Raw genomic sequence first — 56,886 nt, 5'->3', positions numbered from 1 at the left:
AGGCAGAACGTAGAGGCCAGCAGACCGCTCAGACTCCCCCACAATGATGCGTCACCGAGCGACGTGAGCAAAGGTTGTCCACGCGATACCTCTGCAGACAGCAGCATGACGCCGACCCCTCCCACAAGCACAAACGTATATGCTCCCTCGCGAAAGAGGGATTGCCCCAGCAAGCGTCGATAACTCCCTACCCGGAGTGCACGGTAGAGCCTGAACGCGTCGTCATCGTTGACCAGCCTGGCAAGAAAAGCAGTGGCAAAGCCCACTGCGATCAACACCGGAACGGTGGCGGTGAGAATGTCGCCGTACGGGCCCGCAAAAAAGCCACGGGTGATCGCGCTCGTTTCGTTGCTCTCAGTTTTCGAGCTCAGCAGAACCCCGAGCGCGGCAATAAGCCACAGTGAGGCGAGTGAGCCCCAGCGAGAACTCCAGACATCTCTCACCCGAATACGCCGAGGTGACCGCCAGGTTATCCAGGAAGCAGCGAGCAGACACACGAGCCACCAGAGGATGGCGATACGTGTTGCTCCAGGGGTCGTGCGCGCCCAGGCAAACGTCATGAGCGCCGCGGTGTCGATGAACGGAGAAACAGCAACCGAAAAGCTGCACCACATCGTCCAGAGAGTAAAGGCACCATAACCCAAGAGCGCAGCCATTGAGTAGCCCTTCACCGAAATGGCTATGGCAAGCGACCCGGTTGAGAGCATTCCGAGGCCGGCAAACACCGCTACCAAGAGCATCGCTGGCAGCGGCCCACCGAAGGCGTCAACGAAAGCCCGGCTCTCATAGGCGCTCATCAGCTCAGGCCCGCTTGCTTCCCCGGCCCACGAACTCCAGACCGGCTGCAGGCTATAGCCCAGACCCAGGAGCACACCAACGCTCACAAGACTGAGCTGAGTGACGCCGCCAAAGAGCTTGCCGGTCATGACTCCCAAATGCCCGAGCAATGCCCTCGTCTGCGTGCCGTAGCGAATGAGTCGTTGTTCACGAAGCGGGTCGCGAAGAACAGGGACAAGCATGAGGTACCACCAGATGATCCCAACGAGAGCGATACTTTTTGCTTCGCTGAGGGTAGCCAGCAGCAGGTCCCAACCGTTCGCCCCCTTAGACGGCGGCAGAAACCCTGTCTCAAACATGAGAAACATCGTGAGAAGGGCCGTTGAGCCCACCGTAACCGGCGAGCAGAACGCTTCACGAAACCCCCGAAAGAACCCGAGGGTCATGAGAATCGTGGGTTCGTGCGAGCGGTCGCAATCAGAGCCGTGGCAACTCAAACGCTCATGACCCCGAGCACGGCCACTGAAAAGACCGCCGATGACAGGTCAAAGGAGGCAAGCCCTTCGGGGTATATCGATGACAAGAGAAACGAAAAAGCCGGCAGACCAAGAACTTGCAGAACGAAAGACTGCAAGAGATAGACCACGAGCGGCGTGGCAAGAGCAAGAACGCTGTTGTGAATCAGGACGGCAGACACGAACATGAGCACCCCGAAAAGCACCGCCTGCAAGCCGCTCCACACCCCGCAGACCACCATAAAGGCTACTGGCCCGAACGCTAGTGCCCGTGTGAGTGGCGCTATCGCTTCGACTTCGGCAGCTGCCTCCTGCGCCGATTCGAGGTTGAACGCAATATAGCTCGTGCTCTCGGGCCAGAGTGCGGGTGCCACATACAACCCTACAATCACGTTCACGAGCGCGAGAGCGGCAAATACGAGAAACAGTGTGATACTGGTGCGCGCTACTGTACCGCTCAGGTATGCGCGAATGTCTGCCCGCGTGCGTGTTGAGGCGATGTATCGCTCCCTGAGCTCACCGACCAACTCGGGACCGGCAATCACAGCGACGGCGACAGGAAAGAGAAGGCGGATCGGGCTTCCCATAAGCTCGCTCACCAGCTGGGCCTCAGACCGGTAGACGCTGTGAGAAACTTCTGAGAGCCCCGTGCTGAGATTGATGGTCGCGAGCAGTACAAACACGATGAGCGGGATCCACCACGTGAATGGGCGTCGAACGCTGAGGTTGGTACGGAGCTGGGGCACGAGGCTGTCATCGCCTTTCACGATCGAGAGGAGCAGCACTCGAATGAAGAGATCGTTCACCGGTCAGCTACCCACCTGGCTGTTTGATCGTATTGCGATTGCACAAGCCCCGTCTATCCCTCATTTGAGTGAAGGGAGCGCCTAACGCTGGTTCGGTATGCCAGAAAAGCATGACCCCCGGCCTCAGCTTTCAGCCGGGGTCGGGGGTCATTGCACTCGGTACGCGAGGGGGGACTTGAACCCCCACGTCAAAGACACTGGAACCTAAATCCAGCGCGTCTACCAATTCCGCCACTCGCGCTCGCTCGCTTCATTGCGCGAACCAGACAAGTCTAGCGTGCCTGGACCATGTTGCACCACGCACCACGTGTGGCGCGCCGAAGAACCGCTTAGCGAAGCGAACGCGTGCTCGCAGCCCACTCCGAGAGCCACTCAGGCACCTCTGGCATGGCCGCAAGGTCGCTCCCGAGGAATGCTCGCAGCTCATCGTCATTCACCTTGCCTCCGCTCTTTTTGAGAAAGCGGGCACGCAGGTGCACCTGGGCGCACACGTGTTCACGCGTGCGAAAGGTGTGCTCGATATAGACGCCGTGCTCATCGAAGCCGAGCATTCGCGAGGTGAGCTGAAACTTTTGAAAGGGGTTGAGCGAGCGACGGTAGCTCACCATTTGACCTGCGACGACCGGGTACCAGCCAGCCGCCGTGAGCCGCTTCCAGTACCCGGAGCGCAGCATGAGGTCCATGCGCCCCAGATCGCAGAGCGTGAGGTAGCGACCATTGTTCATGTGGCCCAGCAGGTCGAGGTCGTTGGGCATGACACGAAACGTCTTCGTTCCCGTGCTCCACACCCCAAGCTTCGAGCGACGCCACTGCCCCAAATACAGCATCAGCAGACGAAAATACAGGTTCATGCCTGCGATGGTAACCGGCTACCCACGCAATCTGAAATGATAGTGGGGTGCCTTGCAAACCACCCTTCTTAAGCCCCACCGTCATTGACGAAAGTCACGAAACACGAGTGACTCGCCTCGCCGTCGGGGGCGCCGCGTGACCGCCGCAAGCTGGGGCGCGCTGCTCATCGCGTGGCTCGCCGCGATTGCGATGCCCGGGCCCGACACCTTCCTGCTCCTCAAGCTCGGCATTCGTGACCGCCGCCCCGCAGTGCTCGCGGCTCTCGGCATCATGACCGGCAACCTTGTGTGGGCAACCGCATCGGTGCTCGGCATGAGCGCGCTCATTCGCACCTTCCCGGTGCTTCTACCAACGTTGCAGGTCGCCGGCTCCTGCGTGCTCATCTGGCTCGGCGTCAAGAGCCTTCGCGGTGGCATCGCTCAGCTGCGTGAACGCGGCGAGACCCCAGATGTCAAAGTGACAAACCGCCCGTTTCTGCTCGGCTTTGTGACGAACATCGCCAACCCCAAGGCGCTCATCTTCTTCACCGCACTGCTCAGCCAGTTTCTACCAGCCCACACCGACTGGCTCACGAGCGCGACCATCATCGCGGTCATGGTGTCAACCGGCGTCGCCTGGTTCGTCGCCGTGGCCCTCGCCTCGTCGTCGCAGGCCTTTCGTGCCTGGTTTGGCCGCGTTGCACCGTGGTTCGACGTTGTCGCGGGCGCCGTGTTCATTCTCGTGGCGCTCACGATTCTGGCAGAGGTGCTGCTCGCCCTACTCGGCTAGCCGGTTGAGGTCGGCAACGAGCGCCGTGAAGGCGCGCGTGCGGTGCGACTCGGCATCTTTCTCGGCGGGCGTGAGTTCTGCCGCCGAGCGGTCGAAACCGTCGGGCTGAAACAGCGGATCGTAGCCGAAGCCGTTTGCTCCCCTTGGCTGCTCAAGAATCGTGCCTCGCCACTCACCCATGCGGGTCACCTCGTCGCCGCTAGGCAGAACGAGCGCGGCAGCACACATAAATGCGCCACCGCGGTGCGGGTGCGCGACGTCGCTCAGCTGCCACTTGAGCAGCTCGAGGTTTGCGAGATCGTCGCGAGCCGGGCCGCCCCAGCGAGCCGAGAAGATGCCCGGCGATCCGCCGAGAATATCAACGGCGATGCCCGAGTCGTCGGCAATGGCCGGCAGGCCGGTGTGAGCCGCCGCTGCTCGGGCCTTGATGAGAGCGTTTTCGGCGAAGCTCGTACCGTCTTCAACTGGCTCCGGGCCGTCGTAGCCCACGAGTTCAATCGCGGGCACCTTCGGGCCGATGATGCGCCTGAGCTCTTCGAGCTTCTTGCGGTTGTGCGAGGCGAGAACGACGCGAATCACGAGAGCTTCTCCATGAGCGTCTTGGCCTGCACGCCCGTGAGTGTTTTTGCTCCGCCCACGGCAAGGTCGAGCAGCGCGTCAAGCTCGTCGCGCTTAAACGGTGCGCCCTCGGCGGTTCCTTGCACCTCAACGAAGTCGCCGCTGCCGGTCACGACAACGTTCATGTCGGTCTCGGCGCGCACGTCTTCGACGTAAGGAAGGTCGAGCATGGGGGTTCCGTCGATGATGCCGACCGAGACGGCCGCAACGCTGTCGGTGAGCACCTCGGCCTTTTGCGAGATGAAGCCATTCTTGCGGCCCCACTCAACCGCGTCGACGAGAGCGACGTAGGCTCCCGTGATGGCTGCCGTGCGGGTTCCGCCGTCGGCCTGCAGCACGTCGCAATCGATGACGATGGTGTTCTCGCCCAGCTTCTTCGTGTCGATGATGGCACGAAGCGAGCGGCCGATGAGGCGCGAGATCTCGTGCGTGCGGCCACCAATCTTGCCGCGAACCGACTCGCGATCCATGCGCTCGTTCGTTGAGCGAGGCAGCATCGAGTACTCGGCGGTGACCCAGCCGGTGCCCTTACCCTTCAGCCAGCGCGGCACGCCGTTCGTGAACGAAGCGGTGCACAGCACCTTCGTGTTGCCGAACGAGATGAGGGCGCTGCCCTCGGCCTGGGCGCTCCAGCCTCGCTCGATCGTGATCTCGCGCAGCTCGTCGGGGCTGCGACCGTCGGCACGTTTGGTCATGGTGTTACTCCTTTTCGAGCGGCAGAGCCTCGAGCGCGGGGGTGGCACTTGGGGCTGTCAGTTGCTTCGTGTGTTGTCTCATGATGTTCGGAATGCTCACACCGAGCATTCGGTTGGCAAGCTCTCGCTGCACCGCCGACTCTGACCCGGTACCCTCGAAACTCACGACGGGATCGTGGTCGCTCTCGGGTGCGTTGAGGTGCAGGTCGCTCAGTACTTCGTAGACCTGGTTAGCGGTTTCGATGTCGCTCGAGACGAGCGTGACGCGGGGGCCCACCACCTGACGAATTGCTCCGCGCAAAAACGGGTAGTGGGTGCAGCCCAGCACGAGCGTGTCGATGTCTTCGCCGATGAGTGGCGCGAGGTACTCAGTTGCGACCTGCACGACCTCTTCGCCAGAGGTCTTTCCCGCCTCAACGAGTTCGACAAAACGCGGGCACGCGACTGAGCTCAACGTCACATCGGGGCGCACGGTAAAGAGATCGTCGTACACGCGCGAGGTAATCGTTCCTTCGGTGCCGATGAGCCCCACCATGCCGGTCTTGGTGATCGCGAGCGCGCTACGCACCGTCGGGGCGATAACCTCGACAACGGGCACGTCGTAGCGCTCGTAGGCGTCGCGCAGCACCGCTGCTGAGGCGGTGTTGCAGGCGATCACGAGCATCTTCACGCCTCGGGCTACCAGGTCGTCAAGCACCCTCAGGGCGAGCTCACGAACCTCGGCAATGGGCCGCGGGCCGTACGGGGTGTGAGCCGTGTCGGCAACGTAAATGAGTGACTCGTGCGGCAACAGGTCGCGAATAGCTCGCGCCACCGTCAGGCCGCCGACCCCAGAATCGAACACCCCAATGGGCGCCGAGGCGTTAAGCGTTTCGTTGAGCACGGTCTTTAGTGTACCGCGCGCTCGATGGTCGCCGGGTTGATCCAGCTTGCCCGGTGCTGCGAGGTAAGGCCGTGCTGCCTGATGCCGTCGTAGTGCGCTGCGGCGCCATAGCCCTTGTTTTTGTTCCACGCGTAGTGCGGCAGCGACTCGTGTGCCGCAAGCATAAGACGATCACGCTCGACCTTAGCTCTCAGCGAAGCCGCAGCGACGCTCGCGTGTTGCCGGTCAGCGCCAACGCGAGTCACCACGTGCAGCGGTTGCAGGAGAGCTTCAGAGAGCCAGTCGTGCGAGCCGTCGACCACGATGAGGCACTTGCGCACATCGATGCCCTGCTCGTGCACCGAGAGTAACGCATCACGGCCCGCCCTACCGAGCATCGCGGTGATGCCGTGCTCGTCGATATCACCCGGCTGACCGTAGCCAACAGCCCCGATGCCCCATTCGAGCACCGTTGGAAAGATCCACTCCCGCCTCGCCTCGCTCAGCAGTTTCGAGTCGCGTAGCCCCTCGGGAAACGAGGTCGTGCCGCGCTGAACGACGTGCGCGCCGACCGAGACAGGCCCGGCGATTGCGCCTCGCCCTGCTTCGTCGAGGCCGATCACGCCAAGGTAATCGGGGTAGCGCTCAAGCTGCTCGTGCTCAAACACGAGCGTCGGGTCTTTCGCGGGGTCAGGTGCAAGCGCCCGCACCCCTACTGCTCCTTGGGCTTTTCGTCGTCTTCGTTGCGCTGAGCATCATCGCCGCTTTCTTGCGGCTCCCCGTCGCTCTGTTGCGCATCGTCGAGCCCGGCAAACACGTCAGAGTAGCTATCGAGCAACCCGAAGCGGTTGAGCGGCCAGTTGAGCAGGAAGGCCCGCCCGACGATCTCGTCTTCACTCACGAAGCCCTTGCCCGGCTGGTCTTGGTTGTACCGCGAATCTTTCGAGGCATACCGGTTGTCGCCCATCACCCAGACCGACCCCTCGGGCACCGTGACGTCAAAATCAATCTCAGAGACACGCGTTGCCCCCTCGGGCATGACCACGTACGGCTCGCGAATCGGCACACCGTTAATCATCATGAGGCCGTTCATATCGCAGCACTCGACGTGGTCGCCGCCAACACCAATCACGCGCTTCACGACGTACTCGTCAGTGACCTCAGCGGCGAGGCCGATCTGCTGCAATACTTTCTGAAAACCGTTCGCCTCTGGCATCGCCTGTGGGTAGACCCACCCGCCCGGGTCGCGAAACACGACGATGTCGCCCCGGTCAACCTTTTGCACGTTCGGCACGAGCTGGTTCACCAGAATGCGGTCATTGACCTGCAGAGTCTCTTTCATCGAGCCAGAGGGAATGTAGAAGGCGCGAACCAAGAACGTCTTGAGCGCGTATGAGGCGACGAAGGCGATAATGACGATGACGAGAAGATCTCGAAAGAACCTGAACACCTTCGCGGTGCCAGAGATCGTTTCTTCTGCGCGCTGTGCCATTCTTGCCTCGTCTTTCTCTGTACCCACCCGAGCTTACTCGCCGCCCGGTCTCGGTTTGCTCTGAATATTCTCGGGTTGGCCAGCCCGCATACGTTTGAGACAAACAAAATGGGCCCCGAGAAAATCCCGGAGCCCATTCATGCTGTAGCGCTTAGTTTTCGCGCTTCTCTTTGATCTTCGCCTTCTTACCGGTGAGACCGCGGAGGTAGTAGAGCTTCGCACGACGCACGTCACCACGGCTCACAACCTCGATCTTGTCGATCGCGGGTGAGTGAACGGGGAACGTACGCTCGACGCCTACCTGAAAGCTGATCTTGCGAACGGTGAAGGTCTCGCGAACGCCATCGCCCTGACGGCCGATAACGAGGCCCTGGAAGACCTGCACACGTGAACGGTTACCCTCGACAATGTTGACGTGCACCTTGACGGTGTCGCCAGCACGGAACTCGGGAATGTCGCTCTTCAGCGATGCTGCATCAATGAAGTCAAGCTTCTGCATCTGTATCTCTCTGCGCCCGCCGCAAGTCGAAACGCTGTGATTAAAGTGAAAAAGTATTTGGCGTCATGCGTTGTGCAAACCCTTGCGGCAGCGTGCACCATGACACAAACGCCTATTATGCCACACTCGGAGGCTCCCACGCCAGCCGACGCGGCAGTCTATTCGTCGTCGCTCAGCAGGTCGGGCCGCACACGCTTCGTGCGCTCAATTTGCTGCTCGTGACGCCATGCAGCCACCTTCGCGTGGTCACCGCTCAAGAGCACTGGCGGAATCTCGCGCCCCCGCCACTCGGCAGGCGCCGTATAGCTCGGGTACTCAAGCAGACCGCTCTCGTGCGACTCTTCGACGAGACTCTCGGGGTTTCCCACGACGCCCGGGATGAGCCTGGCGATCGCCTCAATCATCGCGATCGAGGCCACCTCTCCCCCGTTGAGCACGTAGTCGCCGATGCTCACGAGACGAACCCGTGCACGCTCTCCATACTCATCGAAGACACGCTGATCGATGCCCTCATATCGGCCGCAGCCAAAAATAAGGTGGTCTTCGCGTGCGAGCTCTCGAGCCATCGCCTGCGTAAACACGTCGCCCGCTGGCGACGGGAAAATGATGAGCGGATCATCGCTCTTTTCGATGAGCGGGTCAAGCGTGAGCGCCCACGGCTCTGCCTGCATCACCATGCCTGCACCACCGCCGGCCGGCTTACCATCGACCGTGTGGTGGCGGTCGGTCGTCACGTCACGAAGATTGTGAGCTTCAAAGGTAATGATGCCGCGCTCGCTCGCTTTGCCGAGCAAGGAGATGCCGAGCACGTCAAAGTATTCAGGAAAGATGCTGACCGCATCAATTCTCATGAGGTAGGCCCCTCGACATCAGCTTCTTGCTCAGGCAGCTCTTCAAAGAGCCCGAGCGGCGGCGTCACCGTCACAACGCGAGCCTCGACATCGACATCGGGAACGATTGCTTCAACGAACGGCACGAGCACCGAAGCACCCGCGGTCGTTTTCACGAGCAGCAGGTCGTGGGCAGGCATGTGCTGAACCTCACGAACCTCGCCGATGACCTCGCCATCGCGTTTGACCGCCATGCCAACGAGTTGCTGGTCGTACCAGGCGTTGTCTTCGCTACCAGCTTCAACCGCGGCCTCATCGATCCACAAAATCGCCCGCACTGCGCCCTCGACCGCGGTGCGGTCGGGAAGCTCTGCGAAGAAGCCGACGGGCATGTCGTTGTACCAACGCAGCTCGCGCATCGTGATGGTCTTTGCGAACCAGGGAGACTCTTCGGGCACCTGCAAGTGAAACACCGCCCCCGGCACGAAACGCAGCTCTGGGTTATCGGTGAACAGTTCGAGCTTGACGCCGCCTTTGAGCCCGTGTGGCTTCGAGAGTCGACCGACACGAAGGCCCCCCGAACCCAGATCGGGTCGGGGAGCCTCTTGACGTGAACGCGGATCAGCCAACGGAATCTTCGTTATCAGTGTCAACAACGTCGATGCGCACGCGGCGATCTTGCACGAGCGCACCAACAACGGTGCGCAGTGACTGCGCGGTGCGGCCGCTTCGACCAATGACCCGGCCGAGATCTTCGGGGTTCACACGAACCTCGAGAATGTCGCCACGAGCGGTCTCACGGGTGCTGATCTTGACATCTGCAGGGTGATCAACGATTCCCTGAATCAGGTGCTCAAGCACCGCATCGGTCTGAACCGCCGACAAGACTACTCTGCGCTCTCTTCAGCTGCCTCAGCGGCAGGTGCTTCTTCAGCTGCGGCCTCAGCGGCAGGAGCCTCTTCAGCGGGAGCCTCGGCAGGCTTCTCAGCCTTTGGCTTGATAACCGACTTCTTCGAGGTGTCAGCGACGAACTCTTCCTTGTCGCCAGCAACCTGTACCTTCGACTCGGTGTCACCCTCGCCGGTGAACTTTGCCCAGTCGCCCGTGAGCTTGAGCAGAGCAGCTACCTGCTCGGTAGGCTGTGCGCCAACCGAGAGCCAGTACTGTGCACGCTCTGAGTCGATCTTGATGACCGAGGGGTTCTCGGTCGGGTGGTACTGACCGATCTCTTCGATCGCGCGGCCGTCACGCTTGGTGCGTGAGTCAGCGACAACAACGCGGTAGTGCGGTGCACGGATCTTGCCCATGCGCTTCAGGCGAATCTTTACAGCCATGAATTTCTCCAAAATCTTGATGTCTTGAGACAAGGCGCGGTAGTCGCGCAAGCCTCGTCAATTTTGGCACACAACAGCACCAAAAAGCAATGTATTGCGTGACCAGGGGTTTTCATGAGCACCGCCACGCGATCGTGACGCTACACGCACAGAATTCGTGGATCTGGGCCGCAGCCGGCCCGCGCCCCGAGACTAGCTCTCGCCGATCCACGCCCGCACCTTTGCCCGTGCCAGTGCTCGTGCCCGCGGCTAACTATTGCCTGATCTTAAGCCCCAAAAGCAGGTTTTGAGGCCAAAATCGCTCTAAAATCATGCAATGGTTGCTGGGCGAAGCACGTAGCGGGACACGGGCTGCGCGCAGCAACTCGGGGCGCGCATACGTCGCACTAAAAGCCGCGAGAGGCGAGGCGCATCTCGAGAGCCGTGAAAAGCCGCTCAACGACGTCGCCCATGCGCACGCCGTCATGCTCGTACTCGTTCGTCACCCAGGCGTGCAGGTTCTTGACGCGGCTTGCGGTGTCGAGCGAGAGCTGGGCGTCGACGAACATATCGTCGTAGTACACGGCGGCCTCGATGGGCACCTCGTTCTCAGCGAGGCGTTCGTGGTCGTAGAGCTCGATGGGCCAGGCCCGGCTTGCGAGCAGACGCCAGCCTTCAGCGAAGGGGTGCAACTCGGCGAACTGCTCTGCCATCCACGGGAACGTCATCTCTCCGGTAAAGCGAAGCGGTCTCGCGGCGGGGTCGAACTCAGGGTGCAGGGCGCGCTCGCGCTCGGCCGACCAGTTCGTGGGGCCAGCACCGTAGATGCTCTCTTGCAGCACCATGTAGAGCGGGTTCGAGGCGTAACCTGTCGCGATGAACACCTCGTTCACGAAGGTTTCGCTGAGCACCGTTTCGGCCTCGTCTGCGAACGCCTCGTCGAGCAACCAGTGCACGCGGTCGAAGCCGATCTCGACGCCGAAGCTCTGCCCGAGGGTCTGAAAACGCTCGACGGTGAGACGGTCACCGCCCGGCATGAGCACCTCGTCGCGCTCAAGCAGGTCGGCAATGCGGTCGACGCGGGCCTGCAGGTGCGGGAAACGGGCAAAGAACTGCTCGTTTTTGGCGAGCGTACGAGGGAAGGTTCGGCGGTACACCTCATCGGGGTCGGCATCGATACTGGGCAGCCCACCCGTGATCGCACTCGCGACGACAGCCTCTGGCGCGACCGAGAGGTAGTGCAGGGTCAAGAAGCCGCCGTAGCTCTGCCCCATGGTCCACCATGGTTTGCCACCGAAGTGTTGCTTGCGCAGCGCCTCGAAGTCTTGAATGATCGAGTCAGCCCGCATGAGCGAAAGACGCTTTGCTGCGGCCTCAGCGTCAAGCTTCGCATATTCGCTGCCTAAGGCAGGGGTCGAGCGCCCCGTGCCGCGCTGGTCTGGCAGCACAACACGAAATCGTTTGAGCGCGGCCGTGAGAAACGGATCACGGGCGAGTGGCCGAGCACCCTTGCCACCGGGCCCACCCTGAAGGTAGACAATCGTCGGAACGTCATCGAGTCCCGCCTGCAGCCTCGCGGGGTCGGCGAACTCGCGAGCAAAAATGCGAATCTGCTCACCGTCGGGCTCACTCCAATCGAGCGGAACCTCAGTCCAGATATCGCGAGCGAGCATGTCACGCCCTACCCTGTACCAGTTCGTCATGTGCGCCTCTTTCTCGCGCTCGCGCGCGCTCTACTCACATGGTGGGCACGTGGCTAGCGCTTGGTGCCCTTCAACATTTGCTGAATGTCATCAAGATCAGACTGCTTCGGCGCCTGGGCCGCCTGGCCACCGCCGAAGCTTGATCCGCTCGAGCTCACTGCACCAGTCTGCTTCTGGGTCGCCTCTTGAGCCCGCTTTGCCGGGTTACCCGAGCGCGATGCGCCCTTCTTCTTGCCCTTTTGCTGCTTCTTGCGGCCACCCATGCCCCCCATGCCGGGAACGGGCCCCATGCCTGGAATCTGTGGAACGCCGCCCTTAGCGACCGTCTTCATCATCTTCGCGGCCTGCTCGAAGCGCTGCACGAGCTGGTTCACCTCGGTCACGGTACGGCCCGATCCCTTGGCGATGCGCAGGCGGCGTGAGCCGTTGAGCAGCTTCGGGTTGTCGCGCTCGGCCTTGGTCATCGACTGGATGATGGCCTCGGTGTGCACGATTTCGCGCTCGTCGAAGTTGTCGAGCTGGTCTTTCATCTTGCCCATGCCGGGCAGCATGCCGACCATCTTCTTGAGGGAGCCGGCACCACGAAGCTGCTGCAGCTGCCCCAGGAAGTCGTCGAGTGTGAACTGATCCTTCTGGATCTTCTCGGCCATCTTGCGTGCTTCGTCTTCGTCGAAGGCATGCTGGGCCTGCTCGATGAGCGTGAGAATATCGCCGAGGTCGAGAATACGGCTCGCCATACGGTCTGGGTGAAACTGTTCGAAGTCGTCGAGGCCCTCGCCCGTTGAGGCGAAGAGGATCGGGCGACCGGTCATCTGCCTGATCGACAGCGCCGCACCACCGCGGGCATCACCGTCGAGCTTCGTGAGCACAACGCCAGTGAAGTCAACGCCCTCCTGGAAGGCGTTGGCCGTGGTCACGGCGTCTTGACCGATCATCGCGTCGATGACGAAGAGCACCTCGTCGGGGTTCGTCGCGCGGCGAATATCGCCGGCCTGCTGCATGAGCACCTCGTCGACGCCGAGGCGGCCGGCGGTATCGATGATCACGAAGTCGTGCTGCTTACGTTTGGCTTCTTCAACGCCCTCTTTGGCGACCTTGACGGGGTTGCCAACAATCTCGTCGGTCTCTACCCCGGTGTTGCCCGGGTGCGGCGCGTACACGGCAGCGCCTGCCTGTTCACCAACAACCTTGAGCTGGGTCACGGCGTTCGGGCGCTGCAGGTCACAGGCGACGAGCAGCGGCTGGTGTCCCTGCCCCTTAAGCCACTTGGCGAGCTTGCCCGCGAGCGTCGTCTTACCGGCACCCTGCAGGCCCGCAAGCATGATGATGGTTGGTGGGTTCTTCGCGAACTGCAGCCTGCGCTGCTCGCCACCGAGAATCTCGATGAGCTCTTCGTTCACGATCTGAACAACCTGCTGGGCGGGGTTCAGCGCACGGTTGACCTCGTCACTGAGCGCACGTTCGCGTACCTTCTGGGTGAAGCTCTTCACCACGTCGAGCGCGACGTCAGCCTCGAGCAGCGCGCGTCGAATCTCGCGAACGGTACCGTCAACGTCACTCGCCGAGAGCTTTCCCTTCGTGCGAAGGTTTTTAAACGTATCGGTCAGCCGCTGTGACAGGTTTCCAAAAGTAGCCATGATGGTCTCGATTCTACCCGAGGTCGGGCGCTTCGGTTGCCGCAAACGCAAACAGCCCCGGCGAGCAGTGTGCGCCGGGGCTGTTTCGTTACGGTGAGTGACTACTCGTAGGTGTAGAACCCGCGACCGGAACCCTTACCAAGGTAGCCCTTGTCGATGTAATCGCGCTTGATCATCTCAGCGAATTCGCGCATGACGGGGTTGTCGCTGTCTTTGTTCAGCATGTAGGGAGTCATCATGCCGACGACGTCATAAATCTCGAAGGGGCCGAGGGGTGACTTCGTTGCGATCTTCCACGTATTGTCGATGTCTTCGGGGGTTGCAACACCACGCACGAGCAGCTGGCCGGCAGCGCTCAAGAACGGAACGAGGAGCGAGTTGAGCACGTAGCCCGGCTGTTCCTTATGAATGCGGATCGGCACCATGCCGATCTCTTCAGCGAATACCGCGACGGCTTCGAATGCCTTGGGGTCGGTATCGGCGTGGCCCATGACCTCGCCCGTGTTGTTGATCCATACCTCGTTGGCGAAGTGCAGCGCAAGAAACTGTGCGGGGCGACCGGTGAACTTGGCGATGTCACTCGGCAAGAGAGTCGAAGAGTTGGTGCAGAAAATGGTCTTTTCGGGAGCGAGTTCGCCGACCTTCTCCCACGTCTGCTGCTTGATGTCGAGGCGCTCGGGAACGGCCTCAATTACGATGTCTGCGTCTTTGAGCGCGTCGCCCAGGTCTGATGAAGCGCGAATGCGAGCGACGGCAGCGTCGAGCTTTTCAGTGGTGGCGTCGGGAAGATCGCGGAGGTAGAGCGGCTTCAGGTATTCCCAACGCTCGGGCAGCTTCGCGAGAATCTCGTCAGAGATGTCGTAGGCCACGACGTCTTTGCCTGAATAGGCCGCCTGAAAGATAATCTGCGAGCCAAGCACGCCGGTACCAAGCACTGTGAGGTGTTGCATAGTAGGGATCCCCTTTCGAAGGTGTGCACCCTTGAATTCCGGGCGCCTTTCGCGGGACTCCGTTGTGACGGGCCTTTCCCGCTTCACCTCTTAGGTTTACTCTCTTTTAGCCAGAAAGTCACGCGGGTTCGCCAAAAGCTAAGCTTATTAGCCAAAGCCCCCATTTCGACCCCGACTGGCCACCGAAGCGTGGGAGGTTTCGGCAAAACCAGCTCCAGCAGGGGCCTCGCGAGCAACGGCCGGGCGTGTCGCTAGCCGACGAGCTGCGCCGCGAAGACGTGCGGAGTGAAGCCGGTCAGGTCACCCATGCCCTCTCCCTGACCCACCAGCTTGATGGGCAGGCCCGTCTCCTGCTGCACGGCCAGTACGAAGCCACCGCGGGCGCTGCCGTCAAGCTTCGTCAATACCAGACCAGTCACGCCAGCGACCTCGAGAAACGCCTCGGCCTGAGCGAGACCGTTTTGACCGGTGGTCGCGTCGAGCACGAGGAGCACCTCGGCGATGTCTGCCTGCTTCTCGATGACCCGGCGAATCTTGCCGAGCTCATCCATAAGCCCTGATTTCGTCTGCAGACGACCTGCCGTGTCGATGATCGCAACATCGTAGTTGCCCTCGATGGCTCGCTGCACCGTCTGGAACGCGACCGATGCGGGGTCTTGCCCCTGCTGCTCAGGCTTCACGATGTCGGCGCCAGAGCGCTCGGCCCAGGTGCCCAGTTGCTCAACAGCCGCAGCACGGAACGTGTCGGCAGCTCCCAAGATCACACGCTTATCGAACGAGCGCAGGTAGTTCGCGACCTTGCCGATGGTCGTCGTCTTGCCCACTCCGTTGACGCCCACCACGAGAATAACCGCGGGGCGATTCTTGAGCGAGAGCGTCGGGTCAAACTTTGCGAGGCGCTCTTCGATCGCGTCACGCATCACGCTGCGGAGTTCTCGTGCGTCGTCGATGTGCAGACGTTTGGCGTCAGCACGCAGGTCGTCAATAATGCCCTCAGCGATTTCGGGGCCAAAGTCGGCGGTAATAAGCGCCGTCTCAATGTCGTCCCAGGTTTCATCGGTGATGGGCTGCGGAACATCTTTGGGCGTCCCACCACCGAACAGGTTACGAAAGGCACTGCCGAACGACCACGACTTCTCTTGACTCATGCCCTCATTGTAGCGAAGAAGGCCCCCACTCCTGGCTACCCGTGGCGGTCAGCATACCCAGTCAGCGCGCGGCGTACAGTAGGGGCATGACCACTCGACGTGAAGCGCTGCTTAATCTCGCAGAACCGCTCCTTGAAGAGCTCGGGCCAGACGCCTTCGGGCTCGGGGTGCTCGCGAGGGCAGCAAACATCAAGACCCCCAGCCTGTACAAACACTTTTCGAGCGCTGCCGACCTCGAGCACGCACTCATCTCACGCGGCTTCAGGTACCTCGCAGAGGCGTTTACCGAAGCAGCACTCGAGGGCGAGACGCCCCTCGCGAGGTTTGCCAGGCTCTACCGGCAATGGGCACACGAACGCCCCGCGCTCTACCAGCTCATGATGTCGCGCCCGCTCGACCACGACCTTCTCGAAGACGGAGTTGAAGAGCAGGCGATGTCGGCGATTCTTGCCTACTTCGGAGAAAGCACGTCAGAGCACCCGAAAGCGCGCGTCGCTTGGGCGGCAGCGCACGGCCTCGTGGCCCTGGAACTCACGGGCAGGTTTGCCCACGACGCTGACCTTGATGAGACGTGGGTTGCCCTCACCGAGATGCTCGAGAACACCTCGAACCGTGGCTCATAGCCCCGCTTCGGCGCCGGTCTCTTCTTTGCCGACCCGCTGACCAATCACGGCCGAAACTCCGTCCTGGCGCATCGAGACGCCATAGAGCGCATCGGCAATTTCCATCGTGCGCTTCTGGTGTGTGATGACAATGAGTTGCGAGTGCTCACGCAGGGTCTCAAAGGCCTGCAGCAGGCGCCCGAGGTTGGCGTCGTCCAGTGCCGCCTCGACCTCGTCCATGATGTAGAAGGGGCTGGGTCGCGCGTGAAAAATGGCAATGAGCCAGGCCACCGCCGCGAGCGACCGCTCGCCTCCCGAGAGCAGCGAGAGCCTCTCGATGTTCTTGCCCGCGGGACGAACGGCGACGTCGATGCCGGTCTCGAGCATGTTCTCGGGGTCGGTGAGAGAGATGTCGCCCGATCCGCCGGGAAAGAGAATCGGGAAAATCTCGCCGAACGCGTTCTTCGTATCGTTAAAGGCCTCGACAAAAATGCCCTCCATTTTCGAGTCGAGCTCTTCAATGATCGACACGAGGTCGGCGCGAGTTTTTTGCAGGTCTGTGAGTTGCTCGCTCAAGAAGCTGTGCCGCTGCTCGAGCGCCGCAAACTCCTCAAGCGCGAGGGGGTTAATGCGCCCAAGCTCGGCGAGTGCCCGCTCGGCCTTGCGCAACCTGGCCTCTTGCTCGGCAACGTCGAAGGCGATGGTCTGCGGCTCGGCATCGTCTGTGGTCGCGACGGGAATCGGCACGTCGGGGCCATACTCGGCAATGAGCACCTCTTCGACGAGGCCCAGCTCTTGCCCGGCCCGCTCAAGCAGGCTCGAGAGGTGCAGTTTGCGCTCGTAAAGCCTCAGCTCAGAGGAGTGCGCGCTTTCGGTGAGCTTCTGCAGCCTCGCACGCAGCCCCGCCTCTTCAGAGCGGAGCAGGGTGAGCTCCTGGCTCTGCTTCGCACGCAGCGCCTCGGCCTCTTGCTGCTTCACGCGGGCCTCGGCGAGCGAGCGGTCGCACGCTGCGGTGATCGCTGGTAGCAGCGCCGAAACGCGCTCGGCCTCGGCAACCTGCCTCGCACGAAGCACGGCTCGCCTCGCGGCCTCCTCGGCCGCTCGCTGCTCGCGCTCGTGCTGGGCGATGAGCGCGTCGCGGCTCGTGGCCTGCGCGCGGGCCCGCTCTCTCGCAGTCTCAAGCGTGAGCCTCAGCTCGACCTCTTCGTCGCGCTTCTTCTCGACAAACGCCGCGGCCTCGTCTCGCGAGCTCGCGTCGAGAATGGGCCGGGGCTTCGTGCTCGCCTTTTCGTAGAGCCGCTCGGCTTCTACCACCCGAGCCTCGGCCTCGCGGATCGCGGTCGTCGTCGCCTCGCGCCCCTCGGCAACGCGAGCGAGCTCTGACGCGGCCGCCTCGTGTTGCGCAACGAGCTGACGCTCTTTGGCTCTGGCCTCGGCGAGGGTCGCGTCGGCGGTTCGCAAAGTCTGGAAGAGCGTGTCGACCCGCTCCTGAGAGGTCTTCGCCTGCCGCACACGCTCTTCGAGGGTGACCCGCGCCTTCTCGAGCGTCGCCTCGTGCGCTTCGAGCTGCTCGGTCGCCCGGTCACGCTCGGCGATGAGCTCGAGACGCGAGGGTGATTCGCCGGCACCGCCAGACATGGTGTGTGGAGTCAGCACGTCGCCCTCGGGCGTGACCAGGGTGTACGATCCGCCGCCAAGGGCGTCTTGAAGCTTCGCCTCGCTGGCAATAGCCGCAGCGAGATCGCTCGCGATATAGCTCGCGCCGAGTACCCCGAGCACGCCGTCGGGTGCAGTGACGACGTCGGCCACGCGCACGAGCCCATCGATCGCGGGCCCAGGCTCGACGGCGGCGCTCGCGATGACGACGCCGAGCCTGCCGAGCGCGCCGTCGCGAGCCTGCTCAATGATGTGTTGGGCCCCCTCAGAGTCGGCGACCAGGACCGCGTCGCTAAAGACGCCGAGCGCAGCGTTCACCGCGGCCTCGTGCCCTGCCTCTACCTGCACGTGATCAGAGACGCGACCGAGGCTCGATGCTTCGAGCGCCCCGCTCGCGTCACGCACCTCGGTTGCGCTCAGCAGTGCCGAGATTTTCGCGCTCAGGGCGGAGTGCTCGCGCTGGAGTTCGTGCACGGCATCGCGCGCCTGATCGCGCGCCTGCTCAAAGCTCGCGTGCCGCTCGCGTTCGGCGGCATAGGAGCGCTCAAGCTCTTCGGTTTCGGGCAGCGCTTCGGCCTCGCTCGCCTCGGTGAACTCGGCGAGGGCGGCCTGCGCGGCGGTGAGCCGTTCTTCGGCCTGCGCGTGCGCTTCTCCCCGACGCCCCGCCTCGCGCATGAGCGTCTCGAGCGACTGTTTGGCCGTCTCAACACGACCGCGCAGCCCCGCGAGTTCAAGATCGTGCTGCGACACGAGCGCGCTCTGCTGAGCAATGTGCTCGTCGATAGCGTCGAGCTCTTGCGCCGCGATACGTGTGGCCTGCTGCGCCTCGGTTGAGGCCGCCTCAGCATCGGGAATGAGTGCCGCTAAGCGCTCTGCCTCTGCATTGGCCTCTTCGATCGCCTGCTGCGAGACGCCCTGCAGTTGCTCGCCGGTATCGGCCTGCGTTGCGAGAAAGGTGAGGCGCTGCTGCACCTGGCTGTAGAGCCCCTGGAGCCGATGTTGCACGCGCTCAAGGTCGAGTGTCACGCGACGCGCGGTGTCGACATCATCGCCGTGCTGCTCTTGCTCGATGCGTTTCACCCGGAGCGTCTTCTGTTCGAGTTGCTCTTGCAAAACAATGCGCTCTGAATGCCTCGCGGCGTCATCCTTAGTCAGTTCGCTGAGTTCTTCGCGCAGGTGAAAGACCTCGTTGGCGAGCAAACGCGACTTCGCGTCGCGTGCCTCGGCAGCGATGTGCTGGGCCTGGCGGGCGACCTCTGCCTGACGGCCGAGGGGCTTCAACTGACGGCGGATCTCGCCAGCGAGGTCGTTGAGCCGAGTCAGGTTCGTCTCCATCGCCTCGAGCTTGCGCAGCGTGCGCTCCTTGCGGCGGCGGTGCTTCAAGATGCCGGCGGCTTCTTCGATGAAACCGCGCCGGTCTTCGGGTGTGGCACGCAGCACGGCGTCGAGCTGCCCCTGCCCCACGATGACGTGCATTTCGCGCCCCAGCCCGGAGTCGCTCAGGAGTTCTTGCACGTCGAGCAGGCGGCACCCCTCGCCGTTAATCGCATATTCACTCGCGCCATTGCGAAAGAGAATGCGGCTAATCGTCACCTCGGCGTACTCGATGGGCAGCGCCCCGTCGCTGTTGTCGATCGTGAGTTTCACCTCGGCTCGGCCGAGCGGCCCACGAGTCGAGGTGCCCGCAAAGATCACGTCTTCCATCTTGCCGCCGCGCAGCGTCTTCGCACCCTGCTCGCCCATGACCCAGGCGAGGGCGTCAACGACGTTTGATTTGCCGCTGCCGTTCGGGCCGACGATCGCGGTCACCCCCGGCTCGAACTCGAAGGTCGTGGGCTGCGCGAACGACTTGAAGCCCTTCAGGGTGAGCGACTTGAGGTACACGCACCCTCCTTCTTACTCGGCATACCGCCTGCGGTCGCAGCGGCCTTCATGCGGTTGATCTGGGTACAGCGTATCGCGAGCTGACCCCTTTACGGCCGATTTCGGCGCTGGCGTGGCCTCCTTCACAGAGTAGGGTTGGCCCCATGGCCATACTCATCGACGCACCGCTCTGGCCCGCCCACGGCATGCTGTGGAGCCACCTGGTCTCTGATTCGAGCTACGCCGAACTGCACGAGTTTGCTCGCGCTTCGGGGCTCGCGAGACGCAGCTTCGACCTCGATCATTACGACGTTCCCGAGACGCGCTACGCCTCACTCATTGCCGCGGGCGCTATTGCCGTCGACCCTCGCGAACTCGTGCACCGGCTGCGCGGCTCGGGCCTTCGAGTCAAGTCACGCGACCGCGAGGCGCTGCGGCCGGCCCGAAGACTCGCTTACCTCGCCGAGGAGTGGCGTGGGCTGCCCACCCTGCTCGCGGCCGAGGGATCAGCGCCGCAGATCGAGGGCTGGCTCTCGCTCGGCGACGAACTCATCGATCGCTGGGCCGAGCCTCACCGCGCCTACCACACGCTCACGCACCTCGAAGACGTGCTGCTCGCGCTCGACCAGCTCTCAATTCGTGGCGAAGCAATCGCGGTCGAAACGCTGCTCGCGGCCTGGTTTCACGATGCCGTATACACGGGCCGCGGCAACCGTGATGAACGGGACTCAGCGGGCCTCGCGGTCGCTCGTCTCGACTCGGCTGGCCTTGATCCGCAGCTTTCGAAGCTCGTCGGCGAGCTCGTGATCGAGACGATACCGGGCGGCGCAGGCGCTGCCGGGAACGAGGGTGCCCGGCACCTGCTCGATGCCGACCTCGCGATCTTCGCGGCTCCCACCTCTCGCTACACCGAGTATCGCGAGGCCGTGCGCAGCGAGTACGCGCACGTACCCGAAGACCAATTTCGGGAGGGGCGCTCGCGCATTCTTGACGCCTATCTTGAGCGTGAGCGCATCTACGCGACAGTTCCGGCGCATGAGTTGTGGGAGGGGCGCGCCAGGGCGAACCTCGCGGCCGAGGTGAAAGCGCTCAGGGCAGATTAGCCCGAGCAACCAGAGTTGACAAAACCCGGCCAAGCAACGTAGGTTGACAACATGCACGCAACCCACATTGCCGAAGCCGCGGCAGACACGACGCACCCACGTGATGGCCTCAGGGCCGTCGCTGCCCTGCGTAGCCTCACCGACCGCCTCGAACTCGCGCAAGTCGAGGCAGCCCTGCGCGACGGCATGGGCTGGCCCGACATCGCAGAGGCGCTCGGCGTGACCCGCCAGGCGGCACACAAGAAGTACGCGAAGAAGGTTGACCAGAGCATTCCGATGCCGCGGAGAAACGCGTGAGCCGCCTCACACGAATGCTCGCCGCATCGCAGGCCCTCTCGATCACCGCGATGGAAGAAGCTTCGCGGGTCGGGCTTCGCACCGCGACGATAGAGCACCTACTCCTCGCACTTACGGTCGACGAAGGCATCGCTGGCCAGGCGCTCCGCGCAAACGGCGTCACCCTCGAGGCCGCGCGTGACGCGGTCGCCCAAGAACAGGCAGCTCAGCTCGCCTCGATCGGCGTTACAGCGAGCGAGACTCCCGGCCCCATCGTTTTCCACTCAACCGGCGGGTACGAGTGGAACGACCAAGCACTGGCGGCACTGCAGGGCGCCGACGCCAAGCACCCAGCGGGTTACCCCGGCGCCGTGCTCGCAACGCTCTGCGCAGAGCATAACCATTCGGCGAGCGCGATCATGCGGCGCTGCGATGCTTCACCCGAGGCGGTACTTGAAACCCTCGAACACGCGGCGAGCAGCCTCGGCCCAGCAACCGGCACCACGATCGAGGCCCGCAAACTGCGTGGTCGAGCAACCGCCTTCATCCCCGCTCCACCGAGTGAGGTCTGGGCACTCCTCGAGGCGCCCGAGAATCTGCCGCGGTGGCAGGAGCTCGTCGCAAGCATCACGCCCGTCACGAGGCATGGCCCTTCACAGCCCCAGCAGTGGATCACAACGCAACTCACCACCCTGCCAAGCGGCAAACCAATACGTCAGAAAGCCGGCTTCGAGAAGCAACTGGCGACCCGGGTGCTGCATGAGCCTGAGCACACACTCGCTTGGCGCTTCGAGTTTCCCGACAAGCCAAAGAGTAACGCCCGGCTCATCAGCTTCTCGCTCGAACCCGCAGCTTCGGGAACGCAGCTCACGATCACTCACGCGTGGGAACGACCCGCCGGGCGCAAACCCGCACCGCTCGTGGGCTTCATCATGAGCCCGCTCTATCGCTTTGCCCTGTGGATGCAACTGGGCGTTCTCGCACGAGCCGTGAGCAGAGCATTTCGGTCGGCAGAGCACTGACCTCACCGAGAACCGGGCCTGACGCCCCAGGGCGAGTCACCTGCGCGAGACCACCCCAAAGAGCAGCCGCTCAAACGATTCAGAAAGCGGGGTCTGGGTTTCAGGAAGCCCCTCGGTTTCGCCCGCAATGGCTCCGAGAAACGTGTGCAGCGATTCGGCCACCGTGGTCGTTGCCTCAAAGTCGGGAGCCTCGCCGTGCACGACCGAGCCGTCTGCGGCGAGCGCCAGGTACTCGTAGCCACCTCGAACCGAGAGCAAAATCGGAAGGTAACCACGCCAGAAGGCAGTGACGCCCTTCCGCTCAGCTTCAGACACGGCTTCCCTGATGCTCAGCCGCTCGAAGGCGTCCCAGCTAAAGGTGTCGTCGGTTTCTGGCCCGTAGTCGTCTCGTGCCAAAAACCAGACCGTCTCGTCGGGAGACGCGAGGTACGAGAAGGTAGAGACCCAAGTGATGAGCTCGTCTGAGGCGTGTTCGAGCACCTCTGGCAGCGGTGTCTCTGAGACGCTCACAGGCTCACACTGCCAGCCCCGCTCTCGCAGGTGCGCGATAGCGGCCTCGGCCAACTCCCTCGTGTACATGTCTCCAGTCTCACGGTTTTTGAACGGTTTGCATAGCCCCAGAGCGCATGGCGGTGGCATGCTCAAGCGTTTGCACACAGTAAGAGGGCCTGGCTTCGTGAAAAGCCAGGCCCTCTTTTAGGTCAGTCAGCGGTGTTTAGCCGAACTGGTTCATCGTGTTATCTTTACCGCCGGCCTTGAGCGCCGCGTCACCCGCGAAGTACTCCTTGTGACGGTCACCGATATCGCTACCGGCCATGTTCTGGTGCTTGACCGTCGCGATACCCTGGCGAATCTCTTCACGCTGCACGTCACGAACGTAGGTGAGCATACCCTCGTCACCGAAGTAGCCCTTCGCGAGGTTGTCGGTCGAGAGCGCTGCCGTGTGGTAGGTCGGCAGGGTGATGAGGTGGTGGAAGATGCCAGCGCGAGCCGAGCCGTCTTGCTGGAAGGTACGAATCTTCTCGTCGGCAAGACGAGCGAGGTCGGTCTCGTCGTACTCGACACTCATGAGGCGGTCGCGATCGTAGGCCGAAACGTCCTGGCCGCCTTCGAGCATGGCGTCGTATGCCTGCTGGCGGAAGTTCAGGGTCCAGTTAAACGACGGGCTGTTGTTGTAGACCAGCTTTGCGTTTGGCACGGTTTCGCGAATACGGTCAACCATGCCAGCGATCTGCTCAACGTGCGGTTTCTCGGTCTCGATCCACAGCAAGTCGGCACCGTGCTTGAGCGAGGTGATGCAGTCAAGCACGACGCGGTCTTCGCCCGTTCCAGCACGGAACTGGTACAGGTTCGAAGCGAGGCGCTTCGGGCGCAGCAGCTTGCCGTCACGCTTGATCACGACGTCGCCGTTGCCGAGCTGAGACTCTGAGATCTCTTCGACATCGAGGTACGAGTTGTACTGGTCACCGAGGTCACCGGGCTCGTTTGATACGGCGAGCTTCTGCGTGAGCCCCGCGCCGAGCGAGTCGGTGCGGGCCACGATGATCCCGTTTTCAATGCCGAGCTCAAGAAACGCGTAGCGTACGGCATTGAGCTTTGCAATGAAGTCTTCGTGAGGAACCGTGACCTTGCCGTCTTGGTGGCCACACTGCTTCTCGTCTGAAACCTGGTTTTCGATCTGGATCGCGCAGGCCCCCGCCTCGATCATCTTCTTCGCGAGCAGGTACGTCGCCTCAGGGTTGCCGAAGCCCGCGTCAATGTCGGCGATGATCGGCACAACGTGCGTTTCGAAGTTGTCGATTTGCGACTGCACAAACTCAGCGGTCGTCTCATCGCCAGCGAGGCGAGCCGAGTCGAGCTGTTCAAAGAGCAGGTCGAGCTCACGGGCGTCAGCCTGGCGCAGGAAGGTGTACAGCTCTTCAATAAGCGAGGGAACGGCGTTCTTCTCGTGCATCGACTGGTCGGGCAACGGACCGAACTCTGAGCGCATTGCGGCGACCATCCACCCCGAGAGGTACAGGTAACGCTTGTTCGTCGTTTTCAAGTGCTTCTTAATCGAGATGAGCTTCTGCTGACCAATGAAACCGTGCCACACGCCGAGCGACTGCGTGTATACCGATGAGTCTGCATCGTACTCAGCCATGTCGCGGCGCATGATGTCGGCCGTGTACTGGGCGATTTCAAGACCGGTCTTGAAACGGTTCTGCGCACGCATTCGAGCAACGTACTCGGGGTTAATCTCTGCCCAAGCAGAACCCTGCTCAGATTTCAGAGCCTCTACGGCTTCGATGTCGTTCTGGAATGCAGTCATGGTGACTCCTTTGTAGTGATGACCTGATCACGACCTCGGTGATCTAACGGGGTACTTCTCACTCTGCACCCCACAAACAGCCCCGAGAGCACAATTTGGGGGTGAAGAAACGCAGAATTTCTATGATCTAGAAAAATCTCGGGGTTCTGGCGCATTTCACCCGCCGCGCCAACGCCCCCGGGCTCAAGCTCCACTACACCGACTCTTCGATACACTTCTGGGCATGACCCCACCGGTGATGACCTCAACCATCGCACCCAGTCACACGAACGCCTTCGACACACGACTCGCGGTAACGCATGAACAGTTCATCGCACACCGTCCCGCGCACGCAGACGAAGACGTGCACATGCACCAAGCGGTCACCGACTATGCGCTCAAAACGTTCTCAGAGCCCGGCGATCTCGTCTTCGATCCCTTCGCTGGTTTCGGCACGACACTCACCAGGTCGCTCGAGCTCGGCCGCACGGCGCTCGGTATTGAGCTGCTACCGGAGCGTGTCGAGGCGCTCGCGAACCTCGGGCCAGATGCGAGGGCTATCGAGGGCGATGCACGCGAGCTCCTTCGCCTCGTTCCCCGGGATCTCGTCGGTGGGCGGATCGCTCTCGTGCTCACTTCACCGCCCTACATGGCGGCCCATGGCGCAGAGCCCGATCCGCTCACCGCGTATGAAGCAGACGGGGGCGACTACGCGCGCTACCTCACAGAACTCGAGCTCGTGGCCGCTCAGTGTGCACGCGTCGTCGCGCCGGGCGGGTACGTCGTGTGGAACGTTGCCGATCTCAAGAGCGGCGACAAACTCACCCCACTCATTGATGACTGCTCAGCGCTGCTCTCGCAGCATTTGAGCCCCGTCACCAGGACCGAGATTGCGTGGGATCGCTACCCCCATGACCTCGTTCGTGACGCCCTGCTCGTCTTTCGCAGGGAACACCAGTAACAAATCATCTCAGGTCGCGTCCCAGAGCCTGCGATAGAAATCGATGCGAGTCCAGTCTGGCTGGGCCCCGTAGGCCCGCCAGAAGATACTCTCATCGTAATCGCGGTAGTTCCAGGCAAGTGACATGGTCAGGACCGCAAGATCTGCCCAGCGGTCGGCCGCACCAACGCGACCGAGATCGACGTGAGCGAGAAAGTTGCCCGCATCATCGATGAGGGTGTTCGGAGCACAAGCGTCACCGTGACACATGACAAGCCGGTCGATATCGGGCACCGGCCCAACCGTTGCCGGGTCTACCCCGGCAACACGAGGGGCGGCACCGGGGTATCTGGCTCGGGCTCTCCCGCAAGGTTCGAGGGAACGGGCAGGTCGTTCACTGCGCGATCCACCCCGACCACGACGCTGGGTACACGACAGCGCGCAGGCCTGCCGCTTCGAGCGCCAGGGCCGCACCCGCAGCGGTCACACCGCTGCCGCAGTACAGGGCAACCTCCCGGTCAAGGTGAACGCCAAGACGATCAAGCTCGTCACGAACCAGCGCGGGTTCGGCGATGCCACCGTCTCGGGTCAGGCGTGACATGGGAAGATTCACGGCACCATCAATGTGGCCAGCAACGGGGTCGACCGGCTCTGATTCACCCGAGAAACGCTCTGGAGCACGCACGTCAACGAGCAGGCCGCTCGCAGCATAGCCTGGCACCGCATCACGATCGATCGCCGGGGCCGCCTCAGGAGTCGGCACGAGGGTGACCGTACCACTACGCGGGCGCACCTCGCCTTCTTCGAGCCGGCCGCCAGCCGTAATCCAGGCCTGCAGACCGCCATCGAGCACACGAACCGTGTGCACGCCGTTCCTGCGCAAAAGCCACCAGGCACGTGCGGCAGCTGGCCCCGAAACGTCGTCGTAGACGACGACCTCATCGCCATCGTTCAAGCCCCAGGAGCGAGCAGCCGCTTGCAACGCCTCGGTCGTTGGAAGCGGGTGGCGTCCTTCTGTCGCCTCGCCTGCAAGGTTTGAGAGTTCGTCATCAAGCGACACGTATACAGCGCCCGGCAAGTGCCCCTCGCGATAGGCCTCGCTCCCGTCTGGCTGCTGCAACGACCAGCGCACATCGAGCAACATGGGCGGCTTCGGCCCACGCAACGCCTCGCTCAGCTCGTCGACAGATATCAGGGGTGAAGGTGCCACGGTGCTCTCCTGTTGCTCGGGTACCCCATCATGCTACGCGCTGAACCATGACCCGGTCATGAATCTTTCGGGGCTTCCAGCCGCTCAAGAACACGAAAGTTATGTGCCCATAGGGTGCTCCACACCGGGAAGAACACACAAAGAACCAGGTGAAAGAGCCACCACCACACGGTGTCTGCTTTCGTAACGAGGGCGGCACCAGCCGTGTAGGTCACGATTGACAGCCCACACAGTGCCAAGAGCCAACGCGGCACCAGCGGTGAGCGATGCCGGTACGAAATAAGTCGACCCCGCTGCAGTGTGAGAAAATGCAGCCCTGCGAAGATAAACGACACGGCTCCAACACCGAAGAGCGCCCAACCAACCCACGTTTGCATACCTTTCACGGTATTCCAGTCGCGACAAGGTGTCTACCCTGTGGGTACCACGAAGTGAGTCAGCCGCTATTTCGGCAATCGCGCTCCAACGAAAACGCCAACGAGCCCGAGCAACGCCAAAAAGAGCAGCGCCCATACCGTGTGCACGGCGGCGAGCGCCGAGCTCACCCCACCGACGGCGAGCAAGATGACGCCCATGGCAGAGTTCGATACCGCAACGTAGGCGGTGCGCTTGTCGCCCTCGGCCATGTCGACCACGTAGGTTTTCCTGGCAACCCGCACCCCGGTGTGCATGAGCGTGATCATGAAGTACACCGCGATGAAGAGCAGGTTGCCAAAGAAACCGTCGGCGTGAAAGCCCGGCAGCGAGACTACGATCACCGTCACGATGATAATGCCAGAGGCGATTCCTGCGCCCACACTCATAAGACGACCACTCGACCGGTCAGCGAGCTTGCCAAACACCCTGCCTCCGAGCAACGCTGCAACGCCAGAGGCGATGATGAAGCCGCCGAGGCCGGCAAGGCTGGCTGATCCGCTCTGAATCGACAGCGAAACCACGAATGGTGGGCTGAGCGCCGAGACGAGCAGCAGCCCGCGAACGGTCACAAAGTGGCGAAAGAGTTTGTCGCTCGAGAGCAGCGTGAGCATCTGTCGAAACCAGTGGTGGGCGTAGTCACTCTCGGGTTTTGCCTCGCGATGCTGGCCCGGTTCGCCCGCGGGTTCACGAATGCCTGCGTAGACGAGAGCGACCCCGAGCCAGAGCACGCTGCCGGCAGCGAGCAGCCACGCGATTTGGCCAGCCGCAAGCTCTTCGCCGCCAATAATGCGGATCGCGAGGCCGAGCGTGATGGCAACGAGCCCGGCCGCGGTCGTCGCGAGACCGTTGATCTGGCCGCGTTCACCCTTGGGAATGGTGCGCCCGAGCACGTCTTTTGAGGCGATCGATGCGAGGCACCGCCCAAACGAGAAGACGGCGAGGGCCACGATGATCGTTAAGCCAGCGGTGAGCCCCGAGCCGAGCGCGGCCGTGCCCGCCATGACTGCGACCGAGAGCGCCTGAATGAGGGCACCCACGACGAGAATCCATTTGCGGTAACGCACCCGCACGACGAGCGGGGTGAGCGCCGCCTGCGGCAGCATCGAGCCAGACTCACGTATGGGAACCAGTAGTCCCGTGAGCGCCGGCGGCACACCGAGAGCCGAAAAGAGCCACGGCAAAACGGTCGAGGCATTGACGGCCTGGTCGCCCGATGACTGGAGCGCGTTCGCGAGCACCTGCCTGAGCCCGTTTGGCGCGATGTGGCGTTGCACCTCGGGAGGGAGCAGTTGCTCTGTCTCGCGGTTTCGCTTCACCAGGGCCGAATAGAGCCTGTCGGCGCGAGGCCCCTCACCACTGTGTTCGTTCGTCACTCACGCTCCCGGGTTGTTTGCACCAGAACAGCGTATTGCACTAAAGACGACCGTTGCCTCGTTCAGACTCGCTTGCGAGAATGATGCCATGAAGTTTTTCGATGACCCGGTGCTCAACTCAATGGCCCAGAGGCGCTCCGTTTCAAAGGTTGGCCCCGAAGCGCCAACCGACGAAGAGCTCACGAGGCTGCTCGCGGCGGTCACCCCAGTCGCCGATCACAAGTCGCTGCGGCCCTGGCGACTCATCACCTTGCGAGGCGACGACCGGGTCAGGCTCGGCGAGGCCCTCGACGCTGCCGGTGGCGTAAACCGCGACCCGGGCGAAGTGAACACCAAGCCACTTCGCGCAGAGCTCCTTATCGCGCTCGTCATGAGCCCCAAAGAGCACCCGAAGGTTCCCGAGTGGGAGCAGCTCGCAACGGCCGCAGGAGCGGGCCACCTGCTCGAGCTCGCTCTCTGGCAGGCAGGCTGGGGTGTCATGTGGCGCACGGGTCTGCTCGCCAACGCACCAGAGGTACGCGCGGCTCACGGCCTCGACGACGGCGAGATGCTACTCGGTTGGCTGTACGTTGGCAGCATTGACGAGTCGTTTCGCAAGCGCATGAACGAGTCGAAGCGCCCAGGGCTCGATGCCGCACCATTTCTTGGTGGCATGCCGCGAGACGCGGCCGTTTAGCACTTTCCCATCTCGAACCGTACGATACCAAGCATGCAGCTGTTGTCGTATCTCAATGATCCGCGTCTCGAACAAGCAGCGCCGCTGCGCACCGGTTCTTATCGCAGCTCACCCAAGCGTGTGTTCATCATGGTCGCTCTCGGCTTAGCCATGACCGTGATGAGCGTCGGCGTGCTCTGGCTTGGCTTCGCGGTGGGCGTTGGCAGCATCACGGGCACCGTGTGCGCCACCGTAGGCGCGATTGGCGCGGTGTTCTTTGGCGTGGCCACGCTCATCTGGCCCGCTCAGGCACTCGTCGTTGAAAGCACCGAGGTGCGCTCGCGCATTCCCCTCCCAGGCGCAAAGCGAGTCAGCTTTTCTGAGGTACACGCCGTCATCGTGTTTCCTGTCGTGACCACGCAGGCTGGCAATATGCAGGCTGTCGTGCTGCTGGGGAGCAACGGCCGCCCCCTCTTTCGGCTGAGTGCCCCGCCATACCCTTCTGCCGTGCTCGCAGGCCTTCCCCCGCTCGTGCACCAAACGTCAGGTGCCCCGGTACTCGTGTGCCAGCAGCCGGTCACCGATGCAGCCCTCGCGAAACCCATCCATCTTCCCGGGCTGGTGGCATAAACCGCGCCCTGTCTCACCCCCGAGACTAGCCCCGCAGGTAGTCGCACGTATAACATAAAGTGTGGCGCGACATCATGGTCTGCGCATCAAGGGGCAATTCGGGGGAATACAGTGGTCTCACAAACATCGTTTCGTTTGGCAACCGCAAGGGTCGTAGCGAGCCTGCTCACTGGCTTGCTCGTGCTCACGGGCTTCGTTGCGGCAGGGCCAGGAGCCGCGCCAGCCGCTGCAGCAACCGGGTCGGTGAGCGACTTTGAACTGCGAGTTGTCGACGACGGCACGAGTGTCGCTCCGGGCGATGAAAAAACGAACGACGGCCTCGTGGGGCTCGGCAACCTCGTCAATTTCGGTTGGACGATGACACTGACCGGCTTGCAAGACGGAGTCATTACCCAGCTCCTTCCCGAAGGCTGGGCTTGGGATCGATCATCACTCGACCTCTCCGGGCTGCACAACCCCGGGGGCGAAAACGGGTACGTATCGACCTACTCACTTTCGCAGAGCAGCCGGCTACTCACCGTCAAGATCGCTTCAGACCGCGCCGACGCCGGGGTTCAGGTGGTCGACCTCACGAACATTAGCGGGGGCCCGAAACGCATCACCGATGCGGTTGGGGTCGAATACTTCCCCACCGTCTCGGTCAGTGACGGCAACTCAACCCGTGAAATCGGCACGACAGGAACACCGCAGACCGTCACGTCGGTCGGTGTGCACCAGGTTGACCTGCGCAACCGTTTGAATTCGAGCGGTGGCGGATCGCCCACAGCAGCAGGACAGGACGTTGATTTCGGGCAGCAGGCTGAGCCTGCGATTGCAAACAAATTTACGGTTTCGGTGCGCAACGAAGCCGTTACCGTTGCCGGCACGAGGCCGGTGGTGTGGAACAACGACTCCGTTCGCATCTCGGGCCAGTACTCCCTCACCGGTGACGGTATTGACCAGGCAACGCTTCCCCATGCGGTCGAGATCTCAGGTACCCCGACCTACGGCGTTACCGCCAGGCTCGAAAAGATCAACACCGCTGCTGGCACCTTCGAACTTGTGCTCGAAGGCGAGAAACTTAACGACGACCAGTTCTTTGCGGGCTCCGGCTCGGCCGAAATCTCAATCTACATACCCACGCGACTCGTGCCGTCAGCCTCAGAGAAACCAATCAATGTTTCGACGTCTGTCGCCCCGTCGTCTGAGCAGCCTTGGCTCACCGTCGATGGCCAGCCGCTCAGCGACACTGGTAAGTCAGAGACGACCGCAACGGGCTGGTATCGGCAGAAAGACAACGCGCCGCGCCCACCAACGCTCTTCGAACCAAAGGTTTCGGGGGCGGCAAAGCGGGTCGATCAAAACAACACCGTTCGATTCAACCGCATAGTGTTTCCCGGGTACGAGTTCATACACCGGGTCGATTTTCAGCCCTACGGTTTCAAAGAGCACAACGCTACGACCTCTGAGGTACCGCCCACCGAAGAGCTGAATTTCTTTGAGTTCTGGGATGCCGCTGAGTATTCACTCGTCGCCCCGGGAAAGCTGAAACCTGAGCTAGGCGAGGTGCTTCGACCAGGAGCCGACTATCGAGTGTTCGTGACCGACGAGGCAGGCCCGCAGTATGCTACCGCGCCTGACAGCGCAAACGCGCTCACGCTCAACTGGGTGCCTCTCGAGTCATACGATGGCGATCGATCGCAGATCAATGGCCTGCGTTACGAATTCGTTGAAGCGTACGTGCCTAACAACGGCGAACCAGTTGAAAAAATAGGCCAGGCAAAGATCTCGGCCGAAACGCAGCTGAAGGTAGCCCGCGACTACGTCAACGGCATGCCCGATACCGGTGTCATTGATACGCATGGGCTGGTGCGCGCGAAGACCCAGCACGAAGAACACCTCGAGTACACCGGCAACACGGCCGAATCGCTCACGGTTCGTGCGGGCACGGCATCGCCGGGCATTTCTGGCGTCGGGCTCGACAGCTCCCATAAGCCGGTGGGCAGCAAAGACCCCATTATCGCCGGCCAGGCAGTTCGCTACACCGCGCTGCCCAGCTTGGGAAAGGTCGAGGGCAGCCCAGAAGCCGACAGCGAGCTCGCAAAGCAGACCAAGATCACGGGGCTGCAACTCGAAATGCTCCTGCCTGAAAACCTCGTACTCTCAACCATTGACTTCTCACGCATCGACGCCCAGGCGTGGCGCTGGGAGTTCGGCGAGATCGATGACCAGGGTCGCATGCCCCTCACGTTCTTCTACAAACTGCCGCTTCACTCGCTACAAACCGTCGCTTCGCCGGTCGTCATCGACGTCAACACGTCTCAAATCGCGCCGCAGAGTGACGACGGGTACTTTTACCTCGAAGCCGCCGTGCGTGCCGACCAAATCTATAATGCCGACGGTTCTGTCGCCTGGATACCCACGGGCATCAAAGCCACGCAGGCCCCGGCAACGAAGGTCGAAATCGAAGCAGTCACCCCAGAGCTCGACCCCGGTGAAACAGTAGAGTACGAGATCGACTGGTTCAACTTTCTTGCCCAGGGTCAAGGCGAAAGCTCGTTTATAACGGTTCTGCCCCACAATGGCGATGAGCGCGGTACGAGCGTAACCGGCCCCATCACCCTCGCAGAGGCAGCGCTCACGGCAAACGACCGTGTTGGTGCAACGCTACAGCTCACGACTGACTCGGGTGTGCGCCAGGTGCCACGTCCCACGGCTCCCGCCGCCGAATACCGGTGGATCGACTACGAGCAGGCAACCCCTGAGCAGATCGCAGGGGCCACTGCTCTGCGCGTGGTCGTAGCAGACTTCGTCTCTGGAGCAGAGAGCATCGGCCGGCTTGCGTTCACGCTCAGCGCCCCGAAATCACGCAGTGGCGATGTCTTCGCTGGCACCGTGAGCGGAAGCCTCAAGGGCGCAAGCACGGTGCTTCCAGAAGCTAAGCCTGCCCTCGCTCGGGTCACCGCTGCCGAGGTGTCAGGCATCGTGTGGAACGATGCAAACGGTGACGGGCTGCGCGATGAGACAGAGCACACTCTGAGCGGAGTCACCGTCGTACTCACTCGAGGTGATCAAGTAATCGACCGCGTGAAAACTGATGCTCACGGAGAATACCGTTTTTCAGAGCTCACTTCTGGCGCCATTGTCGTGAGCGTCGACGCCGCGAGCCTGCCACCCACGACTGGTCAGTGGCAAAACACCGTATCACCGAGCAACGGCAGCGACGGCGTCTCTGGGCTCATCGAGCTTGGTCGCGGTGGTGTTGCTGATGCGCAAGACTTCGGATTCCAGAACCTTGAGCCGCGCGTTGAGCTCGCGAAGCAAGGCATCGCGCCGAAAGTGCCGCTACCAGGCCAGCCAATCCTGTGGCAGTTCACGGTACGCAACACCGGCAATACCCAGCTCAACAACATCAAGATCAGCGATGAACTCGCGGGGCTCAGCGAGATCCGCTTCGATTCTTGGCCCGATGAGCCGAGCCCCGGCGAGCTCGCGCCCGGCCAAGAAGTCACGGCAACAGCGACCTCTGCGCTCACGCAGGAACAGCTTGATCAGGGCGCGGCGACGAACTCGGCAACGGTTTCGGCAACCTCATCGGCAACGCCAAATCCGGTTACCGCAGAGGCGGCAGCGACCGTGCCGCTCGCGGGCATAGCAACGCTCGCCATTGAGAAGTCGGCCATGCTCGCTGAGGGCGTTGACCCTGAGCAGGCGGCAGCGGGCGACACCGTCAAGTACGCTTTTACGGTCACCAATACGGGCACCCTGACGCTGAGCGATGTCACCATTGACGACCCGCTTGCTGGCATGAGCGACATTGCCTTCGAGGCATGGCCCGATGCCACCGCTCCAGGCCGACTCGCCCCGGGCGATTCAGTCAGCGCAACCGCGAGCCTCGAGCTCACGCAAGCGCACATCGATGCGAGCGTCTTGAAAAATGAGGCGGTCGCTACCGGTCTCACCCCGAAAGGCAAGAGTATTCGCGATGATGACGACGCATTCGTTGTCTTCGACAATACCCCGGTCATCGACCTCGACAAGACCGTCACCGTGCGTGATGGAGGCGCGGTGGGTAGCCAGGCTGACTACCGCTTCGAGATGACGAACGTGGGCCGATCGACGCTCAGCGATGTTACGCTCGCCGACGCCCTACCGGGGCTCAGCGACCTTGACATCACGTGGCCCGGTGAAGAAGCGGTGCTCGCCCCTGGCGAGCAGGCGATCGCGACCGCGAGCATCACGATTACCCAAGAACACCTTGACGCAGGTGTTCTTGTGAACAGCGCGAGCGCAAGCGCAAAGCACCCCGCAACAGGCGAGACAACCGAAGACGACGATTCGGCCCAGGTCGTCTTCACACAGCTGCCAGACGTGCAGCTCGAGAAGCACGGCACGATGAACGTCGCCACTAACACCATCGAGTACTCGGTCACCGCGATGAACACCGGCAACGTGACGCTCGACAGAGTGACGATGACCGACGAGTTAGACGGTCTGCCGAGCCTCGACATTGCGTGGCCGGGCGAAGCAGGAACGCTCTCCCCCGGCCAGAAAGCGGTGGGCACAGCGACACTAGCGCTCTCGCAGCAGCACATCGACGACGGCACGGTCACGAACACCGCGACCGTGAGCGCTCAGCGGGTTGGCGCGTCAGCTGGCGAAGAACCCGTGACCGCAGATGCCAAGACGATCACCGTGGTGCCCGGCACCGCCGCGATCAGCCTGCGGGTTACTCCCGAAGTGCTCGATCGAAGCGTCACAGCCAATGCGGTTGCCGACGACACCGTGCTGTACACCTACACGGTGACCAACCAGGGTACGTTGACACTGCGCGATATCGCTCTGAACGATGAGCTTGAGGGTCTCGCAAACATGACGTTTGGCGAGTGGCCCGCAGCCGAGGGAGAGCTCGCTCCCGGTGAGCAGGTCACCGCAACAGCCAAGCTTTCGCTCACGCAGCAACACATCGACGAGGGCATTCTCGTGAACGAGGCCGTGGTGAGCGGGCTCAGTCTCTCTGGCCTCACTCGGGCGACACATCACGCTGGCAGCGAACTCGTATTCACGACTCAACCGGCCATCTCGCTGGCGAAGACTGTCGATGCTGGCGATGCGCACGGCGTCGGTGACGAGGTCATCTACGAGTTCACCGTGACCAATACTGGGGGCGTTACGCTGCACGATGTCAGTGTGTCTGACGAGCTTGACGGTCTCTCAGCGCTTCGCTTCGGCTATTGGCCTGGTGAGCCCGGAACGCTCAAACCGGGCGAAGCAGTGCTCGCCCATGCGACGCTCGAACTTGAGCAGGCGCACATCGATGCTGGAGGGGTGCTCAACACCGCGACCGCAACCGGTACTGCCAAGGGCATCACCGCGACTACGACCGCAAGCGCAGAGCTTCTCACGCAGCAGGCCCCCGGGCTCTCGCTGACCAAACGAGCAGCACTGTCACTGAGTGGCGATCGCGTGAGCTACACGCTCACGGCCACGAATACCGGCAACGTCTCGCTCAGCGACGTCACATTCACCGATGAAATGCCGGGGCTCACGGCCCTCGATATCGACTGGCCCGGAACCCCTGGGGTGCTGGAGCCAGGAGAGCACGCCACCGCTCACACGCACCTCATGATTGATGAGGCGCACCGGGGCAAGACGCTGGTCAACAAGGCATCGGCGACCGGCACCCTGCCCGACGGTTCGGAGGTCACAGCGAGCGAGGCAAGCGCCGAGCAAGTGGTACCCGCAAAGCCTGGGGTTATCGGGGTCATTGGCACACTGGGCGCAACCGGCGCGGTTGGCGTTGCTGCCCTCACGCTCACGGCTCTCGGGCTCCTTGTCGCTGGTGTGCTCTTGATCATTCACCGCCGCTCACAGCTTCGCAGCGAGGCCTTACCCGAGATCAACGGAGTGCTCATGCAGCTCGCAACCGGCGATGATCCGCCGCGATAGCGCCGCCGACCACCGGCTCATCGCGCACGCGATCGAGCGGATCGGCGCCGCGCTCGACGAGCGAGAGCTCGGCTTCGTCGACGGTTACGAACGCACCGCGGGAAAGCTCCCGGGCACGTTCAGCGTGTGAGGGAGCGCTCGCTCAACGTTTCTTCTTGGCGCCAAGCAGCAGCGCGACGCCGAGTGCGCCGAAAAGCGGGCGGTAGTAGCGACGGTCGAGCTCGGTGAACGTCGCGTTGGGCTTTGCGAGCCCCAATGCCCGCAGCGCAGCGTCGCCACCGGCAACCGCGCGGGCGATCATGCCAAGCCCCATCAGCCGTCTCAGGCCAACGGCGGTTCGCCCCTCACCGAGGCCTCCCGCCGCGATGGCACCGCCGCTGAGCGCTGCCACGGCAACAGCCGCGGTCGCACCGGGGCTAGGCGTCGCCTTGGTGCTGCCCACGGTCGCGCTGCCGAGCGCCTTCGTGTTCTTCGCGGGCCACGACGAGCCCGTCGCCCAAACGGCGTGCACCGCTCCTGCTGCGGTCAAGCCAGCCCAACTGATAAACCTTGCTGTTGAAGTGATAACGCTCATGACCGTAGCGTATCGACGAGACCTGACCGGTGCAGCCTTGGCTCCCAGCTCTCATCAGCGTTTGCCCAGCCTTGCGTTGTTCCTGACAGCGACTTCGGGCGCGACAAGCATGCGGCCGACAATACCAAAAGCTCATCCCTCTGAAAGCACGTGCCCCAGAAAACTGGCATCTGGCAGTTCGCCCTGGCGCCGGGACACTCTAGTGCGATACGGTCGAAGCGTGTACCGACTGGCATTTGGTTAACGGGCCTGCGTCTCATCCGCGCAGGGTTCCCCTCGGAGGGTGTCTTTTCTGACCCTTCCTGACCCCCGTCAGACCGCCACGAGCCTGATTATCGCTCGCGGCACGCTACACAGGAGGCCTCGTGGCCACCCCTTTCTTGCCGCTTGCCCGGCGTACTCGTTTTCCCTGGCTTGCCCCACTTGCCAGGCTTCCCCGACTTCCCCGGTTTCCCCGATCGATTCGGGCTCAGACGGCCACCCGCGCACGCGACCCGACGCTGCGTGCGTCGGTACCGACGCACGCTCTGATCCGCAATCATTCTTCGCTACCCACACTCGTGGGAAGAAAGCAGTACCCATGTCTCACCTCGAACTCGCTGGCATCAGCTACACACTGCCAGACGGTCGACCACTCCTCAGCGACGTCAATTTTCGCGTCGGCAACGGCGCAAAAGTTGGCCTTATCGGCGCTAATGGTGCCGGCAAATCAACCCTCATTCGCATCATCACGGGCGAAACCGCACCCGACGAGGGTGCTGTATCGAGCGGTGGAAAGGTTGGTGTCATGCCCCAGTTTTTCACCGCTGGCACCGTGCACGACCTCCTGCTCTCGTTCTCACCCGAAGTGGTTCAGCAGGCCGCAGAGCGCACCCGACAGGCCGAAAACCGCCTCCTCGAAAACGACGACCCGAACCGCGATGAGGCCGTGCAGATGAGTTATGCTCGCGCTCTCGCCGCATGGGGCGACGCGGGCGGATACGATGCCGAAGTGCTCTGGGATGTCTGCACGACCGCGGCGCTCGGCATGCCCTTCGAGCGGTGCGGCGAACGCCCGCTGCAGTCGCTCTCGGGTGGCGAGCAGAAGCGACTCGCGCTCGAAGCGCTGCTGCGTGGCAGCGACGAGGTGCTCATACTCGACGAACCAGACAACTACCTCGATGTGCCAGGCAAACGCTGGCTTGAAGAGAGGCTGCGGGCGTCTGAGAAGAGCGTGCTGTTCATCAGCCACGACCGTGAGCTGCTCGCCCAGAGTGCGACCGCGATCGTCACCCTCGAACTCGGCGCGGCAGGCAACACCACGTGGACCCACCCCGGCTCGTTCAGCACGTATCACGAGGCCAGGGCTGCACGTTTCGAACGATTCGAGGAGCTCCGCAAGCGATGGGATGAAGAGCACCAGAAGCTCAAGAACCTCGTGCAGATGTACAAAGAAAAGGCTGCATATAACGACGGCATGGCGAGCCGCTACCGCGCCGCCCAGACGAGGCTCGCACGGTTCGAGGCAGCCGGCCCTCCTCAGGAGCAGCCACGCGAGCAAACCCTCGCGATGCGGCTCGGCGGTGGGCGCACGGGCAAGAAAGCGATCGTGTGCCGCGACCTCGAGCTCACCGGGCTCATGCTGCCCTTTGACCTCGACGTTTGGTACGGCGACCGTATTGCGGTGCTCGGTTCGAACGGGTCTGGCAAGTCTCACCTGCTGCGACTCTTCGCCGCGGGCGGCACCGACCCCGAGGCCGAGAACCGGCCGGGAACCGATGTCATTATCGAACCCGTGCTGCACGAGGGCACCGCGAAACTCGGTGCGCGCGTGCGCCCCGGCTGGTTTGCCCAGACCCAAGGGCGCCCCGATCTACTCGGCCGCACGCTGCTCGACATCATGCACCGCGGCGACGAGCACCGACAAGGCCTCCCCCGCGAGCAGGCCGCAAAGGCGCTCTCCCGTTACGAGCTTGCGGCGGCGTCAGAGCAGCATTTCGAGGCACTGTCGGGCGGCCAGCAGGCGCGACTGCAAATCCTGCTCCTCGAACTCGGCGGCGCAACCCTGCTGCTGCTCGACGAGCCGACCGATAACCTCGACCTCGTCTCAGGTGAGGCGCTGCAGCAGGCCCTGCGCGCCTTCGACGGAACCGTGATCGCGGTAACCCACGATCGCTGGTTCGCCCGCGACTTCAACCGCTACCTCGTCTTCGGTGAGGACGGCGAGGTCACCGAGTCAGATGTGCCGGTCTGGGACGAGGGCCGGGTTCGGCGCGCGAGGTAGATCGTGTGCTACCCGGCGGTGCCGGCGTCGGGCGGGCGCTAGGCAGGCGCTGGGCAGGCGATCCGCAATGGGCTCTGGGCAGGCGATCCGCAACGGGCGTGATCGCCGCTACTTGACGAAAAGCAGGGTGTTTACGGCATAACACCCTGCTTTTCGACAAGTAAACGCGGGTACGCCCGGCGGCGAGCGCCACAGTGCCCTAAAAGACGTCGAACCCGGCTTTTCGGGGCGCGCCCTGAAACAATAGCCGTATGCACCTTGAGACTTCACGCCTTGCTCTGCGAGAGATGACGGCAGACGACCTTCCCGCGCTTCGCGGAATACTCCAGGACGAACAAACGATGGCCGCTTACGAGGGAGCCTTCGACGAGACCATGACCGATGCTTGGCTGCTGCGCATGACCGAGCGATATAACGCCCACGGCTTTGGGCTGTGGGCGGTCACGCTACGGTCAACCGGCCAGATGATCGGCCAGTGCGGGCTCACCCGGCAGCACATGCTCGACCAAGACGTGATCGAAGTCGGCTACCTCTTCAACCGAACATACTGGCATCACGGCTACGCGACCGAAGCAGCGCGCGCGTGCCGCGACTACGCTTTCGATCAGCTCGATGCAGAACGAGTGTGGGCGCAAATACGCGACACGAACCTCGCTTCAATGAACGTCGCCATCAGGCTCGGCATGACGGTTCGCGGCCGCTTCGAAAAGCAGTACCGGGGCGTCACTATGCCCCACCTCGCCTTCGCGGTCGATCGACCGGAGTCGGCCACAAGGTAACGAGGCACGGTGTCCTGACGCTCAATCGCTCGCTGACGAGGGCCATCGCCCAGCACCTATGATGCTTATATGAGACTTGTCGGGCCAACAGTGCTGTTCGCCGCTTGGGCCATTCATGATGTCGAAGAAGCCTTAGCGTTCCCAGCCACGTGTGACGACTTAGCTGACCGCACCAACATCGACTCTGTGCGCATTGATAAGCACCAGTCGTGGGCAGCGGTTGCGATCATGGCGGTGATTGTCACCGCCGCGTGCTGGCGCGGGCAAAAAACCGGTGGCCGCTCTTCAATGTACCGTGCAGCACTGGCAGGGCTTGAGGCCCACGTTTATACCCACCTCGCAGCGTCAGCTTCGCTACGACGGTATACCGCGGGGGTTGCTACTGCCCTACCGATCATGCTCCCGGGTGCACTGATTGCGCGCAAAGAGCTCGACCGCAGAGGCCACCCCTTGCACATGGGTGATGTTGTTCGAGGGGTATGTTTACTCATTCCAAGCGCAATCGTGAGCCAACTGATGGCACGAAAGATTCGCCGGAGGGCACGCGGCTCACGAAAGTCACGATCATAACGCTTGCGTGAGCACGGTGAAAAGCTGCAAGATGAGCGGTGTTCCGGCAAGCACGAATTACGCGCCGTCAGAATAGGCTGCTGATAAGCACCGTGACGGCGATTGCCGCCAAGCCGAAAGAAATGTACTGCAATGGGATCCAGAACAGAGTGTGCTGGTTAAACGCGGTCTTGTTGAGCTCAGCTTTCTCGTATTCGAAAAGTGCTGCAGCCATCTCACGAGCTTCTTCGAGGCTCTGCGGCTGTGGCTGCCCTGGGCCGAGTGAAAACTGGCCCGTCTCAACCAGCTCAGTGAGCTGATAGTTACGTTCAGCGATCCACAGGTCCACTTTGCCTTGGGGACCAGACTGGTTGAGGGCGATCCCCGTGAACCACGTCGCGACTGCCGCGACCGCGAGGCCGATGGCGGCAGAGAACGGCAACGCCTCCGAGGGCAGGATCTGAGACCCAACGCCCGTAAAGAGAATCATCGCTGCGAACGCATAGAGAGCTGCGAGCACACCCCATCCTCGCCAAATAATCACGTTGATCGCCTTCCGTGCGTGGTTTCAACAGGCTGCGCTTCACGCGTCAGCGCAGCAAGCCCCAAAATACTCACATAGAGTATCACCTGGGCGACTGGTGTCGTTCTCTTTACGCCGGTTTAAGCGCTTGTTGCGCCCTGATATGTGCTCGAATTTTCTTTATCGCCCAGTCGTAATGACTCGAAGTTGCAGATACGCAGTATGAACCGAGCGACGTCGTCCCTGTCCAGGGAAAGAACGCTTTCTCAAATAGCTCCTCGTTTGAGAGGCCTTCGATCAGTGTGACCACACTCCGATGACTCTCTTCGAGCAGCTGGCGGGCTTCGTCGTACGAGGTGTCTTGATGCTTGCGCCAAAGCTCCACGTTCATATCACCGTAGGTTTTCCACGTATACGGTTTCGGCAGGAACGGCAAAGCCTCACCAGCGAGATTCGAGTTCGCCCAGTTCAGCAGCAGCTGATGCCACTCGTACAGATGAACGAGAATGTCACGGAGGCTCTGATCTCGTGTCCAGTGCGCTTCTGTTTTCTTGAAATCAGGCCCATACGACAACGGCACGCTCCGCTCAATGTCACTCATCGAGTCAATAAGAGACATGAGTTTCGTGTACTGCGTTTTCGCTGCATCGAGCAATGCTGATTGTGATGTTGGCCTGGCCATATCGTCAGCCTACCGCTGAGGCCTTCTCATCAATAGGGTCAGTCGGTGTTGTCGGTTTCCATGCGCTGGTTGCGCGTTTCATGCCGTTAGCGCAAGATCTCGAACGACGAAGCTTGATCGTGCTGTGCATGTTGAGCGCTGCGGTTCAGCCCAGAACTCCAGCTCGGGTAGACACGAAATCCTCGCTTCCCCGGATGACGCTCAGAGCGAGTGATCCCCATACGTTCGAGCACGTCGCTCGTGAACCGAAATACACCAAATTGCTGATCTTCTCCCCGCACAAAGACCAACAGTCCTGAGACGTTCTCAGAGGAATCGAACGGACGAGTTTCGCCCTGTTCATCGCGGCACCATACGGCGACAAAGGCACCCGGTTTCTTGGGCGTCACTCGCGCCGTACGGATGCGCCACACATTCGCGCCAAGCGCCACAGTACCTGACTCGTAATCGCTGTTCTGCTCCTCGGCGTAAGGGTCTCCAGGTGCACCGTATCGATCGTTGACAAGCGCAACGAAATCTTGAAAAGCAGAGAATGGCATCAGTAAATGATACCGAAGCGAGCTGCTCTGGTGCTCAGCGCCGCGGCTGACACCTCGGGCAAAAATGACTCGAGCGGCCAGCGAACGGGATCCGCTTGATAACGCCGTCACAGCGTGAGCACGCTTCTCCACCGCGACCGTACGCGTTGAGCGAGTGCGCGAAATACCCCGATTCACCGTTCACATTCACGTACAGCTCGTCGAAGCTCGTGCCGCCCTCAGCGAGCGCCTTTTCAAGCACGCCGTGCACCGCGTCGAGCAGCCTCCGGGCCGCCTGCCGCGACAGGTTGGCCGCGGGCGTCTCGGGGTGTACCCGAGCAAGCCAGAGCGCCTCGTCGGCGTAAATGTTGCCGATACCGCTCACGATGCGCTGGTCAAGCAGGGCCTTCTTCACGTGCACTCGGCGACGTGCGAACTGCTCAAGCACTCGCTCAGCATCAAACACAGGATCGAGCGGATCGCGCGCGATGTGCGCCGCCTGGCCCGGAATCAGCGCGTGCTCGCTTCCCCACCCCGCGGCCTCACCGTCGTCTGTCGCGACGAGTTCGTCGAGCGCGAGTGACCCGAAGAGCCGCTGATCGCAAAAGTCGAGTCGCAGCTCGCCGTGCTCACGAGTGTCGAGCCATGCCCGAACGCGCACATGTCGGTCATCGGGCTGCTCAAGCGTGCGCAGGAGCATCTGCCCACTCATGCCGAGGTGACCAAGCAACGCCGTTGTTGGCGCGGCCGTAGCCGGCATCTGCTCGGTCGGCGCAGCTCCAGTCGCGTCAAGAGCAGTCGCGTCAAGAGCAGTCGCGTCAAGAGCAGTCGCGTCAAGAGCAGTCGCGTCAAGAGCAGTCGGCGCAACAGACCCAGCAGGCCCAGGATCAAGCGGCACCCACAAGAACTTGCCGCGGCGAGCCGGAGCCCCGAGCGTCGCGCCCGTAAGCCGGGCCGCAAAGTCGTGCTCTGGCGATGCGTCACCTGACTGGTGCCGCTTCAGAGCACGAACATCAAGAACATCGACGGAGGCGACCCGCGCACCGTTCACGGCCTGCGCGAGCCCCTGCCGAATGACCTCTACCTCAGGGAGTTCTGGCATCGGGCTAGCGGGCCTTCTGCGGTGAGGCGGCGGGCTCGGCCTGGGAATGATCCGCCGCGTGTTGCGCAACCGTGCGAAGATCGCCAGCCGCGCGCAACTGCTCGATCACGCTGCGGGCCGCGAGAAGCTCGGCGGCCTTCTTGTTCGTTCCGGTGCCCTCGCCATGAAAGCCGCCCAGGGTGACCTTCGCGGTGTAAAGGCGCTCGTGGTTCGGGCCAGAGCCCTCAACCGTGTACGACGGGAAGCCCTCGCCGCGGGCGACCGCCTCTTCTTGCAGCGTGGTCTTCGGGTCAAAGAGCACAACGAGGTGCTCAATGTTTGCGAAGAGCGGATCGGTGAGCTCGCGCACAAAGCGGTCGGCTGCAGCGGGGCCCTCAGAGAGGTACACGGCGCCGATGATCGCCTCGACGGTGTCGGCGAGAATCGAGTCTTTCTCGCGACCGCCCGAGCGCTTCTCGCCGCGGCCCAGCTTGATGTGCTCGCCAAGACCAATCGTGCGGGCAATGCCCGAGAGCGCGTTACTCGAGACGATAGCCGCACGACGCATCGTAAGCTGCCCCTCGGTAAGCGCCGGAAAATCGGCGTAGAGACGCGAGGTCACCGCGAGACCCAACACCGAGTCGCCGAGAAACTCGAGCCGCTCGTTGTGCGGGGCGGCCTTGTGCTCGTACGCCCACGAGCGGTGCGTGAGCGCGAGATCGAGCAGCTCGGGACGCACGGTAACGCCGAATGACGCAAGAAAGCCGCCTGGTTCGCTTTGCGAGCCCTGCGGCTTTCTTGTGTTCATCGGCGGGAAGTCATTGTTCCCTGCCATGTGAAGACTTACGCGTCAGCTACGCGACGGCCCTTGTACTCAAGGAAGAGCTCGTTGCCCTGTGCGTCTTCAACCGCGCGTGCGCGGTGAGGGAGGCTGTAAACCGTGCGGCCGTTTTCAACGGTCTTCACGAGCTTCGGTGCCTCAGCCTTCCACGCCGAACGGCGGTGACGGGTGTTTGAGCGCGACATTCTGCGCTTGGGAACAGCCATAGTGTTTTCCTCTTACTTGTTCTCGTTGGGGGCGGTTTCACCCTCAACACGTTCATGGTCAGCCTGAAACTCAGCGAGTGCTGCCCACCGCGGATCAATAATCTGCTCGGCATCAGCCACTTCTTCAGCCGTGCGTTTTTCTCCCGTTTCGGGGTTCAACCCCAGGCAATCGGGGCGACACACAGGCTGAAACGGTAGTGCAAGCACTATCGCGTCTCGGAGCGGGGGTTCAAGATTCACGTGATCACCGTGAACCCCGTACTCGTCGGCCTCAGTAGGAGTATACGCGAAGAGCTCAGTAAAATCGACTTTTCCCTTGGCGGCAAACTCCGTGAGGCAACGCCCACACTCGGCAACATAACGAATGTCGGCGACGACGGTAGCGAGAATCCCCTCGTGTACTGATTCGAGTCGCATATCGAGGTGGATCGTCTCGCCCTCTGGCACGACGGCGAGCCCCTCCCCGAAGTGCTCGGGGGTCACGACATCGCGCTCACGCTCACGCATCTCGCCTGGGCGGTGCATGAGGTCGCGAACGTTCTCGAGGTACACGCGATTTGTTTCAGTCACACAATAAGGGTAACTGACATGCCTGGGTGCCCGCCGCGCGCCACGCGGTGCTTGCGGTGGCTTCCCTGGCTGCCTTGCGCGAAATTGTTTGCACTTTCAGGCGAAAAACGGGCGTTTCGAGGGCAAAAGTGCAAACAATTTGATGGGCAGGCGGGAGCCAGGGCCCAGAAACCAGAGCCAAGGGCCCGGACAGAGCCCAGCCCAGCCAGGCCCCTTAGAGCGAGCGGCGCGGGAGTTTGTCGAGCGCTGCCTTCACCGGAGCGGGCACGTACGGGGTCACGTCACCGCCGAGGGCAGCGACCTGGCGCACGAGCGAGCTCGAGACGTGGGCGTGCTGCGGTTCGGTGAGAAAGAACACAGTCTCGACGTTTGCGAGCGAACGGTTCATGATCACCATGGGGGTCTCGTACGAAACGTCGATCTGCGAGCGAATGCCCTTGACGAGCACGTTCGCTTCGACCTCGAGGCAGTAGTCGACGAGCAGGCCCATCGACCACGAGGTCACCTTGATGTTTCGGCCACGCAGCTCTTCGTCTGCCGCAACCGACTCTTCAATGAGTTTTACGCGCTCGGTAATGGGAAGCATGGCGTTTTTGTCTGGGTTGTGAACGACAACGACATGAACTTCGTCAAAGACGGCCGAGGCTCGACGGATCACGTCGAGATGCCCGTGCGTCACTGGGTCAAAGGAACCTGGAACTACTGCGATCCTGCTCATGCCTCTAGCGTACTGGGCCGTGTCTGAAAGATGCATATGGTTTCAGTGTTTTACACAAGCCGCCTAGGACTTTGTCAGGTTTTCAATGTCGTTTTCACGACCGGCACGAATGAGCCCGGAAAGCGCGGGAACGCTCGCGAGCTCAGGGTCGCGGTCAAGGAGCCTCATCGCAATGCCTCTCGCTCCGGCGATGATTTCGCCGTGCTCTTGCACTCGCAGGAGTTGCAGACCGGTATCGGTGCCCGACTGGCGGGCCCCGAGCAGGTCACCCTCGCGCCGCACCTGCAGATCGTATTCGGCGAGCTCAAAGCCGTCGTTTGTGCTGGCGACGGCCTGAATGCGCTCGCGTGACGAGCTGCCCTGCGGCGCGTAGGTCACGAGCAAGCAGAGGCCCTCGTGTGCACCTCGCCCCACGCGACCGCGCAGCTGGTGCAACTGCGAGACGCCGAAACGGTGCGCGTCACGAATGATCATCATTGAGGCGTTTGGCACGTTCACGCCAACTTCAATGACGGTCGTGGCGACGAGCAGATCGATGTTGCCCGCAGCAAAGTCTTTCATCACGGCGTCTTTGTCATCGGCAGCCATCGCTCCGGTGAGCGCCGCCATTCGCACACCCCGCAACTCGGCCACCCCGCTCAGCATTGCCAGGGTCTCTTCGACGTTGGCGAGCGGCCGCTGCTCACGAACGTCGCCTGCCCCAGGAGCGCCGGCCAGGCCTGCTCCACTGGCCCCACCAGGCGCGCCTCCCTGCCCCGCGTCGCCGGCCGCCGGGTGAGCGCCCGTTTCTTGCTCAGTCGGCGAGATTGCCGGGCACACGACGTAAATTTGCCGCCCCCGCTCGATCTCTTCTGCAGCGCGCTGCCAGGCACGGTGTTCCCACCGCGGCTGCTCGTCGGTCGGCACGACGTGCGTCACGATCGGCATTCGACCGCGCGGGAGTTGCCGAATCGTCGAAACGTCAAGGTCGCCAAAGGCGGTCAGCGCGATGGTTCGCGGAATCGGCGTCGCCGTCATCACGAGCACGTGCGGCGGCCGTTTGCCCTTTTTGCGCAGCGCGTCTCGCTGTTCAACCCCGAAGCGGTGCTGCTCGTCAATGACGATGAAGCCGAGGTCGTGAAACTCAGTGTTCGCGCTCATGAGTGCGTGAGTGCCAACAACGATCTTGGCGTTGCCCGAGACAATATCGAGCAGCGCGCGTCGTTTCTCGGGAACCGAGAGCTGACCGGTAAGCAGCGTCGGCCGAAGCACCTCGGTGAGTTCGGGCCCGAGCGTCTCGGTAATCGAACGCAGGTGCTGGCTTGCAAGCACCTCGGTCGGCGCAAGCAGGGCCGACTGGCCACCGGCGTCGGCAACCTGCAGCATCGCCCGCAGCGCCACGAGCGTCTTACCCGAGGCAACCTCACCCTGCAGCAAACGGTGCATAGGCTCGGTCTGTGCGAGGCCGTGCTCAATCGCAAGCCCTACGGCGGCCTGGTCATCGGTCAGCGCAAAAGGGAGCGCGGAGTCAAAGGCTTCAAGCATCTTGCCCTGCTGCTTCGGCCATGCCGCAGTGTTCTGGGAGCCTGCGCGTCGCTTCGCATCGAGTAGCCCGAGCTGCAGCTCGAAGGCCTCCCGAAACAGCATGCTCTCTTTCGCGAGGCGCTGCTCGCCCATGTCTGCCGGCCGGTGTAACCACTGCATGGCAGTGCCAAAATCGATGATTGGAGCGGCGGTGGCCTCCATTCCGCCGTGCTCGGCAGCAAAGAGGGCGCCGGCCTCGTCGCGAATGGATTCGGGCAGCGGATCTTCGACCACGCTCAACAGCGTCAACACCCGTTCCATCGCCCGCTGGATATCCCACGACGAGACCTTGCCTGTGGCCGGGTAGATAGGCACGACTTCAGAACGCCAGCTCGAGACGAGCGCTTCACGCTCGGCCTCGTCTTCGCTGATGGTCGTTTCTTCGGTAAAGATTTGGTACTCGGGGTGCGCCAGCTGCAGTGTCGAGCGGTACTCGGTGACCTTGCCCGAGAAGAGGCCTCGCTGGCCGGGTGCCAGCGCCTCTTTGCGCCACGCCTGGTTGAACCAGGTGAGCTTCATCTCACCCTTGCCATCGGTAATCGTGGCCTCAATGATCGAGCCATTTCGCCGCTGCATGCGCCGTTCGGTCACCTGGACCACCTCGGCAATGACGGTCACATGTTCACCGACCGGCAAGCCACGAATGGGCGTGAGCGCTCCCCTCGGGTCGTAACGGCGAGGGTAATGAAGCACCAGGTCGGCCACGGTCGAATAGCCGAAGGCACGCTCAATGGCCTGCGCCTCTTTCGGCGGCAGAAGCTCTGAGAGCTGGCTGTCGAGCGTGACCTGTTGCATATAGTCGATGATACCGACCGCCCCTGACGCCGCCGGATGAACCCTGCAAGATTACTGTGCCAAGCAAGGCAATTATGTCGACAGGCGAAGCAGTGAGGCTACTTACAAACCTTAGGTAATCGACACCTATCGACTAGCATCTATGTTCTCGGGTAAGGCGCCGCGAAACACCACCAAAAGCACCCGCTCTCAGCGCGTGCTTTCCACCTTGTGTTCAAGCGCTTCTTTCAACAATAAAATCCTTAATTCAACCCGACCAGCGACCAGCAAAACATAAATCACCAGCTTTGAGGACCTTTAGCATCTGAAATACGGATGCCCTGCCCCTGATAAGTCGCCCCATCAACAGACTTGAGGAATTGCAGAGCCCAGAGCTGAATTTTTCCCGTTCCTTCTGCGTTATTGAACCTTCAGGTTTGGAATGTAAGTCGTTGCATGCTCTTTCACTCGGCCAATCAAAGCTGCCGAATCTACAAGTCCATGTCCAGCGGACATTATTCGTTTACGCTCTCGAACCACCGTCTCAAGTGGACGAACTCTATAGTCCGCTTTGTGATCAACAAAAGTTAAGACTAGATCTGGCGTGACATCAGATATTACTCTTTTCCCTTCAGCTTCTTGAGCCTCAAACTCTACCGAGAAAATACCTCCGATTTGTCGGTGAATCCCGAGCTGCCCCGAGAAAAAATTCCCCACAGAATACATCACCAGAACATTTTTACCTCTTGAGTTCTCAATCCATTCTGACGGTTGAAGGACGTGGGGGTGGTGGCCCACGATAACATCAACACCGGTCTCGCATAAAGCGGCGACCATTTCCCTTTGAAAGGCGCTTGGGAAACGTAGGTATTCTTCTCCAAAATGTAGCTGGAGGACAAGGAAATCAACTTCCTCTTTAATCTCCGCGAGTGCTTTCTTAATGGGATTAAGCTTACGAATCATATTGATAGGCTCGCTCTGACCCGGAAAATAGTTCACCTGGCTCTTGTCGATCAGGTTTAAACGCAGTTTTGCTCCATCAGTAAACGAGACAAAACCTATTTTCACCCCACCAACGTTGATAATTCTTCCTGGAGTAGAAACCGAGCTGTCCGGACTTGCTCCGACGTATTGGAGCCCTTTTTCCTGAATGTTTGTTAGAGAAGCTAGGAGGGCTTTCTCGCCTTTATCAAGCATGTGATTATTTGCGACATTAAGCAGGCCGAATCCTGATTCCTGCAAGCCATCGAGTAGTTGGACCGGTGCGTTGAACTTTGGATAACCTGAAAGTCCATATTCTGCACCCGCAGTGATTGATTCCAGATTCGCTCCAGAGACGTCCGCTTCTTGAATCAACGGCGCTATCTCGTGAAAGTGAGAATAGTAAGTGTAATTGTCTTTCTCTTCCACCTTTTTCAGGAGGCTCTGATGAATTAACACATCACCAACGAGAGAAATTCTGATTCTGGTCATGCCAAACCCCCCTAAGGCCAGGAATGATTAACATTACAGTAGTAATGACGTTTTGAAACAGAAGTACGATTTTAGGGAGATAAGCAATGAGTTTTGAATGGCCTGATTACTTTCAGCCCGAAGTCGTACAGAGTGCGTTTGGCGGCACTATACTCTCCGGTTATTGCATCGCTCTCGAAGCTTGGCGTCGAGGTCTCGAGGTAAGAATCGCCCATCCCCGGCTTCGATTTATTGAGGTGTCTGACGGCCATCAGAACATAGTCTTCGATGGGTCAAAACCTTCGCCGTTAACAACGCGTGAAGCAGCCAAAATAGTTGGTAATAAGAAAGCAACAACAGATGCTTTGAGAGCTGCAGGGGTTTGTGCACCCGAAACCGTATCTTTTGAAGCGACTAGTACATCTTTTTCAGAAGTCGTGGAAAGAGCACAGGCGTTCGGCTTTCCGGTCGTTTTAAAACCGTTGCGAGGCTCAAAAGGTGAAGGCGTTCTCGTCGGGATCAAGGACGAAGCGGAGTTACGTAAAGCCTACGACTGGATGCTGGACACTCAAGGCATCGAAAAATTCGTACTTGAGCAACATTTTGAAGGCGATGACTACAGGGTCTATGTCGTCAAAGACAAATACGTCGCAGCAGTTTACAGAGTCCCCGCGCATGTCGTTGGTGACGGTAAGCATACTGTCCGAGAGCTAATTCAACAAAAGAATCTACTCCGGCAAAAGAATCCCTTCCTTTCGACCGCACCGATCAAGATGGACTTCGAGGTTGACTCTTTCGTCGAAAACCACGGTTATACATACGATTCCGTTCTCGAAAAGGATATTGTGCTACCTCTTCGAGGAAAAGCTAATGCAAGTGCCGGTGGAGATGTGATCGATTGTACGGATACTCTCCCCGAACATATACAGCAGGCTGCAATCCAGAGCGTCTTAGCGATCCCTGGACTTGCAGCTGCTGGTGTAGACATCCTCTTTAACCCCAGTAAGCCTAAGGGGGAGGATTACACAGTCATCGAACTTAATTATCGTGCACACATCGCGCTTAACATGTATCCGACAACGGGTATTGGGCGCGATGTTCCCAGCGCCATGATGAACGCATACTTCCCAGAATCAAAACGGTTAAGAACGCCGGGGATAAAAAGTTTAAATTTTAACGTTTCAGATATTGCAGGCCCACTCAAGACTGGCATAGCAGAAGCCGTCACGCTCACTCCCATACCGTCCCACGGCTATCCTGTCAGGCGAGAGTTCCACATGCCTCATTCCGGCAAAATAAGCATGATGCAAAAGAATAAAATCCGGCAGGCAAGCCAGAGATATGCAATGCAGGGATATCTTAATCTTTCAACAAAGGTTCTCGTTGCGGGTGGTGGCGATAATGAAGTTTCAGATTTCGCCAAGGAAGTTTCACGCATTCTCCAATGTTCGATTGATTCTGATGTCGCTTGGAAACATCCCCTATCGGCCGGATTCCACTTCCTCTCTAAATAAAACAAGACTGTGGCTATGCGTAAGGCAATGCCTCAGCACTTGAGAGCCAAAGCGCTAGTCCTTTGTATATAGTCGCAGCTGCCCCTTCCCGCTAAGCTAGCATTTGACTTCCAGCTACCTAAGCCTGCCCTTTGGCGCTACTAGGGTGCGCAGCGTCTACCTCTAACTGTGAAAGATTTTTAAAGAAACATGACAAAACAAGATACTCCTACACAGTGGTTCCAGGTCGGCAGAGTAAAACTTCCACATTTTCTCTATGACGGATATTTGATCCATCAAACTGCGCTAAGTCTCGACCTGGACCTCTTGCTCCTACCAAGACAGGTGATGCTAGCTGGCAAGGAACTCGAATCAGAACAGAGGATTAGTTTCGCTCATGGCGTGCCCAACTCTTCATCATTACCTGCTGTTATATTCGCCCAGGATCGCCGCTTAAGGCGGGCATTATTCGAACGTTCCTCTGTACCCAAGCCTAAAGGCGCGACCTTTACATGGAGAAGTCGCACGAGGGCAGCCAAGTGGGCAAAAAAGATCGGATACCCTGTTACCGTCAAGGAGATGGTGGGTGAAAATCCTGCGACCACGATAAAGAATATCCGCTCTTCCGAAGAGCTTCGGCAAGCGCTAGAAATGCTCCGCCGTCGCGATGCTGCCGACCGGGCTCCCGGTAGCAATCCACTCATCTCAGCCTACGCCGCCACCAAATTAGCGTTCGATTTCGACGAAAACGGTAATGAAGTAGCACCATTGTCCACAAGGTTCTTAGTTGAAAAACAACTCTCAGGACTAATATTTAGGGCCTTTGTATTACAGGGAGAGATAGTCTCAATTGTCGAGCTCGATCCGGATTCTGAGATCCCACTTAGAAATGCAAAGAAACTCGTTTCCTCTTCAACAAGGGAAGTGATCTTGAAGGCCGCATCTGCGATACCGGACCTTTCATGTGCAACAGTTGAAGTAGTTGTCAAGCAAAAAGGGATTTTCAAAAAGCCCGCAACCCGCGTTACTAGCCTTTCGGAAAGACCGAGGATGGATTCTTTCATCCTCCCTGACACAACGCTTCCCGCCGAAAATATCGCCAAAGCACTAGTTAACTTTGAAGCTGACAGCGTAGGACTTGAGCTCGAAGCTCCCCGGCAAGTCATTAACAAAAGTATTTTTGTCGAGGGGCTACGCCACCCACAGATCGCGCAAACCGAACTACCCTTCATTTTCGAAGAACACGGGGCCACTTTCAACGTGGAATCTGTTGATTCCGTTCATGGAACTCTTACAGCCCGTTGCTCCGGCCCCTCAACGCTATTGGCAGCACTAATGGAACTTCTCATGTCAGGCGATCTCCTGAACGATCGGGCGACTGCAGTTGAATACACTAAGGACAACAAGAATGCATGAAGCAACCGCGAGCACGGCGCTTAGTCACTCGCCGCACGCCACAGAGATTCGAACGGTACGACTAGTTCGTCTGCGCCGTGATGACATTGCAGGTTTGCCTAGCTCGATCGCTGTCCTACTCGAAGGTTCTCAAGAGGGCGAAGAGATATTTTCCTACATGCAAAACGACCTCCAGTATGGGGGACAACATATCTTACTTACCAGCTCAGCATGGGACGCAGCCGAAAGTGCGTTGAAGGGCTTACCAGGCCTGAAAATCGCAGAGGATAACTTGGCTGATGTATTGAAGAATATTGACGGCTGTATTGACATCGAACTTGAGCACAGGAACTCCAGCAAAAAATCTAAGTATAACTCTGAGTTGATTATGATCGCTTTAGAGGGAGCTTTACGCAATCTCACGCGTGGCGAGACAACAACTTACTCGTCGCTCGAGGAGTTCTACCTCTCAGAGCATGAACGAATTCAAAAATACGCAGTTGAGCCTGCTCCAAGCGTTCCTCTACACAACGGCGAAGAGCCAAACACCTATACTGATTTAGACGCAGTAAGCCACCTGCCACGTCTTGGTACACCGAGTTACACGCTCATACGTGATGCACTTCAGTTTGGTCTCCAGTGCACGCTTTACCCGAACTCGGCACTTATTGTCACACATGAGAGCGGGAAAGCGTTAAGCTTCAAAGCAAGCATGTCGCCTCTCACGAGCGCCGTAGCTAGAGCCGCGACTAATCACAAAGAAGCCACGCGTGTTCTGCTCCAGCGGGCAAAAGTTCCGGTACCTCTAGGTCGGGTATTCTCCATAGAAGACCGTAGCGTTGCTCTGGACTTCGCAGACTCTATAGGCTACCCAGTCGTTTGTAAGCCCGTCGCTGGGTTTAAAGGAATCGGTGTTGTCTCGAACATCAGAAATCGAGAGGAGCTCGAAAAGGCTCTCGATCTTCATGCTATAAGCAAGCTGCGTGACGATGACCTGATCATTGAAAGGCACGTAACGGGAGATGATTATCGAATAGTTGTAATCGATCGACAGGTCGTAGCGGGCGTTTTGCGTAGCACTGCGAACGTCGTTGGTGATGGATTGCATACCGTTGCTGACTTAGTTTTCTATAAGAACAGAGCTCTTCGAGCGAACCCCCAACGTCGCATGAGCCCAATCAAGATTTCACACCCGGGCTTACACTATCAACTCGGACTCGCTGGATACACTCTTGCGTCTGTTCCTGCGATGGGCGAAAAAGTACTCCTTGCGAGTTCAGCGAACCTCTCTCTCGGTGGAGACAGTATCGAGATACTTGACGAATTGCACCCCTCAATCCAAGAGCTAGCAATAAAAGCGGTTGATGCGGTTCCCGGGTTAGATTATTGCGGGGTCGACATGCTCATTGAAGATCACCGTCTCCCAGCCGCTGATCAAAGCTGCACCATTATCGAGTTGAACTCGGCAGCCGCTATGGGTAGTGCCCAATACCCGATGTGGGGCAACAAAGTTCAGATTTCTCAGCTGCTCATGGAGGCTTCTGCTCATGCCTCGGGTCTTCAGGTTGAAAAGACTCAAAATAGCGATATCGCAATCACTTTTACTGTTCGTGGCCGTGTTACTGGAGTTGGTTATCGCCGATGGATACAGAGTCAAGCTAAAAGCCTCAGCATCCTCGGGCACGTTAAAAATCTCGATAAACGTACAGTCACCGCATTTGCCCAAGGCCGGAGCGACGATGTAGCGGCTCTCGTACGTCTCGCCATTCTAGGGCCGGAAGGTGCGGTACCAACTTCTGTTGCGGCAGAGCCAGCGGAAACAAGTGAACTTACGAGCTTTGAAGTCCGAAAATAATATGAGGGGCTCCGTGTTCGTAAGTTTTTACTCCTAGCAGAACCGCTTACGTCCCGATAATAGGTTCTGCCCCAGCGCAATATTCGTTTCAATGTCTATTGCTTGTCATAGCTTACAAACAGGTTTCTGACAGGCATCAGCGAACGGTGGCGAATACTGAGCTGAGCGATGAGGTGTTTAGATTGAAGATCGTGGATGAAGCATGCAATGCCACTTTCCAGGTCACGCTGGGCAAGGATATAAAGATCATGCTGACATTTACTGATCTGATTCTGTCATGCCGCAACAACGTTAGTTCTTCACTGAGCCAGCGACCTCGAACACTCGCGCGCTCTCTCATATAAGTTCCACTTTCACTAGCGTTAAGAGGGTTAACCGATTTCATAGTCGTTCCAGATACTTCAGGAAGAGCAATTATGGAATGCGGGTAAGTTTTTCCATAACGCCCCCCTGCATTATCGAGAAGTGCTTATATTGGCTTGAGAAACGACAATGGTTTGATGTCTTCCCCATCACGATTGACTAACGCTATGAAAACCACCTAGAGACAGTAAAGAATGCTTTATCGAGCTTATACATCGCTACAAGCAAAGGGGGCAGTCATGCCTCCATGAGCTCTCTGTATTCTGAAGACTTTCTTGGAACGCACAGTTCCTCGTCAAGGAGTGTCCTGCGTAACTATATGCATAGGAACACGCTTTCGGTTCCCTTAATTGAAAGCCAAACGCTGAAGGGTCGGAGAACGGTTAAGATCGCCCATTTCTCTCACCTTGTGAACCCTTCATCTCCAGGGGAACATGCGCTGTCCAGCTGACCTGCGCAGATAGCCAGTGTTCCCAGCTGAAACCCCAACAAAGCTGTAATGCGACGTGACCACAGTGATGCCTGTAGACGACACGCTTTCTTTGAGCCTCATTTCGGAACTTGAAAATTCAGAACTTATCCACACACAGCATTATAAGGCCAGGTCGATTGACCAAATTGCCAATTTTAGCGGACAAATAGGCAATGAATTCGATCTAAATGATGTCGTATAAGGCATCCTCGACCGTCACGCTCAGGCCACGCCTGAGGAATGCCGATTAGCAAGCATGAGGTAATCTTCATCCGAATAGAAACAAAATTGGAATGTAGCGTTTAAGAAGTTAAGCAATCATATGGCTAGGGATTTATACTGAGTAAGTTTGCAAGTGCTGCGATATTGAAAGAAGGCTTCTTCTGTGAACTACCCGCTCCAAGAGACACGTGCAAAGATGCGTACGCTCGGTTTAAAGCCAAATATCTACAACAACAGCGTTGTAGCAGCCGAAGCTTTCAGAAGAGACATCGAAGTCACAACGATAGGCAGTGGTGTGCGTCTAAACATGCGCCACGGAGATATAGAACACTTTTGGCGACTAGGTTCCAACAGCCTAAACACCGAACTCGCAATCAAATGTTCCGACCTTAAAGAGATAACGAGTAGGCTATTACGCGCTTCAGGTATTAATGCCCCTGAGAACGCAGTCTTTGAATCACACGATGCAAAGCGAGCCTGGGCGTGGGCGGAACCAGTAGTACCCGTCGTAGTAAAGCCAAAGAACGGGTTACAAGGAACCGGCGTATTTGTTGATATAGATACTTGGGAAGACTTTTCACAAGCCTTCGAAACTGTGGCAAGTATGAAAAATGAAGTTCTCGTAGAACGTTTCCATCCTGGTAATGATCACAGGGTCTTAGTCATCAACAATAAGGTTGTTGCCGCAACCCGAAGATTCCCCGCAAACGTATGCGGTGACGGAATATTAAACATAAGTGAACTTGTTGAGGCGAAAAACAAGACTCGTCGTTTCATTCACAAGAAACTGACGATTGACGGAAGTGTGCATAGGCACCTTCAAAAAGAAGGCAGAACACTGTCCACAATTCCTAAAGCGGGTGAGATTGTTTTCCTCAGAGGTACTGCCAACCTCCACACCGGAGGAGATGCCATGGACGCGACCGACTCTCTCACAGAGGAGCAAATCACGCTAGCAGAAAATGCTTCTCGCGCAATCCCAGGGCTATTAATTGCCGGGTTCGATATTCTCTTACCCGACAGTCCGAAAGGGAAAGCTTCCGTTCTTGAAGTCAACCAGAACCCAATGATTTCCATGCATCACTACCCATGGATCGGGGAGCCCAGAGATGCCGCATCAGCCGTATTGAACGCTATGTTTCCCGAGACCAACTTAGCCTAGCCTCTATCGGTGATAGAAGTCGGACGCTTTAAAAAGCCTCGCAAATACAAATGATTTTATCTGCTGCTGGAAGGCACTATTTTTTGCTACCCTTTAACTTTAATCAGAACGCTGCAAACCTAGGTACTTACCCCTGGAGCATATGAAGCTTTGCCGAGAAGCCTCAATAAACGATTCGAAATGCATTTTTTGAAACAGAACAGCTACATGGGCAGGTTTAGAAAAGCTTCAAGATCGCTTGGTGAATTAAAACCGGCGGTCTCACCATCGAGACGATAGAAGTTGTGTGATATCTGTTTCTCAGAGAACGGGAGGCTCTCATATGACTGATATACCTGCCAACCAATGCATGATGTGATCTCGCCAGCCAGAAATAGCTCTCGAACTCGAGCCAAATGATAACGCAGAGTCTGCGGCGCAGCCGACTTCACCGCCACGATTGATGTAGGGTCACCAAAGAATGCGATCTCATCAACAGTGTCGCTCAAAATTTTCTCGACCGCACTGTCTTGGTAACAGGTGTCACCGTACAAGAAACATACATTGTCAGTGATGAGTTCAGGCGCAAATCTGTCTATCTCAAGCTCGTTCACTTTGGGGGCGTGTAGCCGAGCGCCCTCTGTCTCATACGCAGGATTACTCGAAGAGATAATCACATCAGCGTCAGGCTCCCGTTCAAGAATTTGGCGAGTAATTCGGTGAAGCAATGTCTCACCATTGATCGTGATGAGATGTTTCGGGATACCGAGGTGACCGCCCCAACGCATTCCTTTTCCATTAGCCATGATGACGTACCGAGTATGGCTCACGCGATTACTCCGTGGGCTCGATAGAACTCTCCAAGCTCAGCGTTTCTTTGCGGCCCCCAGATTTGGATAATGTTCACGCCCGAAGACGTATTGGCTTCGATCACGCACGGCCCTTCAGAAGTCAACAGGATGTCCCACGCAACAAATTGCAGGTAGGGCATCTCTCGAGCAGCCGCGAGTACCTCTTTCAACATCGCTGGCCACTCTGGCAACGCTGTTCCCTGAATAGGCTCCCCAGAATCAGGGTGACACTCATACACATCATGGTTCCAAAGCGTGCGAGCCTCTGACAGCTTCCCTGAATCAACATCAATTTTTGAGACCAGGCCACCCCGGCTTCCATTATCAACCGGAACAGTTTCAGAAGTTCCGATCCTCAGCACGGCAAACATGGGTGAGAGTTCACCACTTCGAGGGTCGCGAACCGTGATGAGGCGAATCGTGTTCGTCGTGTGTGGGTATATACGTGAGAGCATCGGGTGTTGCTCGACGCTTTCCGAGAGGAACCAGCCATCAGACGCAGCGAATAACGCGTCAATGTCTGCAACGCTTGCTGGTCGGCGATCAATGAGATAGCTGTCTGCCTCATAAT

The 56,886-nt window shown here is 59.9% G+C and carries 54 protein-coding genes and 1 tRNA gene (2 of these 55 cut by a window edge); 17 read left to right on the top strand and 38 right to left on the bottom strand.

All coding sequences use genetic code 11. The features are described 5' to 3' along the window. From KTJ78_RS09045 to KTJ78_RS09030, 4 genes are all read right to left on the bottom strand, one after another. On the bottom strand, nucleotides 1-1,223 hold the 5' portion of the coding sequence (locus KTJ78_RS09045; protein ID WP_217134780.1) for a hypothetical protein. It extends 277 nt beyond the left edge of the window; the window shows 1,223 of its 1,500 coding nt (coding positions 1-1,223); its start codon is at nucleotides 1,221-1,223; its stop codon lies beyond the left edge, outside the window. Between the two features lie 47 nt (nucleotides 1,224-1,270). After that, entirely contained in the window at nucleotides 1,271-2,098 is an 828-nt protein-coding gene (locus KTJ78_RS09040; RefSeq protein ID WP_217134778.1) for a hypothetical protein, read from the bottom strand. 160 nt (nucleotides 2,099-2,258) lie between these two features. After that, nucleotides 2,259-2,339 (bottom strand) — tRNA-Leu (locus KTJ78_RS09035). A gap of 88 nt (nucleotides 2,340-2,427) precedes the next feature. Next, nucleotides 2,428-2,949 carry a thioesterase family protein gene (locus KTJ78_RS09030; protein ID WP_217134776.1) on the bottom strand — a complete coding sequence of 174 codons (522 nt, stop codon included), beginning with the start codon at nucleotides 2,947-2,949 and terminating at the stop codon, nucleotides 2,428-2,430. A gap of 136 nt (nucleotides 2,950-3,085) precedes the next feature. Between KTJ78_RS09030 and KTJ78_RS09025 the strand changes: the two genes are divergently transcribed. After that, nucleotides 3,086-3,718, top strand: a complete 633-nt coding sequence (locus KTJ78_RS09025; protein ID WP_217134774.1) for a LysE family translocator — start codon at nucleotides 3,086-3,088, stop codon at nucleotides 3,716-3,718. On the opposite strand, the gene KTJ78_RS09020 is transcribed toward KTJ78_RS09025, so the two are convergent. From KTJ78_RS09020 to ftsY, 14 genes are all read right to left on the bottom strand, one after another. After that, the gene (locus tag KTJ78_RS09020) at nucleotides 3,707-4,297 is read right to left on the bottom strand and encodes a non-canonical purine NTP pyrophosphatase (protein ID WP_217134772.1); all 591 of its coding nucleotides are present in this window, start codon (nucleotides 4,295-4,297) and stop codon (nucleotides 3,707-3,709) included. The genes KTJ78_RS09025 and KTJ78_RS09020 overlap by 12 nt on opposite strands. Then, the gene (gene rph, locus KTJ78_RS09015) at nucleotides 4,294-5,031 is read right to left on the bottom strand and encodes a ribonuclease PH (RefSeq protein ID WP_217134770.1); all 738 of its coding nucleotides are present in this window, start codon (nucleotides 5,029-5,031) and stop codon (nucleotides 4,294-4,296) included. The genes KTJ78_RS09020 and rph overlap by 4 nt, the downstream gene beginning before the upstream one ends. Nucleotides 5,032-5,035: 4 nt before the next feature. After that, entirely contained in the window at nucleotides 5,036-5,914 is an 879-nt protein-coding gene (gene murI, locus KTJ78_RS09010) for a glutamate racemase (protein WP_217134768.1), read from the bottom strand. Between the two features lie 5 nt (nucleotides 5,915-5,919). Next, nucleotides 5,920-6,603, bottom strand: coding sequence for a ribonuclease HII (gene rnhB, locus KTJ78_RS09005; protein ID WP_217134766.1), 684 nt, complete (start codon nucleotides 6,601-6,603; stop codon nucleotides 5,920-5,922). Nucleotides 6,604-6,605: 2 nt separating this feature from the next. Beyond that, nucleotides 6,606-7,385 carry a signal peptidase I gene (gene lepB, locus KTJ78_RS09000; RefSeq protein WP_217134764.1) on the bottom strand — a complete coding sequence of 260 codons (780 nt, stop codon included), beginning with the start codon at nucleotides 7,383-7,385 and terminating at the stop codon, nucleotides 6,606-6,608. A 151-nt stretch (nucleotides 7,386-7,536) separates the two neighbouring features. Next, nucleotides 7,537-7,884 (bottom strand): 50S ribosomal protein L19, encoded by a 348-nt coding sequence (gene rplS, locus KTJ78_RS08995; RefSeq protein WP_217134762.1) that lies wholly within the window; start codon nucleotides 7,882-7,884, stop codon nucleotides 7,537-7,539. A 158-nt stretch (nucleotides 7,885-8,042) separates the two neighbouring features. Further along, on the bottom strand, nucleotides 8,043-8,735 hold the full coding sequence (gene trmD, locus KTJ78_RS08990; protein ID WP_217134761.1) for a tRNA (guanosine(37)-N1)-methyltransferase TrmD: 693 nt from the start codon (nucleotides 8,733-8,735) through the stop codon (nucleotides 8,043-8,045). Further along, nucleotides 8,732-9,343, bottom strand: a complete 612-nt coding sequence (gene rimM, locus KTJ78_RS08985; protein ID WP_217134759.1) for a ribosome maturation factor RimM — start codon at nucleotides 9,341-9,343, stop codon at nucleotides 8,732-8,734. Before rimM ends, trmD begins: the two co-directional genes overlap by 4 nt. Next, entirely contained in the window at nucleotides 9,336-9,575 is a 240-nt protein-coding gene (locus tag KTJ78_RS08980; RefSeq protein WP_369808047.1) for an RNA-binding protein, read from the bottom strand. Before KTJ78_RS08980 ends, rimM begins: the two co-directional genes overlap by 8 nt. A 26-nt stretch (nucleotides 9,576-9,601) precedes the next feature. Beyond that, entirely contained in the window at nucleotides 9,602-10,048 is a 447-nt protein-coding gene (gene rpsP, locus KTJ78_RS08975) for a 30S ribosomal protein S16 (protein ID WP_217134754.1), read from the bottom strand. A gap of 386 nt (nucleotides 10,049-10,434) precedes the next feature. Continuing rightward, entirely contained in the window at nucleotides 10,435-11,730 is a 1,296-nt protein-coding gene (locus tag KTJ78_RS08970; RefSeq protein ID WP_217134752.1) for an alpha/beta fold hydrolase, read from the bottom strand. 53 nt (nucleotides 11,731-11,783) lie between these two features. Beyond that, the gene (gene ffh / locus KTJ78_RS08965) at nucleotides 11,784-13,367 is read right to left on the bottom strand and encodes a signal recognition particle protein (protein ID WP_217134750.1); all 1,584 of its coding nucleotides are present in this window, start codon (nucleotides 13,365-13,367) and stop codon (nucleotides 11,784-11,786) included. A gap of 101 nt (nucleotides 13,368-13,468) precedes the next feature. After that, a complete protein-coding gene (locus KTJ78_RS08960; RefSeq protein ID WP_217134747.1) occupies nucleotides 13,469-14,317 on the bottom strand; it encodes a 3-hydroxyacyl-CoA dehydrogenase in 849 nt (282 codons plus the stop codon). Nucleotides 14,318-14,568: 251 nt separating this feature from the next. Beyond that, entirely contained in the window at nucleotides 14,569-15,465 is an 897-nt protein-coding gene (gene ftsY / locus KTJ78_RS08955) for a signal recognition particle-docking protein FtsY (protein WP_217134745.1), read from the bottom strand. A gap of 86 nt (nucleotides 15,466-15,551) precedes the next feature. Here ftsY and KTJ78_RS08950 point away from each other — a divergent pair, with 86 nt between their 5' ends. After that, nucleotides 15,552-16,088, top strand: coding sequence for a TetR/AcrR family transcriptional regulator (locus tag KTJ78_RS08950; RefSeq protein ID WP_217134742.1), 537 nt, complete (start codon nucleotides 15,552-15,554; stop codon nucleotides 16,086-16,088). On the opposite strand, the gene smc is transcribed toward KTJ78_RS08950, so the two are convergent. Further along, nucleotides 16,083-19,607 carry a chromosome segregation protein SMC gene (smc, locus tag KTJ78_RS08945; protein ID WP_217134740.1) on the bottom strand — a complete coding sequence of 1,175 codons (3,525 nt, stop codon included), beginning with the start codon at nucleotides 19,605-19,607 and terminating at the stop codon, nucleotides 16,083-16,085. The genes KTJ78_RS08950 and smc overlap by 6 nt on opposite strands. A gap of 143 nt (nucleotides 19,608-19,750) precedes the next feature. Here smc and KTJ78_RS08940 point away from each other — a divergent pair, with 143 nt between their 5' ends. Genes KTJ78_RS08940 through KTJ78_RS08930 form a run of 3 tightly spaced genes read left to right on the top strand, consistent with a single transcriptional unit; the run spans nucleotide 19,751 to nucleotide 21,987 of the window. Next, a complete protein-coding gene (locus KTJ78_RS08940) occupies nucleotides 19,751-20,689 on the top strand; it encodes a DUF4031 domain-containing protein (RefSeq protein ID WP_217134733.1) in 939 nt (312 codons plus the stop codon). A 51-nt stretch (nucleotides 20,690-20,740) separates the two neighbouring features. Next, on the top strand, nucleotides 20,741-20,986 hold the full coding sequence (locus KTJ78_RS08935) for a hypothetical protein (RefSeq protein ID WP_217134731.1): 246 nt from the start codon (nucleotides 20,741-20,743) through the stop codon (nucleotides 20,984-20,986). Continuing rightward, nucleotides 20,983-21,987, top strand: coding sequence for an SRPBCC family protein (locus KTJ78_RS08930; protein ID WP_217134728.1), 1,005 nt, complete (start codon nucleotides 20,983-20,985; stop codon nucleotides 21,985-21,987). Before KTJ78_RS08935 ends, KTJ78_RS08930 begins: the two co-directional genes overlap by 4 nt. A 36-nt stretch (nucleotides 21,988-22,023) precedes the next feature. Here the strand turns inward: KTJ78_RS08930 and KTJ78_RS08925 are convergent, their stop codons facing one another. Both KTJ78_RS08925 and KTJ78_RS08920 read right to left on the bottom strand, forming a co-directional pair. Continuing rightward, nucleotides 22,024-22,566 (bottom strand): hypothetical protein, encoded by a 543-nt coding sequence (locus KTJ78_RS08925; protein WP_217134721.1) that lies wholly within the window; start codon nucleotides 22,564-22,566, stop codon nucleotides 22,024-22,026. Between the two features lie 136 nt (nucleotides 22,567-22,702). Continuing rightward, a complete protein-coding gene (locus KTJ78_RS08920) occupies nucleotides 22,703-24,298 on the bottom strand; it encodes an isocitrate lyase (RefSeq protein WP_217134720.1) in 1,596 nt (531 codons plus the stop codon). 223 nt (nucleotides 24,299-24,521) lie between these two features. Here KTJ78_RS08920 and KTJ78_RS08915 point away from each other — a divergent pair, with 223 nt between their 5' ends. Beyond that, nucleotides 24,522-25,238, top strand: a complete 717-nt coding sequence (locus KTJ78_RS08915; protein WP_254259502.1) for a DNA methyltransferase — start codon at nucleotides 24,522-24,524, stop codon at nucleotides 25,236-25,238. 9 nt (nucleotides 25,239-25,247) lie between these two features. Here KTJ78_RS08915 and KTJ78_RS13945 read toward each other — a convergent pair whose 3' ends face one another. The 4 genes from KTJ78_RS13945 to KTJ78_RS08895 form a co-directional block, all read right to left on the bottom strand. Next, on the bottom strand, nucleotides 25,248-25,511 hold the full coding sequence (locus KTJ78_RS13945) for a phosphotransferase (protein WP_369808046.1): 264 nt from the start codon (nucleotides 25,509-25,511) through the stop codon (nucleotides 25,248-25,250). Between the two features lie 100 nt (nucleotides 25,512-25,611). Beyond that, nucleotides 25,612-26,427, bottom strand: coding sequence for a sulfurtransferase (locus KTJ78_RS08905; protein ID WP_217134718.1), 816 nt, complete (start codon nucleotides 26,425-26,427; stop codon nucleotides 25,612-25,614). Between the two features lie 56 nt (nucleotides 26,428-26,483). Next, on the bottom strand, nucleotides 26,484-26,804 hold the full coding sequence (locus tag KTJ78_RS08900) for a hypothetical protein (protein WP_217134716.1): 321 nt from the start codon (nucleotides 26,802-26,804) through the stop codon (nucleotides 26,484-26,486). Nucleotides 26,805-26,870: 66 nt separating this feature from the next. Then, nucleotides 26,871-28,217: an MFS transporter gene (locus KTJ78_RS08895; RefSeq protein ID WP_217134708.1), complete on the bottom strand. Its 1,347-nt coding sequence runs from the start codon at nucleotides 28,215-28,217 to the stop codon at nucleotides 26,871-26,873. A gap of 88 nt (nucleotides 28,218-28,305) precedes the next feature. Here KTJ78_RS08895 and KTJ78_RS08890 point away from each other — a divergent pair, with 88 nt between their 5' ends. The 4 genes from KTJ78_RS08890 to KTJ78_RS08875 all read left to right on the top strand — a co-directional run bounded on the left by KTJ78_RS08890 (nucleotide 28,306) and on the right by KTJ78_RS08875 (nucleotide 35,560). Further along, nucleotides 28,306-28,893, top strand: a complete 588-nt coding sequence (locus tag KTJ78_RS08890) for a nitroreductase family protein (protein ID WP_217134706.1) — start codon at nucleotides 28,306-28,308, stop codon at nucleotides 28,891-28,893. 33 nt (nucleotides 28,894-28,926) lie between these two features. Further along, nucleotides 28,927-29,502 (top strand): hypothetical protein, encoded by a 576-nt coding sequence (locus KTJ78_RS08885; protein WP_217134704.1) that lies wholly within the window; start codon nucleotides 28,927-28,929, stop codon nucleotides 29,500-29,502. A 135-nt stretch (nucleotides 29,503-29,637) separates the two neighbouring features. Then, nucleotides 29,638-35,430, top strand: coding sequence for a CLIPPER-2 domain-containing protein (locus KTJ78_RS08880; protein WP_217134702.1), 5,793 nt, complete (start codon nucleotides 29,638-29,640; stop codon nucleotides 35,428-35,430). Then, on the top strand, nucleotides 35,414-35,560 hold the full coding sequence (locus KTJ78_RS08875) for a hypothetical protein (RefSeq protein ID WP_217134701.1): 147 nt from the start codon (nucleotides 35,414-35,416) through the stop codon (nucleotides 35,558-35,560). The genes KTJ78_RS08880 and KTJ78_RS08875 overlap by 17 nt, the downstream gene beginning before the upstream one ends. Nucleotides 35,561-35,572: 12 nt before the next feature. Here KTJ78_RS08875 and KTJ78_RS08870 read toward each other — a convergent pair whose 3' ends face one another. Continuing rightward, nucleotides 35,573-36,004 carry a DUF3995 domain-containing protein gene (locus KTJ78_RS08870; RefSeq protein ID WP_217134699.1) on the bottom strand — a complete coding sequence of 144 codons (432 nt, stop codon included), beginning with the start codon at nucleotides 36,002-36,004 and terminating at the stop codon, nucleotides 35,573-35,575. A 580-nt stretch (nucleotides 36,005-36,584) separates the two neighbouring features. On the opposite strand from KTJ78_RS08870, the gene KTJ78_RS08865 reads away from it, so the two are divergent. The 3 genes from KTJ78_RS08865 (at nucleotide 36,585) to KTJ78_RS13940 (ending at nucleotide 39,616) form a co-directional block, all read left to right on the top strand. Next, nucleotides 36,585-38,267 carry an ABC-F family ATP-binding cassette domain-containing protein gene (locus tag KTJ78_RS08865; protein ID WP_217134697.1) on the top strand — a complete coding sequence of 561 codons (1,683 nt, stop codon included), beginning with the start codon at nucleotides 36,585-36,587 and terminating at the stop codon, nucleotides 38,265-38,267. Nucleotides 38,268-38,518: 251 nt separating this feature from the next. Next, a complete protein-coding gene (locus KTJ78_RS08860; RefSeq protein ID WP_217134695.1) occupies nucleotides 38,519-39,046 on the top strand; it encodes a GNAT family N-acetyltransferase in 528 nt (175 codons plus the stop codon). A 69-nt stretch (nucleotides 39,047-39,115) separates the two neighbouring features. Beyond that, on the top strand, nucleotides 39,116-39,616 hold the full coding sequence (locus tag KTJ78_RS13940; RefSeq protein ID WP_217134693.1) for an HXXEE domain-containing protein: 501 nt from the start codon (nucleotides 39,116-39,118) through the stop codon (nucleotides 39,614-39,616). Between the two features lie 67 nt (nucleotides 39,617-39,683). Here the strand turns inward: KTJ78_RS13940 and KTJ78_RS08850 are convergent, their stop codons facing one another. The 10 genes from KTJ78_RS08850 to KTJ78_RS08805 all read right to left on the bottom strand — a co-directional run bounded on the left by KTJ78_RS08850 (nucleotide 39,684) and on the right by KTJ78_RS08805 (nucleotide 48,544). Further along, nucleotides 39,684-40,139 carry a hypothetical protein gene (locus KTJ78_RS08850; protein ID WP_217134691.1) on the bottom strand — a complete coding sequence of 152 codons (456 nt, stop codon included), beginning with the start codon at nucleotides 40,137-40,139 and terminating at the stop codon, nucleotides 39,684-39,686. 109 nt (nucleotides 40,140-40,248) lie between these two features. Then, the gene (locus KTJ78_RS08845) at nucleotides 40,249-40,800 is read right to left on the bottom strand and encodes a ClbS/DfsB family four-helix bundle protein (protein WP_217134689.1); all 552 of its coding nucleotides are present in this window, start codon (nucleotides 40,798-40,800) and stop codon (nucleotides 40,249-40,251) included. An 86-nt stretch (nucleotides 40,801-40,886) separates the two neighbouring features. Next, the gene (locus tag KTJ78_RS08840) at nucleotides 40,887-41,339 is read right to left on the bottom strand and encodes a MepB family protein (RefSeq protein WP_217134687.1); all 453 of its coding nucleotides are present in this window, start codon (nucleotides 41,337-41,339) and stop codon (nucleotides 40,887-40,889) included. A gap of 34 nt (nucleotides 41,340-41,373) precedes the next feature. After that, nucleotides 41,374-42,420 carry a bifunctional DNA-formamidopyrimidine glycosylase/DNA-(apurinic or apyrimidinic site) lyase gene (mutM, locus tag KTJ78_RS08835; RefSeq protein WP_217134686.1) on the bottom strand — a complete coding sequence of 349 codons (1,047 nt, stop codon included), beginning with the start codon at nucleotides 42,418-42,420 and terminating at the stop codon, nucleotides 41,374-41,376. Nucleotides 42,421-42,424: 4 nt separating this feature from the next. Further along, nucleotides 42,425-43,207, bottom strand: coding sequence for a ribonuclease III (gene rnc / locus KTJ78_RS08830; RefSeq protein WP_217134684.1), 783 nt, complete (start codon nucleotides 43,205-43,207; stop codon nucleotides 42,425-42,427). Between the two features lie 35 nt (nucleotides 43,208-43,242). Next, nucleotides 43,243-43,446 (bottom strand): 50S ribosomal protein L32, encoded by a 204-nt coding sequence (gene rpmF / locus KTJ78_RS08825; protein ID WP_217134682.1) that lies wholly within the window; start codon nucleotides 43,444-43,446, stop codon nucleotides 43,243-43,245. A gap of 12 nt (nucleotides 43,447-43,458) precedes the next feature. After that, nucleotides 43,459-44,016, bottom strand: a complete 558-nt coding sequence (locus KTJ78_RS08820; RefSeq protein ID WP_270911823.1) for a YceD family protein — start codon at nucleotides 44,014-44,016, stop codon at nucleotides 43,459-43,461. Between the two features lie 214 nt (nucleotides 44,017-44,230). Continuing rightward, on the bottom strand, nucleotides 44,231-44,734 hold the full coding sequence (gene coaD / locus KTJ78_RS08815; protein ID WP_217134680.1) for a pantetheine-phosphate adenylyltransferase: 504 nt from the start codon (nucleotides 44,732-44,734) through the stop codon (nucleotides 44,231-44,233). Nucleotides 44,735-44,797: 63 nt separating this feature from the next. Further along, a complete protein-coding gene (locus tag KTJ78_RS08810; protein ID WP_217134678.1) occupies nucleotides 44,798-47,092 on the bottom strand; it encodes an ATP-dependent DNA helicase RecG in 2,295 nt (764 codons plus the stop codon). 399 nt (nucleotides 47,093-47,491) lie between these two features. Then, nucleotides 47,492-48,544, bottom strand: coding sequence for a CapA family protein (locus KTJ78_RS08805; RefSeq protein ID WP_217134676.1), 1,053 nt, complete (start codon nucleotides 48,542-48,544; stop codon nucleotides 47,492-47,494). A gap of 86 nt (nucleotides 48,545-48,630) precedes the next feature. On the opposite strand from KTJ78_RS08805, the gene KTJ78_RS08800 reads away from it, so the two are divergent. The 4 genes from KTJ78_RS08800 (at nucleotide 48,631) to KTJ78_RS08785 (ending at nucleotide 55,485) form a co-directional block, all read left to right on the top strand. Further along, complete coding sequence (locus KTJ78_RS08800; protein WP_217134674.1) at nucleotides 48,631-50,037, top strand: ATP-grasp domain-containing protein; 1,407 nt, start codon at nucleotides 48,631-48,633, stop codon at nucleotides 50,035-50,037. A 189-nt stretch (nucleotides 50,038-50,226) separates the two neighbouring features. Further along, nucleotides 50,227-51,432: a hypothetical protein gene (locus tag KTJ78_RS08795; RefSeq protein ID WP_217134672.1), complete on the top strand. Its 1,206-nt coding sequence runs from the start codon at nucleotides 50,227-50,229 to the stop codon at nucleotides 51,430-51,432. A 157-nt stretch (nucleotides 51,433-51,589) separates the two neighbouring features. Next, complete coding sequence (locus KTJ78_RS08790) at nucleotides 51,590-53,266, top strand: acylphosphatase (RefSeq protein WP_217134670.1); 1,677 nt, start codon at nucleotides 51,590-51,592, stop codon at nucleotides 53,264-53,266. Nucleotides 53,267-54,486: 1,220 nt separating this feature from the next. Beyond that, entirely contained in the window at nucleotides 54,487-55,485 is a 999-nt protein-coding gene (locus tag KTJ78_RS08785) for an ATP-grasp domain-containing protein (RefSeq protein ID WP_217134668.1), read from the top strand. A gap of 203 nt (nucleotides 55,486-55,688) precedes the next feature. Here KTJ78_RS08785 and KTJ78_RS08780 read toward each other — a convergent pair whose 3' ends face one another. Both KTJ78_RS08780 and KTJ78_RS08775 read right to left on the bottom strand, forming a co-directional pair. Further along, the gene (locus KTJ78_RS08780; RefSeq protein WP_217134666.1) at nucleotides 55,689-56,270 is read right to left on the bottom strand and encodes a hypothetical protein; all 582 of its coding nucleotides are present in this window, start codon (nucleotides 56,268-56,270) and stop codon (nucleotides 55,689-55,691) included. Nucleotides 56,271-56,290: 20 nt separating this feature from the next. Next, nucleotides 56,291-56,886: the 3' portion of a sugar-transfer associated ATP-grasp domain-containing protein gene (locus KTJ78_RS08775; protein ID WP_217134664.1), read on the bottom strand. Its footprint extends 457 nt past the window's final position; only the last 596 of its 1,053 coding nucleotides appear in the window; its start codon lies off the right edge, out of view; the stop codon is at nucleotides 56,291-56,293.

The sequence above is a fragment of the Leucobacter chinensis genome (assembly GCF_019049105.1).
Lineage (GTDB): Bacteria > Actinomycetota > Actinomycetes > Actinomycetales > Microbacteriaceae > Leucobacter_A > Leucobacter_A chinensis.
This window is presented reverse-complemented; position numbering and strand designations above follow the sequence as displayed.

Excerpts from the sequence above, each read along its gene's own strand:
- KTJ78_RS08845 (WP_217134689.1), bottom strand. The coding sequence starts at position 40,800 with ATGGCCAGGCCAACATCACAATCAGCATTGCTCGATGCAGCGAAAACG.
- KTJ78_RS08810 (WP_217134678.1), bottom strand. The coding sequence starts at position 47,092 with ATGCAACAGGTCACGCTCGACAGCCAGCTCTCAGAGCTTCTGCCGCCG.
- trmD (WP_217134761.1), bottom strand. The coding sequence starts at position 8,735 with ATGAGAATTGATGCGGTCAGCATCTTTCCTGAATACTTTGACGTGCTC.
- KTJ78_RS08795 (WP_217134672.1), top strand. The coding sequence starts at position 50,227 with ATGACAAAACAAGATACTCCTACACAGTGGTTCCAGGTCGGCAGAGTA.
- KTJ78_RS13940 (WP_217134693.1), top strand. The coding sequence starts at position 39,116 with ATGAGACTTGTCGGGCCAACAGTGCTGTTCGCCGCTTGGGCCATTCAT.
- KTJ78_RS08950 (WP_217134742.1), top strand. The coding sequence starts at position 15,552 with ATGACCACTCGACGTGAAGCGCTGCTTAATCTCGCAGAACCGCTCCTT.
- KTJ78_RS08885 (WP_217134704.1), top strand. The coding sequence starts at position 28,927 with ATGCAGCTGTTGTCGTATCTCAATGATCCGCGTCTCGAACAAGCAGCG.
- ffh (WP_217134750.1), bottom strand. The coding sequence starts at position 13,367 with ATGGCTACTTTTGGAAACCTGTCACAGCGGCTGACCGATACGTTTAAA.
- KTJ78_RS08870 (WP_217134699.1), bottom strand. The coding sequence starts at position 36,004 with ATGAGCGTTATCACTTCAACAGCAAGGTTTATCAGTTGGGCTGGCTTG.
- KTJ78_RS08790 (WP_217134670.1), top strand. The coding sequence starts at position 51,590 with ATGCAAAACGACCTCCAGTATGGGGGACAACATATCTTACTTACCAGC.
- rpmF (WP_217134682.1), bottom strand. The coding sequence starts at position 43,446 with ATGGCTGTTCCCAAGCGCAGAATGTCGCGCTCAAACACCCGTCACCGC.
- lepB (WP_217134764.1), bottom strand. The coding sequence starts at position 7,385 with ATGGCACAGCGCGCAGAAGAAACGATCTCTGGCACCGCGAAGGTGTTC.
- ftsY (WP_217134745.1), bottom strand. The coding sequence starts at position 15,465 with ATGAGTCAAGAGAAGTCGTGGTCGTTCGGCAGTGCCTTTCGTAACCTG.
- rplS (WP_217134762.1), bottom strand. The coding sequence starts at position 7,884 with ATGCAGAAGCTTGACTTCATTGATGCAGCATCGCTGAAGAGCGACATT.
- rnc (WP_217134684.1), bottom strand. The coding sequence starts at position 43,207 with ATGAACACAAGAAAGCCGCAGGGCTCGCAAAGCGAACCAGGCGGCTTT.
- KTJ78_RS08970 (WP_217134752.1), bottom strand. The coding sequence starts at position 11,730 with ATGACGAACTGGTACAGGGTAGGGCGTGACATGCTCGCTCGCGATATC.
- coaD (WP_217134680.1), bottom strand. The coding sequence starts at position 44,734 with ATGAGCAGGATCGCAGTAGTTCCAGGTTCCTTTGACCCAGTGACGCAC.
- KTJ78_RS08865 (WP_217134697.1), top strand. The coding sequence starts at position 36,585 with ATGTCTCACCTCGAACTCGCTGGCATCAGCTACACACTGCCAGACGGT.
- KTJ78_RS08940 (WP_217134733.1), top strand. The coding sequence starts at position 19,751 with ATGGCCATACTCATCGACGCACCGCTCTGGCCCGCCCACGGCATGCTG.
- KTJ78_RS08875 (WP_217134701.1), top strand. The coding sequence starts at position 35,414 with ATGATCCGCCGCGATAGCGCCGCCGACCACCGGCTCATCGCGCACGCG.
- KTJ78_RS08890 (WP_217134706.1), top strand. The coding sequence starts at position 28,306 with ATGAAGTTTTTCGATGACCCGGTGCTCAACTCAATGGCCCAGAGGCGC.
- KTJ78_RS08920 (WP_217134720.1), bottom strand. The coding sequence starts at position 24,298 with ATGACTGCATTCCAGAACGACATCGAAGCCGTAGAGGCTCTGAAATCT.
- mutM (WP_217134686.1), bottom strand. The coding sequence starts at position 42,420 with ATGCCAGAACTCCCTGAGGTAGAGGTCATTCGGCAGGGGCTCGCGCAG.
- KTJ78_RS08800 (WP_217134674.1), top strand. The coding sequence starts at position 48,631 with ATGAGTTTTGAATGGCCTGATTACTTTCAGCCCGAAGTCGTACAGAGT.
- KTJ78_RS08900 (WP_217134716.1), bottom strand. The coding sequence starts at position 26,804 with ATGCAAACGTGGGTTGGTTGGGCGCTCTTCGGTGTTGGAGCCGTGTCG.
- KTJ78_RS09030 (WP_217134776.1), bottom strand. The coding sequence starts at position 2,949 with ATGAACCTGTATTTTCGTCTGCTGATGCTGTATTTGGGGCAGTGGCGT.
- KTJ78_RS08860 (WP_217134695.1), top strand. The coding sequence starts at position 38,519 with ATGCACCTTGAGACTTCACGCCTTGCTCTGCGAGAGATGACGGCAGAC.
- KTJ78_RS08840 (WP_217134687.1), bottom strand. The coding sequence starts at position 41,339 with ATGCCATTCTCTGCTTTTCAAGATTTCGTTGCGCTTGTCAACGATCGA.
- KTJ78_RS08915 (WP_254259502.1), top strand. The coding sequence starts at position 24,522 with ATGACCCCACCGGTGATGACCTCAACCATCGCACCCAGTCACACGAAC.
- rpsP (WP_217134754.1), bottom strand. The coding sequence starts at position 10,048 with ATGGCTGTAAAGATTCGCCTGAAGCGCATGGGCAAGATCCGTGCACCG.
- KTJ78_RS08925 (WP_217134721.1), bottom strand. The coding sequence starts at position 22,566 with ATGTACACGAGGGAGTTGGCCGAGGCCGCTATCGCGCACCTGCGAGAG.
- KTJ78_RS08960 (WP_217134747.1), bottom strand. The coding sequence starts at position 14,317 with ATGCAACACCTCACAGTGCTTGGTACCGGCGTGCTTGGCTCGCAGATT.
- rph (WP_217134770.1), bottom strand. The coding sequence starts at position 5,031 with ATGACCAAACGTGCCGACGGTCGCAGCCCCGACGAGCTGCGCGAGATC.
- KTJ78_RS08935 (WP_217134731.1), top strand. The coding sequence starts at position 20,741 with ATGCACGCAACCCACATTGCCGAAGCCGCGGCAGACACGACGCACCCA.
- KTJ78_RS08805 (WP_217134676.1), bottom strand. The coding sequence starts at position 48,544 with ATGACCAGAATCAGAATTTCTCTCGTTGGTGATGTGTTAATTCATCAG.
- KTJ78_RS08780 (WP_217134666.1), bottom strand. The coding sequence starts at position 56,270 with ATGGCTAATGGAAAAGGAATGCGTTGGGGCGGTCACCTCGGTATCCCG.